Consider the following 57,467-nt stretch of genomic DNA (forward strand, 5'->3'; position numbering starts at 1 on the left):
TGATTGGCCACAAATGCAGACGCATTTGACTGGTAGCAAGACCCTGAAAGCCCGCTCTCACGAGCGGGCTTTTTTCATGCTTGAAATTTGCTGTGCCAGCACATCGGCGCCCCCATTCAACGGAATGGCAGGTGCTTGCCTGCGGGTCTGCCGAGCCAGACTGCCATGCTGAGCTAACCGATGGGAGCTAGGTTTATTCCCCTGACCCGCCACACGGCAGCAGCATCTCCACCACCCCCTCTTCCAGCTGCATATCGATGTGAAAACCGAGCCGCTTGGCGAGCTTGATCATGCCCTGGTTGATGGGCATCGTCATACCGGACAACTGGCCTATCTGAGCCTCCTTGGCATAGCGGATGATCTTCTCCATCAGCAGGGTGCCCAGCCCCAATCCTTTCAGATCTGACCTGACTAATATTGCGAACTCGGCATCTCGCTTGTCCGGGGTGGAGATGGCACGCACCACCCCCAGGATTTGCTGATCAAAGACACCCCCTTGCCCTACCGCGACGAAGGCCATCTCCCGGTCGTAATCTATTTGAGTCATGCGGGCCAGCTCCTCATGACCGAGTTCTCCCACGTCGGCGAAGAAGCGTTTGTATCTGTCCTCATCGGAGACCTGCAATACGAACTGCTTATGGGCCGGTTCATCTTCGGGACGGATCGGGCGCAGCAGGACATGGCTGCGATCTTTTAGCCAGGCCCCCTCTTCAAGCTCTGTGGGATAGGGTCGTATGGCGAGTGTGCTACTGGCTGCGCTCGGCTGGTCATGGAGGATCAGGCTGGCATCGAGCACCACCATCTCGTCGCCGCAGGCCTGCAGCGGATGGAGATCCAGCTCGTGGATCTCGGGGAAGGCGAGCAGCAACTCGGAAAGCTGACACAGTACCTGGGCAAGGGCCATGATATCGAGGCGCTCCGGGCTCGCCTGCTCACGGATTTTTCGGCTCTTGAGGGCCTCAATGATTTGATAGCGAGCCAGCGCTTGGTTGAGAGGAGGCAAGGCGGCTACCATCTCCTGGGGCTCTGCACCGGACTCCCCCAACAGTATCACGGGGCCAAATACCGGATCCTGCTGGATGCGGATCCTCAGTTCCAGTCCGCCGCTCCGTCTGGCCATGCGCTGTACCAACAGCCCCTCTATCCTCGCGCCGGGGTCGTGCTGGCGTACCCGATCCAGGATGGCATCGGCGGCCTGGGCCACCTCGGTTGAGGTGCGCAGGTTGAGCATGACCCCGTGTACCGATGACTTGTGGGCAATGTCCGGGGATCTCAACTTCACCGCCACCGGATAGCCAATCTGCTCGGCGGTCAGGGTTGCCTCTATGGCATCGGTGACTATCCAGGTGGGCAGGGTGGCCAGTCCGCTCGCTTGCAGCAGGGGCTGCACCAGATGGGTATCCAGCTTGTACTGTTTGCGGCTCAGGGCCTGCTGGATCAATTTCTTGCAGAGGGCCAAGTCCACTCTGCCCCCCTGCAGGGAGGCGGGCGTTTCCATCAACTGTTTCTGGTTACGGCGATATTCCACCATGTGCATAAAGGCGTTGACCGCACTTTCGGGCGTGCGATAGGTGGGGATGCCCGCCTCGTTGAACAGTCGCCTGCCCTCCTGGGCGGAGAACTCCCCCGCCCAGTTGGTCAGCAGATTGAAACGTCTGGCTCTGGGGTGTTGCTTGAGGTAATCGATGAGGTTGCGGGCCAGCTCCACGCCTCGAGCCGTGAGGGAGGGGGCATGGATCAGCAAGATGGCATCGGCCTCATCCCCCTGCAGCACGTTGTCGAGGGCATCCTGATAGGCCTGGATATCGGCGTCGCTGCCGATGTCGAGGGGGGCGGCCGCCAGCTTGCCACCACGCTCTTGCAGCACATCGGCTGCCATATTGGCCAGGCCGCGGCCATTGGAGATGATGGCCAGCCGCTCTCCCTTGAGGTGCAACGAATGATTGAGTGTTTCCACGGCGGCAAACAGCTCGTGGGTGTCGCGCACCCGCAGCATGCCGGCGCGACGAATGGCCGCGTCATAGACGTTATCCAGGCCGTGGCTCGGATCGTGGCGACCACTCTTCAGCACCAGGATGGGCTTGTTGCGCGAGGCCGCTCGCGCCGCTGAGAGAAAGTGGCGGGCATCATGCAGCTTGTCCATGTAGAGCAGGATGGCGCGGGTTGTGCCGTCTCGGGAGAGCTGATCGAGCAGTTGGCCAAAGTCGATGTCGCAGTGATCCCCAAGGGAGATGAAGGCGGAGAAACCGACCTCATGTTGCTTGGCCCAATCGAGAATGGTGGTGCTCACCGCCGCAGACTGGGAGAGAAACGCGACCTGACCAGGCTTGGCGGCGATGGGGGAGAAGCTGGCATTGATGCCTTGGCCAGGCAGCAGCATGCCCATGCTGTTGGGGCCGAGCAGGCGAATGCCGTACTGATGGCGCAAGCGTTGCAGCTCGGCACGCTCCTGGTCGCTGAAGTCGCCAGCCAGTATGATGACGGCGCCGGCACCTCGTTGACCCAGAGCGTCGACCAGGGGTAACACCCGTTCGCGGCGGGTACAGATGATGGCAAGATCCGGCGCGAGCGGCAGGCTGGCCACATCCGGATAGGCCAGCACACCGGCGATGGCCTGGCTATCGGTGCTGACCGGCAGTATGGGCCCCTTGAACTGACCTGCCAGCAGGTGGCGGATCACCACATGGCCCGCCTTCTGGGGATTGCTCGAGGCGCCGATCACGGCGATGGAGTGCGGGGTAAAGAGACGATCCAGGCCGCTGGGTTTCATGAGGGCATCCGTTGCTGGGCACAGAGCCTCAGTCTAACCTGTCTCAGGGGCGGGTTCTGTGACCAGATGCGGTATCAACGCTTGCCGAGTTCAGCAGCCATCAGATAGAAGCGCATCTCCCCCTTGATCAGGCGCACCGCCGCCAGATGGCGGTCCTGGCGATAGATCTCCTGCTCCTGTTCCAGGCAGGTGCGGGGCAGGCCCATGCTCTGCAAGTACTCTTCAAACAACACCGGGCTCCTGATTTCGACGAGGTGATCCTTCATGGCGACTCCTTGGGTCTCCTTGAGTGAGGGGAGCCTAGTGTAGTCAAAGGGGGTGACGGCGATAGCTGTCAGATCTGTCATCACGCTGGCCAGGCAGAGGCTAACCGTAGTTGTGCTGGCCCTTGGCCGTATCCCAAAACGCCTTGACCAGGGGCTCATCGAGCCGCTTCTTGAGCACTCCCATGCCCACATCAAACGGCTTGAGGGCAGGCTTGGGTTCGACGATGCGTACCTTTTCCCCCATGGGGCTGTGGTCTATGACGGCGGCGGGCACCAGACCCACGCCGCAGCCAAGGGCCACCATGGCGACTATCCCCTCGTTACCTGCGACCTCGGCATAGATGTTGGGGGCGATGCCCTTGTTGCGAAACCACTGATCGCAGCGTTTGCGAGCCAGGCCCTGCTCGGAGAGGATGAGCGGCAACCGCTCCCAGTCCGGCTCGCCATGGCGGAACCACTGGCTGAGCTGGGGGGCGGCCCGCGGCGCGATAAAGACCAGGGGCACTTGCTGCAGGCTGGCAAATTCCAGCTTGGCGGGCAGGGCGTCGGGGCGGGCGGCGATGGCGATGTCGACCTCTTCACTGAGGATCTTGTCGACTGCCAGGGCCGGGTCTCCGGTCTCCAGCTTGATCTCGAGCTGAGGATAACGACGGCGGAAGCGTTCCAGCACATCGGGCAACAGGAAGTAGCTGGCGGTGACAGAGCAGAATACCCGCAGTCGTCCCTGCAGGGGTTCGTCACTGCGCTTGAGTTCCAGGCGTAACCTGCGCCACTCCTGCATCAGGTTGCCGCCGAACTCGCGCAGCTTCTCCCCGGCTGGGGTGAGCCGCACGCTGCGGTTGTCCCGCTCGAACAAGATGCAGCCGGTTTCCTGCTCCAGGCGCTGGATGGCGCGGCTCAGGGTGGAGGGGCTGACCGCCATGGCATCGGCACTCTTGCCAAAGTGCAAGCTGTCGGCGAGGTGGAGAAACAGCTCGAGATTACGAAGATCCATCTTTCAATTCCTGCGTCGGCCTGTGGTGACGAATATAAGGGTGCGGGCAATGTCTCCCAGACATGGCTGTGGAGGGAAACACGGCGTGGGATAGTGCAGGTTAACATTTCAATTTATGCAACGTACTGTTTCGAATATATCAGTTCAGGCAATATCTGTCCCGCGCTATAGTGGTTTGGTCAAGGCCCATAGCGGCACGGAATCACGCCCATAGCGGCTTGGAATTAATCGAACGGAGCAATCACCATGGCTAACTATTTCAACACCCTGAACCTGCGCCAGCAGCTGGCCCAGCTGGGCAAGTGTCGTTTCATGCAACGGGCCGAATTCGCCGACGGCTGCCAGGTACTGAAGGGCAAGAAGGTGGTGATTGTGGGCTGTGGCGCCCAGGGCCTGAACCAGGGTCTGAACATGCGTGACTCCGGGCTGGATATCTCCTACGCCCTGCGCAAGGCAGCCATCACCGAGAAACGTGCCTCCTGGCAGAAAGCCACCGACAACGGCTTCGTGGTCGGTACCTATGAAGAGCTGATCCCGAGCGCCGATCTGGTGCTGAACCTGACCCCGGACAAGCAGCACGCCGACGTGGTGAAAACCGTGATGCCGCTGATGAAACAGGGCGCGACCCTGGGTTACTCCCACGGCTTCAACGTGGTCGAAGAGGGTCAGCAGATCCGCGCCGACATCACTGTGGTCATGGTGGCGCCCAAGTGCCCTGGCACTGAAGTACGCGAAGAGTACAAGCGTGGTTTCGGTGTGCCGACCCTGATAGCCGTCCACCCGGAGAACGATCCTAAAGGCGAAGGCATGGCCATCGCCAAGGCATGGGCCTCTGCGACCGGCGGCGACCGTGCCGGCGTGCTGGAATCCTCCTTCGTGGCGGAGGTGAAATCCGACCTGATGGGCGAGCAGACCATCCTCTGTGGCATGCTGCAGGCCGGTTCCCTGCTCTGCTACGACAAGCTGGTTGCCGAGGGCGCCGATAAAGCCTACGCCGGCAAGCTGATCCAGTTCGGTTGGGAGACCATCACCGAATCCCTGAAGCAGGGTGGCATCAGCCTGATGATGGACCGCCTCTCCAACCCGGCCAAGCTGCGTGCCTTCGAGCTCTCCGAGCAGCTGCGCACCCTGATGCGCCCGCTGTTCGAGAAGCACATGGATGACATCATCGGCGGCGAATTCTCCCGCGGCATGATGGCCGACTGGGCCGAAGACGATGCCAAGCTGTTCGGCTGGCGTGAAGAGACCGGCAAGTCTGCCTTCGAAAATGCCCCGGCGTTTGCTGGCAAGATTGCCGAGCAGGAGTACTTCGACAACGGCGTGGTCATGGTGGCCATGGTCAAGGCGGGGGTAGAGCTGGCGTTCGAGACCATGGTCGCGTCCGGCATCTATGAAGAGTCCGCCTACTACGAATCCCTGCACGAGCTGCCGCTCATCGCCAACACAGTCGCCCGCAAGCGTCTGTATGAGATGAACGTGGTCATCTCGGATACCGCCGAATACGGTAACTATCTGTTTGCCAACGCCGCCGTGCCGCTGCTGCGCGAACACTTCATGCCGACCCTGCAGGCCGGTGATCTGGGTGCCAGCAAGGCTGACAGCCAGAGCGTCGATAACCTGGCGCTGCTGGCCGCCAACGAGGCGACCCGCAACCATCCGATCGAACAGATCGGCCATGTGCTGCGCGGTTATATGAAAGACATGAAGCGCATCGCCGTCGGCGGCTAAGCTTCTTCAGGGTGGGGGTGACGACTCCTGCCCGCTGACTGGCCTGGACACCCGATCAGCACAGCGTCAGTGCCAATAAAAGCCCCGCTCGATGAGCGGGGCTTTTGCATGCAGTCAACGCCGGGACATCAGGCCTTCCAGGCTTTCCAGGTGTTGATCAGGCCATTGGTCGAGCTGTCGTGGCTGGTGACGACACTGTCGCCGCTCAGCTCAGGCAGGATCTGGTTGGCGAGCTGTTTGCCGAGCTCCACCCCCCACTGGTCGAAGCTGAAGATGTTCCAGATTGCGCCTTGCACGAAAATTTTGTGTTCGTACATGGCGATCAGGCTACCCAGCGTCTTCGGGGTCAGGCTCTTGAACAGTATGCTGTTGGTCGGGCGGTTGCCTTCAAACACCTTGAAGGGGGCCAAGGCTTGCGCCTCCGCCTGGCTCTTGCCCGCGGCCAGCAGTTCGCCAATCACCTGATCCTGATGCTTGCCAAAGGCCAGGGCCTCGGTCTGGGCGAAGAAGTTGGCCAGCAGTTTCGGGTGATGGTCACCGATAGGGTTGTGACTGATGGCCGGCGCCAGGAAGTCGCAGGGGATCAGCTTGGTGCCTTGGTGGATCAGCTGGTAGAAGGCGTGCTGGCCGTTGGTGCCCGGCTCACCCCAGATGATGGGGCCGGTCTGATAGTCGACCTTGTTGCCATCGCGATCCACGTACTTGCCGTTGGACTCCATGTTGCCCTGCTGGAAGTAGGCGGGGAAGCGATGCATGTACTGATCGTAGGGCAGGATGGCCTCGGACTCGGCGCCATGGAAGTTGTTGTACCAGAGACCGATCAGCGCCAGCAGCACAGGGGCATTCTGCTCATAGGAGGCGGTGGCGAAGTGCATGTCCATCTCGAAGGCGCCTTGCAGCAGGGCTTCGAAGTGCTCGAAACCGAGGGAGAGGGCGATGGGCATGCCGATGGCAGACCAGGAGGAGTAGCGGCCGCCGACCCAGTCCCAGAATTCGAACATGTTGTCGGTGTCGATGCCGAACTCGGCCACGGCCTTGCCGTTGGTGGAGAGCGCAGCGAAGTGTTTGGCCACGTGAGCCTTGTCACCGGCGATATTGATGAACCAGTCCCGGGCGCTCAGGGCGTTGGTCATGGTCTCCTGGGTGGTGAAGGTCTTGGAGGCCACCAGGAACAGGGTGGTTTCCGGATCGATCTGCTTGAGGGTCTCGGCGATGTGGGTGCCATCGACGTTGGAGACAAAATGCATCTGCAGGTGGTTTTTGAAGGGACGTAGCGCCTCGGTGATCATCACCGGGCCCAGATCCGAACCGCCGATACCGATATTGACCACATGCTGGATTGCCTTGCCGGTGTAGCCCTTCCACTCGCCGGAGATAATCTTCTCGCAGAAGGCTTTCATCTTGGCCAGCACGGCGTTCACTTCCGGCATCACATCCTTGCCGTCGCACTCAATCGGGCGATCGGAGCGGTTGCGCAGGGCGGTGTGCAGCACGGCACGGCCCTCGGTCTGGTTGATCTTGTCGCCGTTGAACATGGCATCGATGGCGCTGCGCAGGTCGGTCTCTTTGGCCAGATCAATCAGCAGCTTGAGAGTCTGCTCGGTGATCAGGTTCTTGGAGTAGTCGACCAGGATGTCGCCGCCAAAGGTGAGGGAGAACGTGTCAAAACGCTTGGCATCCTTGGCAAACAGCTCCTTGAGCTGCATCTTGCCCTCTGCGGCGAAGTGAGCATCCAGAGCCTGCCAGGCCTGGGTCCGGGTTGGATTGATATTTTTCATAGGATTCCTGAGATTCCAAATTGTATTTGAACCTTGCAGGCAAGGTTCCCGCCAAACCTTATTATTGTGGTTAGTATACCGAGCCGGTGAGTGGACTCATGTAACAGAGTGTCTCGCCCTGGCCGCACCCAGTTTACATTCAAAACCCCCGAATTATGAGCCAGCCCTGTGGCGGTGGCATTGAGCCTGCTCATCTTTTATCCGGCTTGTGTCGTTGGGGATCGGGTCAGGGTGGGTCCGTTTGCACATTCATTGCGCCAGATCAGCGTGAGTCCAGCCTGGCGTGGTTACGCTTTGACCACAAGGATCCAGGTCTCCCATGGATGGTCACGCCCGAGGAGATTGATATGAAATCCACCCTGTCCCTGTTTGCCCTTAGCCTGCTAGCCACCGGTCTCATTGGCCTGTTGACACTGTTGGCCGCCCGCCTGAGCCCCTCCCTCGATGTGCGAGTACTGGCGGTCATGGGCGCCATGCTCGGCGGCTATCTGCTGGCTCGTCCGCTGCTCAACCGGGTGGCTCGTCACCTGGTCTGAGCGATAACCCCGGCAGTTGGGGCGAGGAGATGCGTATTTCGATGACGAGGCTGTGCCTCGTTATTTTTTATGCTTGAGCTTCCCCTTACAGTAAAGGTTAAGGTTGCTGCACAGTGAGTCGCAGGAGGCTTATCATGACCATATCCATCCAGGTGCCGATCCGCGGCATGAGTTGTGCCAACTGTGCCAGCCGCATAGGAACGGCACTTAACCGGATCGACGGTGTCGAGGCCAGTGTCAATTTCGCCCTGGAGCAGGCCGCCGTGGCACTGCAGAGCGAGACGCAACTACCCGACGTCGTGGCGAGCATTCGCCAGCAAGGCTATGAGGTGCCAAGCGAGGGAGTCGATTTTCAGGTGAGCGGCATGAGCTGCGCCGCCTGTGCCAGCCGCATCGAGCGTGCCCTCGCGGCGCTGCCGGGCATAGAGTCGGCCGAGGTCAACTTCGCCACCGAACTGGCTCGGCTCAGGCTGCTGCCCGGCTTGCTGAGCCCGGCCGCGGTGCGGGATCAGATAGTGGCGCTGGGCTTTGGTGCCGAGTTGGTACGCGGCAGCGTGACCTCGCGCCAGCAACAGTTGCAGGCCCGGGAGGCACAGGAGCGCACAGAGGCGAAGCGGGCGCTGGGTCAGGTGGTGATCGCCGCCCTGTTGACCCTGCCGCTGCTCATGGGGATGTTCGCCATGGCAGGCTTGTTGAGCTGGCATCTGCCCGCCTGGGCCGAGTGGGCGCTGGCGACCCCGGTGCAGTTCTGGATAGGGGCGCGCTTCTATCGTGGGGCCTGGCTGGCGTTGAAAAACAAGGCCGCCAACATGGATGTACTGGTCGCGACCGGTACCAGCGCCGCGTATTTCTATAGCCTCTACCTCTGGTTGAGTCTGGGGGCCGAGGCTTCTGGTCACCTCTATTTCGAGGCGAGCGCCCTCATCATCACCCTCATCTCGCTGGGCAAGCTGCTCGAGACCCGCGCCCGGCGCAGCACCCAGTCGGCCATCCGCGAGCTGATGGCGCTGAGGCCCGATACTGCAACCCTGTTACGGGGGGAGGAGTGGGTCAGCGTCTCCGTGGACGAGGTGTTGCGAGGGGACACGCTGCGGGTGCTGGTCGGCGAGCGGGTGCCGGTGGATGGTCGCATCATTCAGGGGAGCAGCGAGTTGGACGAATCCATCCTCACCGGTGAGAGCATGCCGGTGCTGCGGGGGGTTGGCGATGCGGTGCTGGGCGGCGCCATCAATGGCTCCGGGGTGTTGACCATCCAGGCCACCACTGTGGGTGAGGACTCCAGCCTCAGCAAGATCATCGCTTTGGTCGAGCGCGCCCAGATGGGCAAGGCGCCATTACAGCAGCTGGTCGATCGCGTCTCGGCTGTGTTCGTGCCGGTGGTGATGGTGATCGCCCTGCTCACCCTGCTGCTGTGGTGGGTGTGGGCAGGTGACTTTGGTCAGGCCCTGTTGGCGGCGGTGGCGGTGCTGGTCATTGCCTGCCCCTGCGCCCTGGGGTTGGCCACGCCAGCCGCCATAGTGACCGGCACCGGGGTGGCTGCGCGTCACGGCATACTGATCAAGGACGTGGATACCCTGCAGAAGGCCCATGCCATCAAGGCGCTCATCTTCGACAAGACGGGCACCCTGACCGAAGGCAGGCCAGTGCTGCAGAGCTGGAGTGGTGATGCGGACTCCCTGCGGCTGGCGGCGGCCCTGCAACAGGCGAGCGAACATCCCCTGGCCCGGGCCATGGTCGAGACGCAAGGCGAGCTGGCGCTGGCCGAGCCCCGAGAGGTCGAGGTGCGGATCGGGGCCGGTATTCAGGGGGTGGTCGAGGGGCACAGGGTCGCGATTGGCAATCCTGCGTTGATGGCGACCCTGGGGCTGGTGGTCGAAGTGCCCGAGAGTCAGGATGGGGCGACCCGGGTCTGGGTCGCCATCGATAATACCCTGGCCGGGGTAGCTGTGCTGGCAGACAAGCTGCGCCCCGAGAGCCGGCCGGCGGTCGCCGAGCTGGTATCACGGGGCATCGAGAGTTGGCTGGTCAGTGGCGATGCCGCGGCCCCCGTGGCGCATATCGCCGCCAAGTTGGGGCTGACCGGGGCCTTCGACTCCGTCCTGCCGGATGGCAAGGTGGCCAAGGTTGAGGCGCTGCGTGAGCAGGTCCAGGGGTTGGTGGCCATGGTGGGGGACGGGGTGAACGATGCCCCCGCGCTGGCCGCGGCCGATGTTGGCATTGCCATGGGGTCGGGATCGGATGTGGCGATGGAGACGGCCTCCATCACCCTGATGCGAGCCGATCCACGGCTGGTTGCCGATGCCATCGACATCTCGGCGGCCACCTGGCGCACCATACGCCAGAACCTGTTCTGGGCCTTCGCCTTCAACGTGATTGGCATTCCCCTGGCGGCGCTGGGTTATCTGAGCCCCGAACTGGCAGGGGCGGCCATGGCCCTGAGCAGCGTGATGGTGCTGAGCAACTCGCTCTTGCTCAAGCGTTGGCAGCCCAAGGCCGGACGGGCATCACGCTGAGCCGCGTGACAGTGCAGCTTACATGTTTGGGTGAACACAGTGACGATGGGGCGGGGGATGACCCGGCCTGCTCGTTCGATGTTGCAACAGTACGCCGGCCGCCAGTGGCGCAGCCGGCAATCAGGAGTCAGTCATGAATATCAGCAAGGCCGCTCAGGCCACAGGCCTCAGTGCCAAGACCATCCGTTATTACGAGAGCATTGACCTTATCACCCCCCCTCAGCGCAGCGATAACGGCTATCGCAGCTATGGGGAGGAGACGGTGCGCGAGCTGCATTTCGTCAAGCGAGCGCGGGAGACCGGCTTCAACCTGGAGGAGTGTCAGGAGTTGCTGGCGCTCTATCGCGACAAGCACAGAAGCAGCGCTCAGGTGAAGAAGCTGGCTCAGGAGAAGATCGTCGATCTGCGCGATCGCATCAAGGGGCTGCAGGCCATGCTGACCAGCCTGGAGGGTCTGGTGACCTGCTGTCACGGGGATGACAGACCCGATTGTCCCATCCTCGACGAACTGGAGAAGGGGTGAGCCATCACCAGGGACAATATGTATTTAAAATGTTGATTGTTATGTATTTTATTGAGAATCAGACTGCACTGGCAGCGGCCTTGGCTGACTGAGTGGTTAATAACTGGCCGTTTGTTGTTGGCTGTCGGGGGCTGGGATAGACTATGCGGCCATCGCAAATGGAGTACCTTCCCCTTGAGCCAGAGTGTGACACGACAGGTCAGGCAAGCCATCATGGCTCAGCTCTATACCCATGCCTCGTTCAGTCTGCCCTGTCTGGCGCTGTTGGCCCTGGGATGGGCGCTGCTGTTCCATGATTACCTGCCCGCCATCGAGGCGCTGACCTGGCTGGGCATGGTGCTGTTGACGCTCTGTGGCCGGGGATGGCACCTGCGCTGGCGTCAGTCCCGGCTCGATACTACCCCCCTGGCCCTGCTCGAGCGGGAGCTGTTCATCGGGGTGACCATCACCTCCATCGTCTGGGCCCTCGGCGTATTGCTCTATATGGGTCAGCTGCCCGACGCCTATCGCGCCGCCATGATGATGCTGACCAGCCTGATCCTGACCGGCAGCGCCATCATGCTGTTTGGTAGCCGACGTGCCTTCTATGGCGCCATGTTGCCCCTGGGACTCGCCATCTTGTTCGAGCTGGCGCAGGGCAATGAGCAGGAGCGGATCGTCGCCTGCATGCTCTCGGGCTATCTGTTTGTGTTCCTGCCGACCCTGCTGCGCCGTCTGCGCCGGGATCAGGCCGCCTCCCTCTATCATCGTTTTTCCAATGCCAATCTGGTCGCCGAACTCAAGATTGTCTCGGAACATCTCAAGCTCACCTCGCGCCGTGACGGCTTGACCGGCATCGCGAATCGCGCCCATCTGGATCACTGTCTGGCCAAGGCGTGGCGCCGTTGTCATCGGGCTCAGGCGCCACTCTCCCTGGTGCTGATAGACGTGGATTATTTCAAGCAATTCAACGATTACTACGGCCATCAGTCCGGTGATGAGTGTCTGCAACAGGTTGCAGCCCTGCTCGGCAAGGTGCCGCGCCGCGAAGATGATCTGGCTGCTCGTTATGGGGGGGAGGAGTTTGCCCTCTTGCTGCCCTGCACCAGCATGCAAGGCGCCTTGCAGGTGGCTCAGCAGGTGCGTGATGCCCTCAAGCAGATCCAGATCCCCCATCAGAAGTCGCTGGTCTCTGGCCAGGTGAGCTGCAGCTTCGGGGTGGCAACCCTGGTGCCGGATAACCACTTCGAAATTACGGATTTAGTGCAAAAAGCGGATGCGGCCCTCTATCAGGCCAAGCATAATGGCCGGGATCGGATCGAAGTCGCCTTGATGGGTAAGGTGGCTTGACTCATTACTGACAGATAAAGAGGTCGTCTATGCAATGTCATCGTATCGAAGAGCTGCTCGAGCTACTGCAACCCGCCTGGGTCAAGGAACAGGATCTCAGCCTGGTGCAATTCGTGGCCAAGCTGGCCGAAGAGGCTGGCTTCAAGGGCTCGCTCTCCGAGCTGACCGATGACATGCTGATCTACCACCTCAAGATGCGCGATGCCGACAAGCAGGCGATGATCCCGGGTCTGGCCAAGGACAGCGTGCCAGACTTCAAAGAAGCCCTGCTCAAGGCGCGTGGCATCAAGTGATCCCCGCTCGACCTGGCTGGCAGGGTCGGGTTTCAAGAGAATCTGAAAGAAAGGCGCATGGTCAACTGGCAATGGGCCTTTTTTGTTGCTGAAAATTGCGACAGCGCTCCAATATTCAACAGATCAAACCCACACTGTTAGCAGGCTGTTTAAGATATAATCCGCGCCATAACAATTACTGGAGTGATGGGTAGCAATGGCCGACCAGGAGAAGATCGACATCAAGGATGTCACCGACACAGGCGTGACCGGGAGCTTCAACCCGAATGCCTTCAAGTCGAGCGACGACAGGTTCAATCCGGGCAATCGTATCTATGTGCGGGCCCAGACTGGCCGCTGGCAGCGATTGCGCAAGCTGATGGGCTGGTTCTTCATGGTGCTCTTCGTCGCCCTGCCCTGGCTGCGTTATGACGGCCGACAGGCCATCTTGTTCGATATCGGCAATCAGCAGTTCCATATCTTCGGCGCCACCATCTGGCCTCAGGATCTCACCCTGCTCGCCTGGGTGTTCATGATTGCCGCCTTTGCCCTCTTCTTCGTGACCACCTTCCTGGGGCGGGTCTGGTGTGGCTATCTCTGCCCGCAGACGGTGTGGACCTTCATGTTCATCTGGTTCGAGGAGAAGTTCGAGGGCTCGGCCAACAAGCGCCGCAAGCTGGACGCGTCCCCCTGGAATACGGACAAGCTGCTGCGCAAAGGCGCCAAGCACCTGGCCTGGATCCTGCTGTCGCTGGGCACCGGGCTGACCTTCGTGGCCTACTTCCAGGATGCCACTGCGCTGATACCCGAGTTTTTCACCGCTTCAGCCTCCGGCTGGGTTGCCTTCTGGGTCATCTTCTTCGCCGCCTGCACCTATGGCAACGCGGGCTGGATGCGCGCCATCATGTGCATCCACATGTGCCCCTATTCCCGCTTCCAGTCCGCCATGTTCGACAAGGACACCTTCATCGTCGGTTATGACACCAAGCGCGGCGAGCACCGGGGCCCCCGTCCCCGCAAGGTGGATCCCAAGACCCTGGGCCTGGGGGATTGCATCGACTGTGATCTCTGCGTGCAGGTCTGCCCGACCGGCATCGATATCCGTGACGGCCTGCAATACGAGTGCATCAACTGCGGCGCCTGCGTCGATGCCTGTGATAACACCATGGAGCGCATGGGCTACGAGAAGGGGCTGATCAGCTACACCACGGAGCACAAGCTGGAGCACGACAGCACCCATGTGGCGCGGCCCAAGCTGCTGGGCTATGGCCTGGTGATGGTGATCATGTTGGGGGTGTTCGCCTACAACGCCATGTCCATCATGCCCATGGGGCTCGACATCATCCGGGATCGCAACCAGCTGTTCCGCGAGAACAGCGAAGGGCTGATTGAGAACACCTATACCCTCAAGATCCTCAACAAGACCCTCCATGCCCAGGTCTTCGCGCTGGACGTAGAGGGCCTGCCCGAACACCAGTGGTTCGGCCCGCGGGAGGTGACCCTGAAGGCTGGCGAGATCTATACCCTGCCCATCAGCCTGGCCGTGGATCCCTACAACCTGAAACGGCCGACCCTGGATATCCAGTTCGTGCTCAGGCGGGCCGATGCGGCCCCTGATGATGGCAAGGCAGAGCTGCGTCAGGCCAGCAAGTTCATCAGCCGATTGTGAGGATGATATGACGCAAATGGCGGGCCAGTTTCGCCAATCATTTGCCGGGGTAATGATAGAATGGGGCGCATCGGCGCCCCTTTCTCATGGTGGATCTCATGCGTTTCAACTATTCCGACCTCAATCCCGATCTCATCCTGGATGCCCTGGACCTCAGTGGTCTGCGTGTCGATTCCGGTCTCATCGAGCTCAACAGCTATGAAAATCGGGTCTACCAGTTTCAGGATGAGGATCGGCGCCGCTATGTGGTGAAGTTCTACCGGCCGGGGCGCTGGAGCCGGGCCCAGATCCTGGAGGAGCATGGCTTCGCCGCCGCCCTGAACGAGGCCGAGATCCCGGTGGCGGCTCCCATCGCCTTCGCGGGGGAGACACTGCTCGAGCATCAGGGCTACGGTTTCGCCATCTGGCATAGCGTCGGTGGCCGCCAGTTCGAGGTGGATAATCTGGATCAGCTGGAGTGGGTGGGCCGCTACCTGGGCCGTATCCACAGCATCGGCGCCACTCGGCCCTTCCAGCACCGGGTTCGCCTCGATGTAGAGAGCATGCTCCATGAGCCGCGTGCCCTGCTGGCGGAAGGAGAGTGGCTGCCGAGCGGTCTGGCCCGGGAGTTCTTCGGCCTGCTCGACGAGCTGACCAAGCATGTGACCGATGCCCTGCGCCTCGATGTGGCGCAGATAGCCCTGCACGGCGACTGCCACCCGGGCAATATTCTCTGGCGCGATGGCCCCATGTTCGTCGATCTCGACGACAGCCGCACCGGGCCTGCCATTCAGGATCTCTGGATGCTGCTCTCGGGGGAGCGTAGCGAGCAGCTTATCCAGCTCGATACCCTGTTGGCCGGTTATGAGGAGTTCATGGAATTTGACCACCGTGAACTGGCGCTGATAGAGCCCCTGCGCGCCATGCGCATGGTGCACTACATGGGGTGGCTGGCACGGCGCTGGGAGGATCCGGCCTTCCCCCGCCACTTCCCCTGGTTCAATACCGAGCACTACTGGCGCAGCCAGATCGCCAGCCTGCATGAGCAGTTGGCGGCCCTGAGTGCGCCTCCTCTGACCCTGACACCGGGTTGGTGACGCCTGAGCCGGCGATTGCCATAGTGCCGCATCATGACAGGGCTTGCCCTGCGGCCCCCCTCCTTTGCCATTGACGCCGGGAGGGGGACGCAATAGGCTTGGTCTGCTTCGGTTCTCCGGGCGTGCCTCACTGCTTCCCCTTAACAGGAAACATCATGAAAAAAATACTGTGCTTTCTTGCTGCCATGCTGATGATACCCATGGTTCACGCCGCCCCTGAGTTCAAGGAAGGCGTCAACTATGAGGTAGTCAAACAGACTGGCAGTGCTCAGCCTGAGGTCATGGAGTTCTTCTCCTACTTCTGCCCTCACTGCTTCAAGTTCGAGCCGATCGTGGACGATCTGCAGAAGAGCCTGCCGGAAGGGGTGACCCTGAAGAAGAACCCGGTCGCCTTCCTCGGTCGCGAGATGGGCCCCGAGCTGCAGCGCGCCTATGCGGTTGCCAATCTGCTCAAGGCTGAAGAGAAGCTGACCCCAGCCATCTTCGATGCCATCCACGTCAAGCGTCAGGTGCCCCAGAGCCGCAACGATGTGGAGAAAATCTTCGTCGACAACGGCGTACCGGCCGAAGAGTTCACCGGTGCCGTGGACAGCTTCGCCGTCTCCGGCATGGTCTCCCAGTTCGATCGCAACACCGAGACCTACAACGTGCGTGGCGTACCGGCCTTCCTGGTCAACGGCAAGTACATGGTGAAGATTGAATCCATCACCTCCCAGGAGCAGTTCAATCAGCTGGTGAAATTCTTGCTCGCCAAGAAAGACTGATTGCCCTGACCCTGATAAAACGCCCGCCGGTGCAAACCGGCGGGCGTTTTTTTATGGGGGATTGAGCCGGATGCCTCAGGGGGTCAGACCTGGCAGTCCCGTTGCTGGCGCGAGATGCTGGGCAAACGGGTGCGGCGGCTGAGCTCCTCGGCCAGCCAGACCAGCAAGAGGATGGCGAGCAGCAGGGTGGCGGCCTGATCGTAGCGAAACAGGCTCAGGGAGACATAGAGCTGCTGACCCAGGCCACCGGCGCCGACCACGCCCAGAATGGTGGCGGCGCGCAGGTTCATCTCGCCGCGATAGAGGCTGTAGGCCAGCCACTGTTGCCACACCATGGGCAGCAGACCGTACCAGAAGCTGACCAGTCGCCCGGCCCCCGCCAGCTGCAGGGCGCGGCGCGGCCCCTGATCCGCATTCTCCAGGGTCTCCACAAAGAGCCGGGCCAAGACGCCTGTGGTGTGCAGAGTCAATGCCAGCACACCGGCGACCGGCCCCAGCCCCACGGCAATCACCAGCAGGCTGGCAAAAATCAGTTCGGGGATGGATCGCAGCAGGTTGAACAGCAGGCGCAGCGGCCAGAACTGGCGTGCCAGCACGGCCAGTCCCATGGCGAGCAGGGCACTGAGCAGGGTGCTGAGCAGCGCCATCTGCAGGGTGTCGACCAGGCCGTGGGCCACCAGGGTGAGGAAGGCGGGAGACCAGTCCGGTTGCAGGAACTCGGCCAGGAAACGACCCATGCCGCCGAAGGAGAGGCTCAGGGTACGCCAGTCGAGCAGTACACCGGCCCCCAGACAGGCGAGCAGCAGCAGGGTGCAGAGCAACAATCCGGGGGAGCGGCTGTGGCGCAGCCAGGCGCTCAGGCCATCGGCCAGCACGACCAGGGCCACGAAGGCCAGCAGCAGGGTGGCCACTTCACCGCCGGCGAACATGCGCAGGGAGAGTTCGAGTTGCTGACCCAGCCCACCGGCCCCCACGAATCCCATGATGACGGAGGCGCGCAAGGCACACTCCCAGCGATAGACGGTGTAGGAGAGCAGCTCCTGACGCACCGCGGGCAGCACGCCGTAACAGAGTGCCTGCAAGCGTCCTGCGCCACTGAGCAACAGGGCCCGGGCCGGTTGCAGGGCGCCGCTCTCCATGATCTCGTTGTAGACCTTGGCCAGCATGCCACCGTAGCTGACCGAGATGGCCAGGATGGCCGCCATGGGGCCCAGCCCCGACAGACGCACGAACAGCAGCGCCCAGATAAGCTCGGGCAGGCTGCGCAGCAGGATGGCGATGAAGCGGCACAGCGCCCGCAGGCCGCTGCGCAGGGGGGCGGGCAGAGCGCCTATCCGTGACAGGGAGAGCGCCCGCGATCCCAGCAGGGCGAAGGGCACCCCGAGCAGGAGGGCGCCGAACAGTCCCAGAGTAGCCACCGCCAGGCTCTCCAGGGTGGCCTTGAGGGTCAGGGTGAGGAAGTCGCCATCCAGACGCGGTGGCCAGCTGTGGGCGGCGAAGTTGCCCATCTGCTGCCAACTCGCGGGCTCGAACAGGGCGCGCCAGCTGGCGGCATCTTGCCAGAGACCGTAGAGCGCCAGCAGCAGGAGCCAGCCCCAGGGGCTACGCAGGGTCAGGCGGGAGCGGGAGGCTAGCACGATGGCACCGGGTCGGATCCCAGGCTGCCCGGCGGCTCGTTGCCATAGAGCTCGGCCAGCATGGCGGGGCTGACCGCCTCGGCGGCGCAGTCGAACAGGATGCGGCCCTGACGCAGGCCTATGATGCGCGGGAAGTGACTCAGGGCCAGATCCACCGCATGAAGGCTGGTAATGAGCGTGCTGCCTCGCTCCCTTGCCTGCTGTTGCAGGGTAAGGATGCAGGCTTGCGCCAGCACGGGATCGAGCGCCGAAACGGGCTCGTCCGCCAGCATCAGGTCCGGGTTTTGATAGAGCACCCGGGCGATGCCGACCCGCTGCAACTGGCCGCCGGAGAGCTCGCCACAGGGTTGGTGCAACTTGTCCGCCAGGGACAGTCGCGCCAGCTCGGTGCGGGCGCCAGCGGGATCGCAGGGACGCAACAGGGAGAGCAACGCCTTGGCCAGCGACCACTGACCGAGCCGACCCGCCAGCACGGCGGTGATGACGGACTGGGAGGGGGGCAGGGGCGGCGCCTGCCAGATCATGCCGATGCGGCTGCGCAGCCGTTGCCGCGCCCGGCTCGAGAGCTGCCAGGGATCCTGCTGCCACAGCAGCAGGGCCCCCGGATGGTCTGCTCTGAGTTCGGTGGCGAGCAGGCGCAGCAGACTGGTCTTGCCCGCGCCGCTCGGCCCTATGATGGCGACCCGCTCCCCGGCCTGGATCTGCACGTCGATCGCTGCCAGTACGGGCAGATCACCGAGTCGCAGGCTGGCCTGACGCAGGTCAACGGCAATCACTTCAGCAGGTCCGCCTGGACGGCGGCGGCTTCGATACCCTGGTAGTTCTCGGGTTTGGTCTCGATGAAGCGGCTGGCCCGTTGCAGTTTCAGGATCTCGGCCTGGGCAGGCACCTTGGGATCCAGCTTGAGGAAAGCCTGCTTGATCTTGGCTTGCAAGGCGGGATCCATGCCGCCGCGCACCGTCCAGTTGTAGTCAAAGTAGGTCGGCGTGGTCCAGATAACCTTCACCTTCTTGGTGTCTACCTTGCCCTCTTCCAGCAACTTGTCCCAGACCGAGGCGTTGAGGGCACCCGCTGGCACCTTGCCGGAGGCGACCCAGGCGACGGTGGCGTCATGGGCGCCGGAGAAGGCGACGTGGGCGAAATCTTTTTCAGGATTGATCCCCTCTTCGGCCAGGAAGTGGCGCGGCATCAGGTGGCCCGAGGTGGAGGAGGGGGAGCCGAATGCGAAGTCCTTGCCTTTCAGATCGGCGAGGGTCTCGATGCCGCTGTCGGCGTTGGCAATGAACTTGGAGGTGAACTGGGCATCTTCCGCCCGTTGTACCAGCGGGATGACGCCGTTTGCACGGCGATGGGCCTGCACATAGGTGAAGCCGCCCAGCCAGGCCATATCTATCTTGCCCGCAGCCAGGGCCTCCACCACGGCGGCGTAGTCATTGACCGGGACGAACACCACCTCGCGGCCGGTCTGCTCGGCCAGATAGTCACCCAGAGGGGCGAACTTGCGTTGCAGCTCGGTCGGCGCCTCGTCGGGGATGGCGGAGACCCGCAGCGGCTCGATGGCGCTGGCCCCCAGACTGGCGAAGAGGGCGGTGAGGGGAAGTATCCATTTCTTCAGCATGTGACTTTCCTTTGGTAGCTAACGATTGGGCGGCAAGGTGATGGACAAAGAGAAGGCCCGAGGGCGTCGGACCTTGGAATGGGCATATGGTATGCATCCTGGGGCGCGGATGCCAGTTCGGCCCCCATTTATCCCGCCTTTGTTGCTCTGCATTCACTGGCCGTTGCGCCTGAGCGATGGGATGGCTCAGCGGGGCAGATGGAAGGCTTGCTTGAGATGGCGCACGAAGTCCGCATCCCGGCAGAGGGTCTTGCCCGGGCTGTCGGAGATCTTGGCGACCGGGCCGCCGTTGCACTCCATCAGCTTGAAGACGATGTTCATCGGGCTCACCCCCGGCAGATCGCAGGTGAGCTGGGTGCCGATGCCGAAGCTGGTGTTGATGCGGCCGCGGAAGTGCCGAAACAGCGCCACCGCCTTGTCGAGGTTGAGGCCGTCGGAGAAGACCAGGGTCTTGCTGGCCGGATTGATGCCGAGCCGCTGGTAGTGGCTGATGGCCTTCTCGCCCCACACCACGGGATCGCCGGAGTCATGGCGCAGCCCCTGATAACGGCTGGCCAGCTCGAAATCGAAGTCGTGCAGGAAGGCATCCATGGTGATGCAGTCGGTCAGGGCGATGCCGAGGTGACTGCTGAACTCGTCCAGCCAGCTGGTGAGGGCGGCACGCTGGCTCTGGGCCAAGGGGAAGCCGAGCTGCTGGTGGGCCTGGAACCACTCGTGGGCCTGGGTGCCGACCGCAGGCAGGTCATATTTCTGGGCCAGTTGATAGTTGCTGGTGCCGCGAAAACAGGGCAGGCGCTCCTTGAGGCGGCCAACCACGGCATCCTGCACCGCCTGGGAGAAGCGGCGACGGGTGCCAAAGTCGATGAGGTTGAAATCCTGCATCTCCTCCGGACTCAAGGTGCCTTCAAGCTTGTCGATCTTCTGATCCAGTCGCGTCAGGGCCTGGCTCACCCCGAACTGGGGATAGCGGAAGCGGTTGCGCATCTCGCTGATGGTGGCGAGCACCGGGATCTCCCACAGGATCACATCCTGCCAGGGGCCCTCGACCCGCACATTGATGCGGCCATCTTGCTCGAACACCTTGAGCAGGGAGGCGTCGAGGGGCTTGCGGCGCAGGTGATCCAGGTAGTCGGCACTGAAGAAGGGACGCTCGGCCAGGAACAGGCTCTGTGCCTTGCTCAGCCGCAGGGAACCGGCGAGGCGCAGTTGCTCCTCGATCTGACCCATCATGGGCAGCAGATCTTCCTCATTGCGGCTGTGGAACTCGGCCACCACCTCGGCGTCGGGATAGCGGTGATAGACCGCCTGCTGCATGTGCAGCTTGTAGGCATCGGTGTCGAGCAGGCTGGTGAGGATAGGGGGCATATGCATCAGGTTCCCGGCAGGCTGGTGGGTATGTCTAACGGACATATCAGGCATCCAGCAGGCGTTGTATATCGGTCAGGCTCCGGGCCAGCTCGGCCCCGGCCTCAGTCATCTGGACATGGGCGCTGGCAATGGTCTCGGGGGCGATGCCACGGCAGGCATCCAGATGCACTATGACGCGAAAACCGGCGTGGCGCAGCTGCAACACGCTGGTCTTGACGCAGTAGTCGGTGGCGAGGCCGCCGGCCAGCACTGTGCTGACGTTGCGACTGTGCAGAAATTCGATGAGGCCGGTGCTGCGCCGCCCGGCCAGGTCATGGTAGCAGGCGCCATAGGGGTGCAGGTCGGGTTCTATGCCCTTCCAGACGAAGAAGTCATAGTCGATGGGGGCGGGCAGGCCGTCGAGCAGCTCGAAGCCCTGCGTGCCCGGCACGCAATGGCTCGGCCAGCTGAGATCCACATTGGCGTGGGGCAGCGGCGTCAGGGGCTGGCCCGTGACCCAGAGTGGCGCTCGGGGATGGGCATCCTTGCTGCCGATACGCAGGCTGGCCAGGGCGGCCTGGCCATTGAGGGCGGCGACTATTTCGTCTCCGCCGGGCACGGGGAGCTCGTCGGGGCAGAGGGGAGTGAATCCCTTTTGCGCGTCTATATCCAGGCTGGCGATGATTCCCATGAACGGCTCCTGCACATATTATCTATGTGATATTATCTACCAAACATTAATGGAAGGCGAGCGAGACGAGCAAGATGCCGAGCATGAGTCTGGACATGGTGGTGCTGCGTTTGAACGAAGAGCGGCTGGAATTGCTGCTTGAGCCGCGTCAACGCCCACCCTTTGCCCACTGTTGGCAACTGCCGGCCCGGCGGATCGACGAGCGCCGGGACCGGGATCTGGAGGATGCCTTGCAGCGGCTGCTGGCCGAGTGGGGCCTCGGGGTCTGCTATAGCGAACAGGTCTGCACCCTGGGCGATCTGGCACGGGATCCCCGCGGCTGGTCCACCACCCTGGTTTACCTCTGTCTGGTCGGCCCCGAGTTGCAAGCGAGCCGGGGCCAATGGCACCCGCTCGCCGATCTGGACCGATTGACCCTGGCATTTGATCACGATCGCCTCATTGGCAAAGGCCTGGAGCGGCTCATGATCAAGAGCCGCTACAGCACCTTGCCGGTGCAACTGCTCGGCCGTGAATTCACGCTCTCCGAGCTGCAACGGGCCTATGAGATCATCTTGCGGACCCCCATGAACACGGCGGCATTTCGCAAGCGGATCCATCGTGCCAACATCCTGGCCGACACCGGCCGCAAACGCACCGGTAAGCAGAGGCCCGCCAGCCTCTACCGGCTCGATGCCTCGCCCTGCATCCTCTTTGATCAAGTGATGCACGGCGCCGAGGTCTGAAATAACTGACAAGGATGATCATGATGGAGAAGCTGCTGGTCAGTGCCTGCTTGCTGGGGCAGCCCGTGCGTTACGACGGTCAGAGCAAGGGGATCCTCAGCGACTGGCTCACCACCCTGGGGGCCGAGGGGCGGACGCTGGCGTTTTGTCCCGAGGTCGCCGGTGGCTTGCCGACCCCGCGTCCACCTGCCGAGCGCCAGGGAGAGCGGGTGATCACGGTGACGGGGCTGGATGTCACCCGCGAGTTTGACCATGGGGCCGAACTGGCCTTGGCGCTCTGCCTGCGGGAGAGGATCCGCTTCGCCCTGCTCAAGGAGGGGAGCCCCTCCTGCGGCAGCGGCCGTATCTACAACGGCCGTTTCGAAGGCGTTTCCATGGCAGGAGAGGGCAAAACCACGGCCTTGCTGCGCCGTCACGGCATTCAGGTGTTCAGCGAGGATCAGTTGCCCGAGCTGGCTCTGGCACTCTCCCTGGCGGCCACTGCAGCGGGTTCCTGAGCTCGCTGCCACTGTTCCAATACCTCGTCCTTCTCCTGCCAGCGCTGGTTCAGCCATGCCTGAAAACCGCGCTTGAACTGCTTGTCGTTGAAGTAGTCGCCCATCAGCGCCTCATCCACCGGCAGCTCCTCGATGCGCACCTGAATGCGCTTCATCCGCCCCATCAGAAAGTCCTTGAACGGCGTTTTGCTGTTGTCCGGGTAGCGGATGGTGACGTTGATCAGGCTGTCGAACTGTTCCCCCATGGCCGCCAGGGTGAAGGCCAGGCCTGCGGCCTTGGGCGGCATCAGATGACGATAAGGCGAGCGGCTCTGGGCCTGCTTCTGCGCCGTGACCCTGGTACCCTCGACAAAGTTGATGACGGTGGTGGGGAGATGGCGAAACTTCTCGCAGGCGTTGCGGGTTGTCTCGATATCCTGGCCGCGCAGGTGTGGATTGCGCAGCAAAAACTCCCGGGAATAACGGCGCATAAAGGGCATGTCCAGCCCCCAGCAGGCGAGCCCAAGCAGCGGGATATAGATAAGCTCGTGCTTCATGAAGAACTTGGGCACCGGCAACCTGTCGCGAAACAGGTGACCCAGCACCACGATGTCGGTCCAGCTCTGGTGGTTGCTGACGATGAGGTACCAGCCATCCCTGCGCAGTTGGCTGTTGTCTTCTATCTGCCACTCGATGCGGGTGGTGAGGCGGATGACGAAGGCATTGCCGCTCAGCCACAGGCGCATGATGCCGTTGTTGATGTGGCTGCAGGCGCGATCGAGGGCCGGGATCGGCAGCAGCTTGAGCAGCGACACCAGCAGGATCAGGCTGGCGCACAGGGCGGTGAATATGATGGTCAGACTGACGCTTAGCAGCAGCACCAGGGGGCCGGGTAGCAGACTTAACAAGGGCGTATCTCATCGCTCAGCAGTTGGTTCAGGGTCTGATCCTTGTCGTGCCAGATCCCGTTCAGCCACTGCTGGAAATCATGTTGAAAGGCGGGATCGTTGAAATAATCCCCCACCAGATGTTGCTCTATGGGCAGGAAGCGCACCCTGACTCGAATAGTGCCAACCCGGCCGCACATAAAATCCCAGAAGCTCGGGATCCCGCCCGGGTAACCAATGGTCACATCGACCAGCTGATGCAGTTTGCCGTCCATGGCCGCCAGGGTGAAGGCGATACCGCCTGCTCTGGGATGGAGCAGGTGACGATAGGGAGCCCTCTGCTTGTCATGCTTGTGAGCCGTGAAGCGGGTTCCCTCAACGAAGTTCATCACGCTTACCGGGATATGCTGGAACTTGGCACAGGCTTGCCGGGTTGTTTCTATGTCCTTTCCCTTCAAATATGGCTTTTTTTCCAGCAACTTCTTCGAATATCGCCGCATGAAGGGAAAGTCGAGCGCCCACCATGCCAGCCCGAGAAAGGGTACCCAAATCAGCTCTTTCTTCAGGAAAAACTTCAGAAAGGGGATTTTTTGATTAAAAACCCGCTGCAGTACCAGTATGTCGACCCAGGATTGGTGGTTGGCAATCACCATATACCACTGGTTAAGGCGAGATTTGTCCAGTCCGACCACCTCGAATTGGGTCTTGGTGAGGGTTTGCTGGATCAGATTATTGAAACCAATCCAGTGACTGGCGCAGCCATCGAGCAGGGCACTGCAGCGGGTACGCCAGGGGGCGAGAGGGATCAGCAGTTTGAGCAGGGCCAATCCCAGTATGGGCATCACCCAGAACAAGGTATTGAGGAAATAGAGCAGGGTAGAGAGGCTGCCACGCAGGCTCTCTATCAGCTTGTTTTTCATGGGCTTGGTTCCGTTTGCTGGCGAAAATTCGATTAAGTGGTCAGATGTGTCGCCATAATATCAGCCGTTCATGGGCGAGACCAAGGGGTGAGTGGTTTCTGTTTGAGGCTTTATTTGCGGAGAAAGCGCCCCTGTCTAGCCGCCGCGCAGTCTGCTCAGCAGCCTGTCCATGGCGCGATACCCCAGCGCCTCGACCAGATGTGCCTTCTCGATCTGGGTCTTGCCAGCGAGATCGGCCAGGGTGCGGGACACCCGCAGTATCCGATGCCAGGCGCGGATGCTGAGGCCGAGTCGTTGGATGGCTGTCTCCAAAAAATCGGCATCTTGTGGTGATAACCGGCAAACGTCTTCGATTTCCCTGCTATCGAGCAGGTTATTCAGCTTGCCGCTGCGAGCCAGCATCCGATCGCGCGCCCCCAGTACCCTGTCGCGGATCTGGGCACTGGGTTCGCCGCGCTGGGCCTTGCCGGTCAGGCTGCCCTTGGGCAAGAGCGGCACCTCCACGGTGAGATCGAAGCGGTCGAGGAAGGGACCGGAGAGTCTGCCGAGATAGCGCAGTATCTGATCCGGGCTGGCGCGGCTCAGGCCGTCGCCGAAGTGGCCGCAGGGGCTGGGGTTCATGGCGCCAATCAACTGGAAGCGGGCGGGAAAATCCACCTGGCGGGCGGCCCGGCTGATGGTGATGTGGCCCGTCTCCAGCGGCTCGCGCAGGGCATCGAGTACCTTGCGCTCGAACTCGGGCAGTTCATCCAGGAAGAGCACACCATTGTGGGCCAGGGAGATCTCACCTGGCCTGGGGTGGCTGCCACCACCAACCAGGGCCACCGCCGAGGCGCTGTGATGGGGGGTGCGATAGGGTCTCTGGTGCCAGTGACCCTGTCTCGGGGTCAGACCGCCGATGGAGTGAATGGCGGCGGTCTGCTGGGCCTCCTCTTCGCTGAGCGGCGGCAGTATGCCGGGCAGACGACTGGCCAGCATGCTCTTGCCGGTGCCAGGCGGGCCGATGAACAGCAGGTTGTGGCAGCCAGCCGCGGCTATCTCCAGCGCGCGTTTGGCCTGGGATTGACCTATCACATCCTGCAGATCCGCCACATCGGGCCTCTGGCTGTCGGGTTGAGGGAGTGGCAGCGGCAACTCATATTGGCCGGCGAGCCAGGCGGTCACCGCCAGCAGCTGGTGGGCACAGCGCACCCTGGCATTCTGGATGAGGGCGGCCTCGACCCCATTGGCGGTGGGCACCAGCAGGGTACGACCGGCATCGCGACAGGCGAGCACGGCGGGCAGCACACCGAGCACGGGCCGGATCTCGCCGGTCAGGGCCAACTCCCCCAAAAACTCATGATCGATCAGGTATGTTGCCGGTATCTGCTTGGATGCGGCGAGAATGCCGAGAGCGATGGCCAGGTCGAAGCGACCCCCTTCCTTGGGCAAGTCTGCCGGGGCCAGATTGACGGTGATGCGCTTGGCTGGGAACTCGAAGTTGCCGTTGAGCAGGGCGCTGCGCACCCTGTCCCGCGACTCCTTCACCGAGGTCTCGGGCAGGCCCACGATATTGAAGGCGGGCAGGCCATTGGAGAGGTGAACTTCCACCGTCACTTGCGGTGCCTGGATCCCCAGGCTGGCACGACTATAAACCACAGCTAATGACATAAACCCCATCCTTGAGTTGAGTTATGTTCTGACTAACTGCAATTTGTCAGTGTTTTATACCAGCCAGATTCGACTGATATAGTTAAACTTAGTGGCTTGTAATGTAATAAATGCTTGCCTGATAAATTTCATCATGCTAGTTCTAATAGCCATTCGCGGTAACAGCCGCCCAGATTTCATCGGATTTTGTGGTAGTAACTATGAACATGGCTTCCCGTTTCGTCAGCATTATTGTGGTCCTAGTGGTGATTATTATCACACCGCTCGGGGCTCGTTTAGCTGCACGGAACAAGGGATAGACCCACTACCGGACAGAACGAAACAAGCGACCCCCGAGCCTCACGGCCCGGGGGTTTTTTTTCGACCAAGGAATAGGATTTTCTCCATGAACGGCGCGCACTATTTGGTACAGGCACTCAAGCAGCAGGGAGTCACCCAGGTGTTCGGTTACCCGGGCGGCGCCATCATGCCGGTCTACGATGCGCTCTATGACGGTGGTCTGGCCCATCAGCTCTGCCGCCATGAGCAGGGTGCCGCCATGGCCGCGGTGGGCTATGCCCGCGCCTCCGGTCAGGTCGGGGTCTGCATCGCCACCTCGGGTCCCGGCGCCACCAATCTGGTGACCGGCCTGGCAGAGGCGCTGCTCGACTCAGTGCCCCTGGTGGCGATCAGTGGCCAGGTAGCCTGCGCCGCCGTCGGTACCGATGCGTTTCAGGAAGTGGATGTGCTCGGCATGTCGCTCTCCTGTACCAAGCACTCCTTCATGGTCACGGACGTTGCCGAGCTGGGCCAGGTCATCGCCGAGGCTTTTGCCATCGCAACGGAAGGTCGCCCCGGCCCGGTACTCATCGATTTTCCCAAGGATGTACAACTGGCCGCCATGCCCCCGCAACATCCCCAGCTTGCCGTGGACGAACCTGAGCCGCTCTGCCCGCAGGCCCTGGAAGCCGCCCGGGCGCTGCTCGCGGCGGCCGAGCGTCCGGTGCTCTACGTCGGCGGTGGCGTGGGCATGGCCAATGCGGAAGATCAGCTGCGCGCGTTCGCAGCAGTCACTGGCATGCCAGCGGTCACCACCCTCAAGGGGATTGGGGCGCTCGACCCCGACAGCCCCGTCTATCTCGGCATGCTCGGTATGCACGGCACCAAGGCCGCCAACTTCGCGGTGCAGCAGTGCGATCTGTTACTGGTGGTCGGTGCCCGTTTCGATGATCGGGTGACCGGCAAGCTTGACGAGTTCGCCCCCCATGCCAGGGTGGTCCATCTGGACGTGGACGCCGCCGAGTTCGGCAAGCGTCGCGCCGCCGAGGTGGGTATCAGCACAGATCTGAGACTGGTGCTGCCCGCCCTGGCCATGACCCTCGATATCACACCCTGGCGCGAACACTGTGCGAGCATGGCCCGCGAATATGCGTTTCGCTACGACCACCCGGGGCAGCCCATCTATGCGCCAGCCCTGCTCAAGCAGCTCTCGACGCTGCTGCCAGATAGCAGCGTGGTCGCCTGCGACGTCGGTCAGCACCAGATGTGGGTGGCCCAGCACATGCGCTTCACCAGCCCGCGCAATCACCTCTCCAGCGCCGGGCTCGGCACCATGGGCTTCGGTCTGCCCGCCGCCATCGGGGCCAAGATGTCCCGCCCCGAGGACGAGGTGGTGCTGGTGAGTGGTGACGGCTCCTTCATGATGAACGTGCAGGAGCTGGGCACCATACGCCGGGCCCAGCTCAAGGTGAAGATGGTGCTGATCGACAACCAACGGCTCGGCATGGTGCGCCAGTGGCAGGAGCTGTTCTTCGACGGCCGCTACAGCGAGACCATCCTCTCCGACAACCCGGATTTCATCGCCCTGGCGGCCGCCTTTGGCATCCCCGGTGAAACCATCACCCGCAAGGATGAGATCGCCGGTGCCCTGGATCGCCTGCTCGGCAGCGAGAGCGCCTATCTGCTGCATGTCGCTATCTCAGAGGAAGAGAATGTCTGGCCCCTGGTACCACCGGGAGTCGCCAACCACAAGATGATGGAACAACGCCCATGAACCACGCCCCGCTGGCTAGCAACACGGCTCCCCTGAGCCAGGTCAACACCCTGGAGATCCACGCGAAATCCAGGCCCGAAGTGATGGAACGAGTACTGCGAGTGGTGCGCCACCGCGGCTTCAATCTCAATGCCCTGCATATGGAGCAAGATTGCCAACAGCTGCGGATCACGGTTACTGTCGAGTCGACGCGTCCCATCGCGCAGCTGTGGAGTCAGCTGGTCAAGCTGGTGGACGTCTCCCGGGTCGATGCACTGGAACCGCAGCCCAGAATAAACCCATAAGGAGCAGCAAGCATGTCACAGGCCACCCACCCTCAATTCATCTGGTTCAACGGCAATATGGTGCCCTGGCAAGATGCCCAGGTACACGTCATGAGTCATGCCTTGCACTACGGCTCCTCGGTGTTCGAGGGGGTGCGTGCCTACGACACCCCCAAGGGCACCTGCATCTTCCGCCTGCAGGAGCACAGTCGGCGCCTGTTCGATTCCGCCAGGATCTACTGGATGGATGTGCCCTTCAGCGAGGCCGAGGTGAACGACGCCTGTCGCGCTGTGGTCCGTGCCAATGGCCTCAAGAGCGGCTACCTGCGCCCACTCGCCTTTATCGGCAACGTAGGACTGGGGCTGCATCCGCCGCTGGATGCCAAGGCGGATCTCATCGTTGCCGCCCTGCCCTGGGGCGCCTATCTGGGGGAAGAAGGGCTGAAAAACGGGGTGGACGTGTGCGTCACCTCCTGGAATCGACTCGCTCCCAACACCATACCGACCGGGGCCAAGGCCGGCGGCAACTACCTCTCGTCACAGCTCATCAGCCGGGAGGCCAAGCGCAACGGCTATGCCGAAGGGCTGGCACTGGACGTGAACGGCTACCTGAGCGAGGGGGCGGGGGAGAACCTCTTCCTGGTGAAGAATGGGGTACTGTTCACACCGCCCGCTACCGCCGCCATCCTGCCCGGCATCACCCGCGACACCATAATGACGCTCGCACGAGACCTCGGATATGAGGTGCGCGAGCAGGCACTGCCCCGCGAGGCGCTCTATGTGGCCGACGAGATCTTCATGACCGGCACCGCCGCCGAGGTGACTCCAGTGCGCTCCGTGGATCGAATGCAGGTGGGGGCAGGCTGCCGTGGACCCATCACCGAGCAGTTGCAGAATGCCTTCTTCGGCCTGTTCAACGGCCAGACCGAGGATAAATGGAACTGGCTCACCCCGGTCGACGATTGATGGACAGCGCGGGCGACGTTGTCGCCCGCAGATAGCCAGGCCAGAAGAGAGAGCAAGTGCCGAGTCGGCTATGGCAAGGGCCACGTCCTTTGCCACAACCGATTCGAATTGACGGTTTCGCATCATTAATTTGCCCAGCAGGGCTCATGTATTCAGGGAGTAGAGACAATGCCGAAGTTGAGATCCGCCACCACCACCCACGGACGTAACATGGCCGGAGCCCGTGCCCTCTGGCGCGCCACCGGCATGACAGACGAGGACTTTGGCAAGCCCATCATCGCCGTGGTCAACTCCTTCACCCAGTTCGTGCCCGGTCACGTTCACCTCAAGGATCTCGGTCAGCTGGTGGCCAGGGAGATAGAGGCGGCCGGTGGCGTTGCCAAGGAGTTCAACACCATCGCCGTGGATGACGGCATCGCCATGGGCCACGGCGGCATGCTCTATTCGCTGCCGTCCCGGGAGCTCATCGCCGACTCCGTGGAGTACATGGTCAATGCCCACTGCGCCGATGCCATGGTCTGCATCTCCAACTGTGACAAGATCACCCCGGGGATGCTGATGGCGGCGCTGCGCATCAACATTCCGGTGATCTTCGTCTCCGGCGGCCCCATGGAGGCGGGTAAGACCAAACTCTCCGATCAGATCATCAAGCTGGATCTGGTGGACGCCATGATCCAGGGCGCCGACCCCAAGGTCTCCGACGCCCAGAGCGATCAGATAGAGCGCAGCGCCTGCCCCACCTGCGGCTCCTGCTCCGGCATGTTCACCGCCAACTCCATGAACTGCCTGACCGAAGCCCTGGGCCTCTCCCAGCCGGGCAACGGCTCCATGCTGGCGACCCACACCGATCGCGAGCAGCTGTTCAAGCTGGCCGGCCAACGCATCGTCGCTCTGGCCAACCGTTACTACCAGCAGGATGACGAGAGCGCCCTGCCGCGCAACATCGCCACCAAGGCGGCGTTCGAGAATGCCATGGCACTCGACATCGCCATGGGCGGCTCGACCAATACGGTGCTGCACCTGTTGGCGGCGGCCCAAGAAGCGGGCGTCGACTTCACCATGGATGACATCGACCGCATGTCCCGCCGGGTGCCCCAGCTGTGCAAGGTCGCTCCCTCGACCCAGAAGTATCACATGGAAGATGTGCACCGCGCCGGTGGTGTGGTGGCTATCCTGGGTCAGCTGGAAAGAGCCGGTCTGGTCCATGGCGATACCCGCAACGTGCTTGGCACCAGCTTGCACGAGCTGCTGGAGCGCTATGATGTGAGCCGCACCCAGGATAAAGCGGTGCATGATTTTTACCGCGCCGGCCCGGCTGGCATCCGCACCACCAAAGCGTTCAGCCAAAGCTGCCGCTGGACAGAGCTGGATCTGGACCGCGCCGAAGGTTGCATCCGCTCCCTGGATAATGCCTACAGCCTGGAGGGGGGGCTGGCCGTACTGTCCGGCAACATCGCCCTCAATGGCGCCATCGTCAAGACCGCCGGTGTCGATGAAGAGAACCTCTGCTTCCGTGGCCCGGCCCGGGTATTCGAGAGCCAGGACAGCGCGGTGGCGGGCATTCTGGATAGCACAGTCAAAGCTGGTGAAGTGGTCGTGATCCGCTACGAAGGCCCGAAAGGTGGCCCCGGCATGCAGGAGATGCTCTACCCCACCACCTATCTCAAATCCATGGGATTGGGCAAAGCGTGCGCGCTCATCACCGACGGACGCTTCTCCGGCGGCACCTCGGGTCTCTCCATCGGTCACGTCTCCCCCGAGGCGGCTTCCGGCGGCACCATAGGGCTGGTGGAGGATGGCGACATCATCAATATCAATATCCCGGCCCGCACTATGGTGCTGGAAGTGGCCGACAGCGTGCTGGCCGCTCGCCGTGCCGCCGTCGATGCCCGGGGCTGGAAGCCGCTGGACAGGCAACGTCAGGTCTCCTATGCCCTGCGCGCCTACGCCATGCTCGCCACCAGTGCCGACAAGGGTGCGGTGCGCGATTTAAGCAAGCTGGAGGAGTGATGATGTCCCCTACGACAAGTTATCTGAACGACATGCTGCTCGCCTCATCCTGTGCCGACAAGGGCATGGTGTGGCGCGATCTCAGCAAGCTGGAGGAGTAAGCCATGGTCTCTGCGGCGGATTATCTACGCAAGATACTGCTCTCCCCCGTCTATGAGGCGGCGCGGGTCACCCCCTTGCAGACACTGAAAAGATTGTCCGAGCGGCTCGGCAACCATGTCGCTCTCAAGCGGGAAGATTTGCAGCCGGTGCACTCTTTCAAACTGCGCGGCGCCTATCACAAGATTGCGACCTTGAGTGCCGAGCAGAAGGCTCATGGCGTGGTGGCGGCCTCGGCAGGCAACCATGCTCAGGGGGTCGCCCTGTCGGCGGCCAAGCTTGGCATCCATGCCATCATCGTCATGCCCAAGACCACGCCAGACATCAAGATAGATGCGGTGCGGGCCCAAGGCGGCAATGTGCTGCTATTTGGCAACAGCTTCGACGAGGCCTATGCCGAGAGCCGCCGCCTGTCAGAAACCGAGGGTTACACCCTGATCCCGCCCTTCGACGACGTCGAGGTGATCGCGGGCCAGGGCACCATCGGCAAGGAGTTGCTGGAGCAGGACACTCACCTCACCCATGTGTTTGTCCCCGTGGGCGGCGGCGGCCTGGCCGCCGGGGTGGCGGTCTATATCAAGCAGCTGCTGCCAAATGTGAAGGTGATAGGGGTGGAAGCCGAGGGTTCCGCCTGCCTCAAGGCGGCGCTGGAGGCGGGCGAGCCGATCAATCTGGATCGGGTCTCGCTGTTTGCGGACGGGGTGGCGGTCAAGCGCATCGGCACCGAGACCTTCCGGCTCTGCAACCAGTATCTGGACGAGGTGGTGACCGTCTCCAACGATCAGATCTGCGCGGCCCTGAAAGACATCTTCGACGACTGCCGCGCCATCGCCGAGCCGTCCGGTGCCCTCTCCCTGGCGGGGCTCAAGGCCTACAGCGAGCGCGAGCAGGTCAAGGGTGGCCGGATGGCGGCCATACTCTCTGGCGCCAACGTCAACTTCCATAGCCTGCGTTATGTGTCGGAGCGCTGCGAGATAGGCGAGAAGCGCGAGGGCATGCTGGCGGTGAGCATCCCCGAGCGCAAGGGGGCCTTCCTCGACTTCTGCCGCAACCTAGGATCGCGGATGGTGACCGAGTTCAACTACCGTTACTCCGATGCCGAGCAGGCCTCGCTGTTTGTCTCGGTGCGACTCACCGGCGGTGACGAAGAGTTGGGTCAGATCGAAGCCCATCTCAATGGCAACGGCTACCCCGTGGTCAATATGACGGACAACGAGCTGGCCAAGAATCATGTGCGTTACATGATTGGCGGCCGCCCTGCGCGGCCCCTTGGTGAGCGGCTCTACAGCTTCAAGTTCCCGGAGCAGCCGGGCGCCCTGATGCGTTTTCTGGAGACCCTTGGCTGCCGCTGGAACATCAGCCTGTTCCACTATCGCAACCATGGCGCCGACTATGGCCGGGTGCTCTGTGCCTTCGAGCTGCCGGACGAGGACGTGGCCGCCTTCCACGACTACCTGCGCGAGCTGGGTTACGGCTGGAAGGAGGTGAGCGAGGATCCCGCCTACCGGCTGTTCCTGGCGAACTGAATCCGGGGAACCCCATGAACAAGAGCGGGAGGCAGAGGCCTCCCGCTCTTTTTTGGGCCAGCCGCCACCTTGACCGCACGGGGACATGCTTTGTTTGTCAGCCAGTTCACACTCTGGGATATCTGGTCGTTTGAGACCCGCTGCAGATGGGGTAGGCTGGTGACGGCGGTCCTGTACGGCGCCCGGCATCATGGCCTGGATAGCAGCCGTGACGCCTGATCCCAAGACAGATGACTCATGGAAGAGGCACCCACATGACAAAATCCCTGCTAGCTGCCCTGATTGGCTGCGCATGCATGACAGGTCTGGCCCAGGCTCAGGCCCTCGATAACAGCTGGTATCTGGGGGGAAAGGCCGGTTGGTCCCACTTCTACGGGGTCGATTACGACGGTCAGATCAAAGATATCGTCGATCTTGTCGAACCGGACAAGCAGGAGAGTGACCTGGGGCTGGGTGGCTTCATTGGTTATCAGTTGAACCCGAATCTGGGCTTTGAGCTGGGTTATGACTGGCTAGGCAAGTACCAGCTGGACAAGTCCGCCTCCCAGGGCACCGAGTCGGCCAGGATCGATGGCGAAGCCAAGGCGCAGATGGTGCAGGCCACCATGAGAATCAGCCTGCCTGCCACCCCGGCGCTGGACATCTATGGCCGTTTGGGCGGCGCCTATGCCTGGACTGAAAGCGCCTTCTCTGCCAGCTATCAAGACGCAGCCAATCCCTCCAGCAATGCGTCATCTTCCAGTACCGGGCACAAGTACCATGGCGCAGCCTTCGTCGGCGCCCTCGGCGCCGAATACGCCTTCAATCCCAGTTGGGCGCTGCGCCTCGAATACCAATACACCACCCCCCTTGGCAATACCTCCCCTGGCGAGTCAGGCATAGAGCTGGATAACGGCCTGTTCGCCCTGGGGCTGGTCTACCGCTTCGGACAGGGGGGAGAGGAGGTGGTGGCGGCCAGTCCGGCACCGGCCGCGGTCGTCCCCGCCACCGTCATCATGCAGCAGCGTTTCACCCTGAGTTCGGATGTACTGTTCGAATTCAACAAGGCGAGCCTCAGGCCCGAGGCCAACCAGGCGCTGGACACCCTGTTCCAGCAGATAGTGGCGGCCAACCCCCAGGACGGCATAGCAACAGTGGTGGGTCACACAGATAGACTGGGCGCGGATGACTACAACCAGAACCTGTCCGAGCTGCGTGCCCGTTCCGTAGCCGATGCGCTGATCGGCCGTGGCTGGCCGGCAGAAAAGATGCAAGTGGAAGGGCGAGGCGAGCGGGAACCCATCACCGCCAACCAGTGCAACAGTGGCAGCAAGTCTGAACTCATCGTCTGTCTGGCGCCGGATCGCCGGGTCGAGGTCAAGCTGAACGGCATTGGCGAGGGGTCGCCGCAATAACCCATGAGAAAAACAGAAATAAGAGAGCGCCATACAGGTGCTCTCAGAATGACGAATGATGGAGGGTTAGTGTATTAGGAATTGATGAATTTCCACGTGAGGCCATTTTTCATATTTTATGGTCCCGTTTATCTAGCCGTTAGCATCTAAACGGACGAGTAAAAATCAGGCAGCACGCATCATAGTTACCGTGAGAAAGTTCGTGACATCTTATCGAGGATGTCTAAATATTGAGGCTGCCACATTAATTAACATCTATTACATGTGCATTATTTATGCTCCTATTTAATCGCCGAAGCATTATCTAATCTATAAAAATTTCGGAGTGGCTCCCCCTTTGCCTGCAAACGACAACTTACTGTAAAATAAGATAATGCATGCAAGCTGATAAATTTAAATCGTTATGGTATCAGACGCCCCGTATGGGGGGGGGTCATAATTAATTTCATATATTTTCGATTTATTTACCTTCATTGGAGGGTGATATTTGTGCAGTAAATGCTGGCTTTGTCATTTATTTTCGCGAGCAGGTAAATCGTTTGGGTTGTCAAGGGAAATGATGAGTAAAAATGATGATATCTAATAAAACTGCAGTTTAGGCATTGGTTATGTGGCAGGACGCTGCTGACTGTAAATAAGTTAGGCAAGGAATAGTATGAATAAATCGTTTCGTCTTACCGCTCTTAGTTGTGCTTTTATGATTGCCGCTGGCTGCAGCTCGCAGCAGATGCAAGATTTCAACGCGACCGTCAACGATATTGGGAAAAATTATGGGATGCCCGTACTTTGCGGTGCAGGCATGATTGCTGGTGGCGTCACCGGGTATGCACTCAGTGGTAAAGACGGTGTAGTGGCAGGTGCTGCCATTGGCGGGGCCCTCGGCTGCGCCGCTGGATATGCATGGCAATCTCGGCTGCGTGAGCTGGACCGTATTGCTCAGGAAGAGAATCTCAAGATAACTACAGAACAGCTGACGCTCGCCGAGCCAACAGTGGTGACGGCTGTACCGCAGAATGCTGGCTTAGTCGCTCAGATCCCGGACACTGGTATGTTTGCGATTGGCTCTGAGCAGCTGACAGAGAGCGGCCAGCGCGTTGTGACGAAGTTAGCTCAGGTTTATGCCAAAACTCAGACTACCGACCAAGCCGATGTGTCCAAGGAGCTTCAATCGCGTCGAATTCTCATCGTAGGTCACAGTGATGCGACTGGTCCTGCAGATTTGAATCAGAAATTGTCTGAACGCCGAGCTCAAACAGTCGGCAAGGTATTGGTGAAGGCGGGTATTCCTGCCACCTCTATTTATTACCAAGGAGCTGGTTCTTCTCGTCCCATTGCAGATAACAGCGATTTGCTGCTTCGTGGCCAGAATCGCCGGGTCGAGATCGTCGAACTCGCGAACGAACAGGCTCTGGTGATGCGGGCTCAGTCCGAAGAGGGCAATACCAGATATCTGCGTTATGGAGCTTCCGATACCGCCAAGCCTAATATGGCCGCGTCCAAATCGGCAGGCCAGCCCGCAAGCAGTCCAAGCAAGGTGGCGGGTTCTCAGAAAACAACGGCTAGTCAAGCCACCGCTAAACAAAGCTTACCTGACACCAACGTGGCCAAGACAGCACCCAAGACCAAGCCCGCCGTGGACTTTGGTGGCAGCCCGGCTGATGCCTATCAGTGGAATATGGCCCAGAATATCAAACCCAAGGCGAGTGGTTTTGCCCTAATCAGCAATGCTTATGCGAGTGACATGCCGATGTCGAGTTGTGAAGCGGATAAACCGCGCAGTGCTGGACAAGTGTTGAGCATGGCAAATGACAAGCCGCTTGAACGTCATGCCACCAAGGAGTACATGCCGGGCTATAACAACCGTGTCTGGGCCAATACCGTCAACGGTCATCTGGTGACTGTCTCTCCGGTTTCCATCTTGCGTGATAATGCCAAGGTCGATCGTCAGCCAATCCTGCAGGTTGTTCAGGGCTACAAGAGCTCAGGCCAGAAAAAGGCCCAAACCCTCAAGGCTGTGGCCAACACTTACGAAGGCGAGAGTGAAGTGCTTTACCGTGTCTTCGCCAGCGACCCCAAGGCATCTGTGTCCTGCATGGATCTTGTGTTCAGTAAAGGTAACGCCAAGGTAAGCCAAGGCGCCCTGTTCTATCCGTCTGGTTCAGAGGCCTACGTGGCTTCGTACATGCCAATCCCCGCCACCAATTCCAAGTAAGAAAACGGAGTACCTTATTAGTGGAAGATTTCTCTCTGGCAGCGCTTAAAGCGTTGATCCTCGCCAATCAAATGCTGACTGTTGGCATTATTTCATTTCTTTTGAGCGCCGTTGTGGTGTGGAAGCACTGGGAAAATGTGTCCTACTTCCTGATCCGGGTATGGCACAGCCTTCCTCTGATTGGCACTGTTGCTCGCCTTTCGCGCAAACCGGCCTCTGTCGATGGGGATGGCTGGATAAACCACGAAGTGACCCTGTCGAATGTGTACTACCGCGAATATAAAAAATATATGAAAGGCCCGGAGGCTTACAACGCCTCCTTGGACTACTTGGCAAAGGCAGGGGAGGCTGGCCGTTCCCCGCGTCCTGCGTGGGTGCTTATTTTGGTATTGGTTTTGGTAGTAGTCGAGGCCATGGGGTTTGCCTATGTGCTTGCAGGCTGGATGAACATGGATGCCTCAACCAATGATCGTCACTTGCTGACGGCAGGTGCTGCGCTCTTGCTTGCTGTTGTGTCGGCACTCTTAGCGGAAGTTGCTGGGCACTCTCTGCATCATAATGGTCTGATTGCCCGTGCTCGTCATTGGTGGCAAGGTGAAGAACCTTCCAAACGCTCTCGTACCCTGAAGGCCAACAAAGCGATCAATCTGGAGGATTCCTTCTCGGACTCTGACAAACCGGATTATGAGCAGCTATTGGCCCGCCTGAAGGATGTAAACTCAGGCGTGACTCGCAAGTTCTTCTGGTTGGCTGTCTGTGCGGCTTTTGTTACCTCTATGGCTGTGGGGGCCTTCGTGGTTCGTTCTGCCACCCTAGACAGTATCGAAACCGAGATGGTTAACAGTATGCGTGCAGAAGTGACTGCACAGAATGAGAGCAGTATTGGTTCGCCGTTTGATCTGCCGGAGGAGTCACAAGCCATTAACAGTGAGGCTGACGAGGCCACCATTGAAGACAAAATGCAGGCCATCCGTGAAGCTAGCCTGACGACGTACGTCATGTTGTCACTGATCTACATCGCTATCCAAGGCATCAGTATCTGGCTTGCCAGCAAATACTACTTTGCGGGAACGCACTCCCAGGCAGCTTGGCGCTTGACCCACGAGTATGCCACTGCCGAGGAAATGCTGGACGCAATGGATCAGCAGCGAACGGCCATTGCCAGCCATGCTGATGATAAGCTGCGCCGTCTTCAGACCTTGCTGTCTAGCCGTGACCACACCAACTCAGGTGTGTTGGGTGCACTGGAAGGGGAAAATTCTGCCCATCGCAACTTTTTGGCCTTTGTTAAGTTCAAGGCGGGCAAAGTATCGTCCAGGCCAACCACCCAAGCGGTACAGGTAGAGCAAGCCACTCAGCTGGCCCCTGTGGTACCAGCAGCACCTCAAGCTGAGATTGTCCCAATCCCTGTGCCTGTTGCAGCAGTCCCGACCCAGGTAGTATCCGATATCAAGGCATCCGATTTTCATGATGTCACCGGTTTACCTGAGGAAAATCTAGCCGCAGCCAGTCGCGCACTGGGGGTGGATGAAGCTCAACTGCGTGATATCCGTGAGCAGCAAATGGCCCTCAAGACCCTCGGCCTGTTCCCAACCAAGCAGAGTGCCTAATCGTGAAAATCACCAAGCTATTACTACTGGCGTTGACGCTGCCCTGCGCAGCCTTGGCCGCCGACCGTAACGATATGCAGAGCTGCTATGAACGCAATGGCCTGACCGATATCAAGCCTGCGGGTAGCGGTCGCGAGCTGGTGGTCATCATCGACCAGACCATTCCTATGCCTGATGATCTGCAACGTAGCAGTTGGGGGCAGATCGATCGGTTCGTACAGACCGGTGATCGCGTCAAGCTCTATACCTTCTCCGCCTTCTTACCTGGCGAATACCTTCGCCTGGCCTACGCAGGACAACTGGATATGCCGTTGGAGGGGGAGATCCGGGATGATGTCAGCATGCGCAAATTGCGCAGCCTGGACACCTGCCTGGCGACACAAACAAAGGTCTTTCGTAGCGGCTTTGGCAAGCAGTTCGTGAAAGCATTGCGTGAAGCTCGTCAGGACATCCCAAAGAGCGAGATCATGAACTCTCTGCGTAAAGTGGGTGAGGATATGAGGATGGAGCAAGGGATCAGCGATCGTGTTGTGTTCCTGATTTCGGACATGCTTGAGCATTCTGATTACACCAGCTTCTACGCGACTAACAAGATCAAGCAGTTGAATGTGAGCGATGAGCTCAAGCTGGCAAAGAGCAAGGCGCTGTTTGCTGATTTGCAGGGCGCCCGGGTCTATGTTGCTGGCGCAGGACTAGTGACTGACTCGGTGAAGCATGCTTATCGCTCCGGCAAGACCATGGATGCACTCGGCGACTTCTGGTTCCAGTATTTTGAAGGCTCAAATGCGGCACTTTCAAATTTTGGCACCCCAAGCCTCAGCACTGACCTGCGCTGACACTAATAGCGTATTGGTAGTGGGATGCCCATTGGGGAGCCCCTCATTACCCTGCGCAATTAGGTCTGTATCAGATTAACAAGGTTAAAAACCAGAAGAGACAAAGCAGGGAGGCCAAGCCTCCCTGTTTTGTTGCGTGGTCGGCGTCAGGCCAGGGCCGGAGCTGGCTTGCGGCTCAGCCGACGATATCCTGCGGCGATCACTATCAACAGCAGGGCGCCGGGCAGCACCGTCTGCCAGAGGAAGGGCCAGGACTGGGCCGTGAGCAGCACCAGCAGCGGATTGGCACCAGCGGGGGGATGTATCAGCCCCAGCCCTTGCATCAGCACGATGGCGAGCCCCACGCCGAGGGCCAGCTTGATCTCGAGTGGCAGGGGCAACCCCTGCACCAACAGACCCACTGCGGCGGCGAGCAGGTGACCACCCAGCACGTTTTGCGGGCGCGCGAGCGGGCTCTGTGGCAGGGAGAACAGCAACACGCAGCTCGCCCCAAAAGGTGCCATCAGCAGGGGCAGCTGCCAACCCAGATCCAGCCAGCCAAGCAGGGCTATGGCCAGACTGGCCCCCAGTCCCGCCAGCAAGGCGTTTTGCCATCGTTTCCATTCCATCTCTGTTCTCCTGATGTGTTGCGGGTGCCTTGACCCAGGTTGAGACATTAGGTAGACAGATCGGTGTACTTCAAGGGGAAATAGATGATGAGCGAGAAACGGCAGCAATTGATGGCGACCGCCTACCGGCTGTTCAACCGCCATGGCTTTCACGCCACCGGCATAGATCGCATCTGGGCAGAGGCGGGCAGCACCAAACGTACCCTCTATCGCCACTTTCCCACCAAGGATGCCCTGATCGAAGCCGTCCTGACGGCCCGCGATGTCGAATTCTTTGCCCTGCTCGACACCAGACTGGCCGGTGTCTCCGGCCGGGAGGCCAGGTTGGAGGCCCTGCTCGATGGTTTCGCCGACTGGTTTGGCCGCAGCGATTTCTACGGCTGCAACTTTATCAATGCCAGCGCCGAGTTTGGCGATCCGCGCCACCCGGTACGCAAGCTGGTGGCGGCGCACAAGCGTGCCCTGCTGCTGTGGGTGAGTCAGAACCTGGACTGTGATGAGCAGGCCGCGACCAGGCTCTGCCTGCTGCTGGAGGGAGCGGTCGTGATGACGCACAGCTATCAGCAGGCTGAGGCGTTGAGTCAGGTTCGCCCCCTGGCATGGGCCCTGCTCGGCCAGTCCCTGGGGGAAACAGGGCCATGTCATGGCAGGATGGCAAACAAGATCAATGAGTTAACGACAAGGAGTCCAGAATGAGCAAGGTGGCACTGATCACGGGGGCGAGTCGCGGCATAGGGGCCGCCACCGCCCGGTTATTGGCGCAGCAGGGGGACCGGCTCTGTCTCAACTATCTGCGCGAAGCGGCCCGCGCCGAGGCGCTGGCCGAAGCGTTGAGGGCCCAGGGGACCGAGGTGATCACCATAGGGGCCGATCTCGCCGAGGAGGGGGAGGTGGTGCGGCTGTTCCAGACCCTTGACGCGCACTTCGGCGGCCTCGATGCCCTGGTCAACAATGCGGGCATCTTGCTGCCCCAGAGCCGGGTCGAAGATCTCGACGCCGCCCGCATCAACCGTTTGTTGACCACCAATGTCACCAGCCAGTTTCTCTGCTGCCGGGAGGCGGTGCGGCGCATGTCCCATCGCCACGGTGGCCGGGGTGGCGCCATCGTCAACGTCTCCTCGGCGGCGGCCCGGCTGGGCTCGCCCCATGAATATGTGGACTATGCCGCCAGCAAGGGAGCCATAGACACACTGACCCGGGGCTTGTCACTGGAGGTGGCGGGAGAGGGGATCCGGGTCAACTGCGTGCGGCCCGGCTTTATCCACACCGAGATGCACGGGGATGGCGGCGAGCCGGACAGGGTGGCCCGCCTGGCGCCCCAGATCCCCATGGGGCGCGGGGGTGAGCCGGTCGAGGTCGCCGCCGCCATTCGCTGGCTGCTGAGCGATGAGGCGTCCTATGTCACCGGTGCCTTCATCGATCTTGCAGGGGGGCGCTGAGGCGCGATCCCCCGCATGGGGTTGGTCAAGCTGACCAACTTGTGGTCTGAATGGCTCTTTAATGGCCCATGGAATGCGGCGGTTTAAGGGTATTTTTTATATAAATCAGTCTGTTATGTTTTGGCATAAGGATTGCGATAAAGGGGCAAGGGAGAGGCCCATGGGGGCCCCTGGCAGCAAGGATGAACAAGATGAAACAGATAGTGGCCATGGTACTGGCATTGGGACTGGCGGGGTGCAGCTGGCAAGACGATGAGATAGTGCGAGGCCAGGGCTCCCCGGTCGTTCAGCAGCTGCCCCTTGGCGACAGGATCGACAGCATATTGGCCGTGGTGCCAGCGGACATCACCCTGGTGCCCGGCACGCAGCGCGGGATCCGGTTGGAGGGGCAGGAAAATCTCTTGCCCTATCTGACCTTCAGCGAGAGTGGCCGCAAGCTGGAGATAGAGGTCAAGGAGGGTTACCGCCTCGACCCCGGCGAGCGACTCAAGGTGACCATCACGCTGCCTGCCCTGCGGGCATTGGCGCTGGCGGGCAGCGGCCGGGGCGAGATCGGCGCCTTCGAGGGAGATGAGCTGAGCCTCTCCCTGGCGGGGTCGGGGGGGATCCGCGCCAACCGACTGGCGATGAAGCGCCTGGAGGGCAACATCGCCGGCTCAGGGGATCTCGAGCTGATCCAGGGTCATGCGGACAGCCTCACCTTCAACATCGCTGGCTCCGGCGGCATAGAGGCTGCGGAGCTGGTGGCACGGGAGGTCGAGATCAATATCGCTGGCAGCGGAGATGTGGCGGTACATGCCGCGCAGAGGCTGACAGCTACCATCGCCGGTTCCGGCAACATCGACTACTGGGGGAGACCCGAGATAGAGAGCGAGATCCAGGGGTCGGGACAACTGGTGCGCCAGGGCGGCTGAACGCCAGGCTGGATGTCGATGCAACAGGGCCCTGACGGGCCCGTTTCGTTTATTGTGCCTGCCCATCAGGGGAGGGCGAGCCCTGCCTGCGTCGTCCCCCTGCCCTGTGGCTGCATGGCGGTTCAGGCGAGGGGAAGCTGCAGCTCCCTGTCGGCGTTGAGCCGCATCAGCAGCCACTGCATCCCGGCGAGGTGCTGGTGGTCATGACTGACCAGCAGACGCACCAGGCCATCCAGGGTGATCTCCCCATAGTTGCCATAATGGGCCCGTCGCCCCCAGGCCGAGGGGGGCAGCCCCTGGAGCCAGGTGACTGTGTGAGTGCGGGCGGCGCGAAAGCGGGCCAGTTGCACGGCGGGATCCTGATGGGGATAGTCATTGTCCTGGGCCAGCTGATAGCCATCGAGGGACGCCAGCTCGGGCCGGGTCTCCTCCAGGGTGCGCATAAAGCGCACCTGATAGCCTTGGGTCTCTATGTCCAGCAGGTGACAGAGGTGGCCCAGAGCCGAGAAGCGCTCGGAGGGAATACCGGCCCAGTTGGCCGGCTCCCAGTTCAGGTGATCGTCAGGCACCTGGTCGAACAGCTGCTCGAATCGGTCAGGCATGGCCAGCAGGGTGGTGAAGATGGGCATGTCAGCCTCCGGTTGTGATGGCATTGGCCAGCAGGGTCCCGATCGCCGCGACCAGCAGGGTGTTGGCGAGTACCAGCCAGAAGGCGAAGCGGATCAGGCTCTGCTCCTCCTCATGGCTCCCCTTGGCCAGGCCGATCAGCAGGGCGACCATGGGCAGGGAGCCCAGGGCGGCATGACCAGCGGCACTGTTCTGGACGGCTGCCATGATGGGTAGCAGCGACTCGGCGAGGGGCAGGTGCGCGATGGAAGGCATGACGATGGCATTGCCGCCGACGTTGGAACCCGTGATGTAGCCAGACAGACCGCCGAACAGGGCGATCAGGGGGCTCAGCAGGCTGGCGTTCAGCTCGCTCAGGCCCTGATTTATGCTGGTCAGGAAGCCAGCCTTGACCAGCAGCTGGGACATGAAGAGGAAGAAGAGGATGGTGAGCAGGGGGCGCTTGGCCCGGGTGAACCAGGCCTGACTCAGCTGCTGGCTACCCTCTCTGGCGATAAGCAGCAAGCTGACGCAGAGCAGCGCCAGACCAGGGGAGGCGAGGGGCTTCCAGCTGACCTGATTGCCCTGGATCACCAGGAGATCGGCGATGCCAAACAGGGCGTTGAGTCCCTTGAGCAGCAAGATGGCCGCCAGCAAGGCGAGGTAGGGCCACGCCTGACGGGGAAACTGGAGCCGGGCCTGCTCCTTGAAACGGGCCCAGGCCAGTCCGGCCAGCAGTATGGTACCACCGGCACCGACCCCCGCTATCTCGGGCCCAGCCGTGCGGCTGATGAAGTGCAGCAGCACGATGAAGAGCCCGGCCATGGCGCAGCCTGCCAGATAGACCAGGGGGTTCTTCTGCCCCATCAGCCAGAGGGCCAGGCAGATGGCCAGCATGAAGACAGGGGCGCTGGTCCAGGCGGCCCAGGCGCCAAGCGTCTCTGCGGGCAGACCCGCCAGGGCCGCCCCTATGACGGTGGCCAGCCCCAGGGTGCCCCAGGGCATGATGCACATGCCGGTGAGGGCGATGCGTAGCGCCACCTGGCGATCCAGCAGGGCCAGCAGCAGAGGAACCGTGGCGATCAGCGAGACCCCGAAGCCGGTCATGGACTCGAGCAGGGGAGCCAGCCCAAGCACGACGAAGACCCCGAGTGCGGCCCCCCGCCAGCCGAGCCCGCTCACCCAGCCCTCCAGGGCCTGATTGGCCCTGATACGCTCGAGGTAGATGACGAACAGCAAGCCCGGGGCTATCACGCAGGCCGTGCTCAGGAAGAGCACAGTGCTGTCTTGCAGCACCCGCACCAGGGTCGCGGGGAGGAAGGGATCCGCCAGGCCGCCCAGCCACAGGGCCAGGGTCAGCAGGGATCCCATCAGGGCCGCCTGCACCGGCGGGCGTTTCAGCCCCATGATGAGGGAGATCACCAGCAGTATGGGGGAGAGTTGGATGAGGGCAATCATGATAGGATCTCGTAATGGGGGTAAGGGTGACGAAAGAGTCTTGGCGATTTTCTAGCACGCCGGTAGATGAGATTCAAGGTGGTCCACTTTGTGTGTGGTTAGCATAAACATTTGTTTTTAATTGGATTAATGAAGGTTAATACTGCTGGGGTTGATCCGCTGGCGCCATCTGTCGGCGCCCAGCTGGGGGTTCTGGCGGCGATGCCGTGGGGTGCGCGGTTGGGGGAGGGGGCACCATATCTGCTGCGCCTGCTCGGGCTGGCAAGATTTAATGTCAGGCAAAATATCTGCGATGGGGGTGAGAAAAGGGCGCAGGAGGCCGGGAAGGGAAGTGAGGGGGCAAATGTCGGCAGACAGCTCGGGAAGAGGAGGGCAGTTGGGCTGCCCTCGATACGCGGGGCGATCAGGGGCGATCGAGCAGATGCTCGGCGTGAAAGCGCAGGTGCGCTTCGATGAAGCTCGCCACGAAGAAGTAGCTGTGATCGTAGCCAGCATGACGGTGCAGTTCCAGAGGCCACGCTTTGGCCTCGGCGGCTTCCGCCAGGGCATCGATACCGAGCTGCTCGTCGAGGAAAGGATCGTCCAGGCCGACATCGACCCGGGTGGGCAGCGCCTGGCAATCATGATGACGCAGCAGCTGGCAGCTATCCCACTCCTGCCACAGCAGGGGGTTGTTGCCGAGGTAGGCGCCGAGGGCCTTCTGGCCCCAGGGGGCGCGGCTCGGGTGGCTGATGGGGCTGAAGGCCGACACCGAGCGGTAGCGGCCCGGCTCGCGCAGGGCGGCGATCAGGGCACCATGACCTCCCATGGAGTGACCGCTGATGGCGCGGCGATTCGAGATGGGGAAGTGGGTCTCGATGAGGGCGGGCAGCTCCCGGGTGACGTAGTCATACATCTGGTAATGCTCGCGCCAGGGGGACTGGGTGGCGTTGACGTAAAAACCCGCGCCCTTGCCGAGGTCGTAACCGGCATCGTCGGGCACCTGCTCACCCCTGGGGCTGGTGTCCGGTGCCACCAGGGCGATGCCCAGTTCGGCGGCGATGCGCTGGGCACCGGCTTTTTGCATGAAATTCTCGTCGGTGCAGGTGAGGCCCGAGAGCCAGTAGAGCACGGGTACCTTCTGGCCGGTCAGGGCCTGAGGCGGCAGATAGACGGCGAAGCGCATCTCGCAGCCGAGCAGGTTCGATTCGTGACGATACTGCTTGTGCCAGCCATCGAAGCTCTTGTTGCTGGCGATGATATCTAACGACATCTGGGATCTCCTGCGCCATGGGGCGCCTGGGATGAACGAATAGGGGCGGGGATAACCCCGCCCCTGCTGACTCAGTAGTGGATGACGGTGCGGATGCTCTTGCCTTCATGCATCAGCTCAAACGCCTCGTTGATCTGCTCCAGCGCCATGGTGTGGGTGATGAAGTCATCCAGCCGGAACTCACCCTGCATGTAGCGCTGTACATAGCTCGGCAACTCGCTGCGACCACGCACGCCGCCGAAGGCGCTGCCGCGCCAGACTCGGCCGGTGACCAGTTGGAACGGACGGGTGCTGATCTCCTGACCGGCCCCGGCCACGCCGATGATGACCGACTCGCCCCAGCCCTTGTGGCAGCACTCGAGTGCGGCGCGCATCACCTTGACGTTGCCGATGCACTCGAACGAGAAGTCGACGCCGCCGTCGGTCATCTCGACGATCACCTCCTGGATGGGCTTGTCATAGTCGTTCGGGTTGATGCAGTCGGTGGCGCCGAGCTTGCGGGCAAGCGGAAACTTGCTCTCGTTGATGTCGATGGCGATGATGCGACCGGCCTTGGCCAGACGGGCGCCGATCACGGCGGAGAGGCCGATGCCCCCCAGCCCGAAGATGGCGACGCTCTCACCCTCTTTGACCTTGGCGGTGTTCATCACGGCGCCTATGCCGGTGGTGACGCCGCAGCCGAGCAGGCACACCTCTTCCAGGGGCGCGGCCGGGTCCACCTTGGCGATGGAGATCTCGGGCAGCACAGTGTATTCGCTGAAGGTGGAGGTGCCCATGTAGTGATAGATGGGCTGACCATTGCAGGAGAAACGGGTGGTGCCGTCCGGCATCAAGCCCTTGCCCTGGGTGGTGCGGATCTTCTGGCACAGGTTGGTCTTGCCGGATTTGCAGAACTTGCACTCGCCGCATTCGGGGGTGTAGAGCGGGATCACGTGATCGCCGACCTTGACGCTGGTAACCCCCGCGCCGACGGATTCGACGATGCCGCCCCCCTCATGGCCCAGGATGCAGGGGAAGACCCCTTCCGGATCTTCACCGGACAGGGTGAAGGCATCGGTGTGGCAGACGCCGGTGGCGACAATGCGTACCCGCACTTCACCGGCCTGGGGCGGCATCACCTCAATCTCTTCGATGGAGAGGGGCTGACCCGAACCCCAGGCGATGGCGGCCTTGCACTTGATGCTCTGTACCTGTGCCATAAAGACTCCTCTGGTTGTGCGCGTTGGCGGATGAAATAAAAAGAGGGTCTGCTGACCCGAACCTCAGTGTAGTTTCCCGCTGATTTGGTGATAATGGGGTCAAATATCAAATCACTTTTACACATAGGTAATAATGTTCGGTTGGGAAGGGGTCTGTGAATTTGTCAGCGTGGCGGAGCAGGGGGGCTTTACCCCGGCGGCCAGAGAGCTGGGGGTGTCGGTGGCCCAGGTCAGCCGCCAGGTGGCGCAGCTCGAAGACAGGCTGCAGGCCAAGTTGCTGCTGCGCACCACTCGTCAGGTGCGGCTCACCGAGCTTGGCGAGATCTATTACCGCCACTGCCGTCAGCTGCTCGACAACCTCTACGAAGCCGAGCTGGCCCTGGGACGGCATCAGGCCCAGCCCCAGGGGTTGCTGCGCATCACGGCCCCCGTCTCCTATGGCGAGAGCCGCATCGCCCCCCTGGTCAACGACTTCATGGTGCGCTACCCGGCCCTGGAGGTGACCCTCAACCTCACCAATCAGCTGCTGGATCTGGTGCACGATGGTTACGATCTGGCGATCCGGCTCGGTCACCTCAAGGATTCGAGCCTGGTGGCGCGCCGTCTGGCAGGACGGGTGCCCTATGTGTGTGCCTCCCCGGGCTACACGGCGAGTCGGGGCATGCCCAACAGCCTCTCGGAATTGAGCCGCCACACCTGCCTGCTCGGCAACGGTGACGAGTGGCACTTCACCCTGGATGGCCGCCCGTACAGCGTGCGGGTGCGCGGCCTGCTCAAGTGCAACAGCGGCCATGCCCTGATGGATGCGGCCCTCAAGGGGATAGGCATAGTGCAATTGCCCGATTACTACGTCAGCGATCACCTGGCCGCCGGTCGCCTCATCGAGTTGCTGCCCGAGATGCGGGCCCCCGAAGAGGGGATCTGGGCCCTCTACCCGCAGAATCGTCACCTATCCCCCAAGGTGCGACTGTTGGTGGACTATCTGGCCGAGCGGCTCGACCAGCCCGGCCAGCCTTCCCTGGCACCGCCTATCGGCTGAAGGGCCAGGCTTGGGCAGACTGGTTGTGAGTGATGATGAGACTAGAAGGAGGCCAGCGGATGGTTCTGACTAGACTATGCCTGTATGATTATTTTGCTTCATATGAGCCTCTCTTGGTGTAACCTATTTGGCACATCAGACCTGTTCAGGCTTGGTTTCACCTCTTTTTATGGATAAGGGACAGATAAAAATGAAAGGCACGGTAATTGATTTCAATGAGGCCAACCGGACTGGCTTGATTTCGGCAGATGATGGTAAACGATATCAACTTGATATGAGTGAATGGAAAGGAAGCCAGCGCCCAAAAAGTGGATTAAAAGTTGATTTTTCTGTTGAAGGAGAGGACGCAAAGGCTATCTACGTAGTGGCCTCTAATATTGTTGGGTCGAAGAAAGTAGCAGCTGCATTATTTGCTTTTTTTCTAGGCGCCTTTGGTGCGCATAAATTTTATCTTGGCTACACCAAGCAAGGTGTAATCATGCTGCTGATTTTTTTGTTTGGCTTTATCCTGCTCGGTTTTCCGTCGATGGTTATCGGTATTATTGCCTTCGTCGAATTCGTTATTTATCTTTCAAAATCAGATGAAGAATTTGAACAAACCTATGTAATAGATAAGAAAGTATGGTTCTAACTAATTAATCACATTGATAAATCGTAGTTCCTTACAAGTAGGGTTCAGATTGAGAAAGAGCCCACTCTTTGAAAAGAGTGGGCTCTTTTTATAGGCCCATCCGCCGCGTAAGTGTCGGGTGCGATAAGTCTAAGACCAGCCACTTGAATGGGAAGGCTAGTCCTATTCCCGCTCCTTCACATAGGGGGTGCCGAGGGCCTTGGGGGCCACTGCCTTGCCGATGAAGCCGGCCAGCAGGAACACGGTCAGCACATAGGGCAGCGCCTCTATGGCCTGCACCGGGATAGGGAAGTCGCCGATGCTGACCCCCTGCAACCGGATGGCGACCGCGTCGAGGAAGCCAAACAGCAGACAGGCCGCCATGGCACTCCAGGGGCGCCACTTGCCGAACACCAGGGCGGCCAGCGCCATGAAGCCCTTGCCCGCGCTCATGTTGGGGATGAACTGGGCGGTCTGGGCCACCGCCAGGTAGGTGCCGCCAATACCCGCCAGCAGGCCGCCGATGATGAGCGCCGTGTAACGCATCTTCACCACTGAGATACCTGCGGTATCCACGGCGGCCGGGGCCTCGCCCACCGCCCGCAGCCGCAGGCCGAAGCGGGTACGGAACAGCACCCACCAGGCCAGGGGCACACAGGCAAAGGCCACGTACTCCAGCAGGGAGTGGCCGCTCAGCAGCTCGCTGTAGAGCTGGCCGATGACGGGCACGTCATAGAGCTCCTTGGCGTAGGGCAGGTCGATGGGGGCGAAACGGGCCGCGCCGGACAGCGCCGGGGTCTGGCCGCCCTGATCGAACCAGTAACGGCCAAGGGTGACGGTCAGACCGGCTGCCAGTATGTTGATGGCCATGCCGCTCACCACCTGATCGCCGCGATGGGTGATGGTGGCAAAGCCGTGCAGCAGGGCGAACAGGATGGCGACGCCAGCCCCGGCGCCCAGGCCTATCCAGGCGGAGCCTGAGACAGCGGCCGCCGCGCCGCTGGCGAAGGCGGCAGCCAGCAGCTTGCCCTCCAGGGCAATATTGACCACACCGGCGCGCTCGCAAAACATCCCCGCCATGGCCGCCAGGATCAGGGGTGGCGCGGTACGTATGGTGGCGTCCAGCATCAATATCAGTGTCTCAAACATGATGTGGACTCCCTTCGACTCGCAAAACATGCCTGTCATTCATGGCCGCCAGGATCAGCGGCGGCGCGGTGCGGATGGTGGCGTCCAGCATCAGGATCAGTGTTTCAAACATGGTCAGACTCCCTTGACTTGCGCGGTGGAGCGGTTGGCAATGGCCAGATAGACCTGCTCGATGCGCGGGCGCAACATGTGCTCCAGGGCGCCGCAGAACAGGATCACCAAGCCTTGCAGCACCACCACTATGTTGCGATCCACCCCGAACTCGAAGCTGAGCTCGGCGCCCCCCTGATAGAGGAAGCCGAACAGCAGACTGGCGATAATGACGCCGACCGGATGGTTGCGGCCCATCAAGGCCACCGCGATGCCGGTGAAGCCGAAGCCTTCCACGAAGTTGAGCTTGATCTGGTGCAGTTCCCCCTGCAGCACGTTGAGGGCGAAGAAGCCCGCCAGCATGCCGGAGATCACCATGGCCAGGATCACCACCTTGGGATAGGAGATGCCCGCATAGGCGGAGGCCGATGCGCTGGCGCCCACCGCGCGGATCTCGTAACCCCAGCGGCTATGCCAGATAAAGACCCATACCAGGGCCGCGCAGATCAGCGCCCAGAAGAAGCTGATGTTGAGGGGGCTGGTGGACATCTCAATCCCCATGCCGGCCGCCAGCTCGCTCATCTTCGGCAGCCAGCTGTTGATGGCGAACACCTTGCTCTCGGTGGCCATGGAGCCCGCCGGTTTGAAGACATCGACCAGCAGGTAAGCCATCAGGGAGGCGGCGATGAAGTTGAACATGATGGTGGTGATGACGATGTGACTGCCCCGCTTGGCTTGCAGCCAGGCCGGGATGAAGGCCCAGGCTGCGCCAAACAGGCCACCGGCGATGATGGCCAGCGGCACCAGCAAGATAGGTGGTAAGAGGTCGCCGAGCAGCAGGCAGACCAGCCCGACCCCCAGGCCGCCGATATAGGCCTGCCCCTCACCGCCGATGTTGAACAGCCCGGCGTGGAAGGCCACCGCCACCGCCAGACCGGTGAAGATGAAGCCGGTGGCGTAGTAGAGGGTGAAACCTATTCCCTCGCCGGTGCCAAAGGCGCCGTACCACATGATCTGGGCGGCTTCGAGGGGCTTGATGTCCAGGTAATAGAACAGAATGGCGGAGACCAGGAAGGCCAGCCCTATGTTCATGACCGAGAGGACGCCGACCGATACCCAGGCCGGAACGCGTTGTTGACTCATGATTGGCTCTCCTTGCCGGGGATCTCGTCGTGGGCAGTGATCGTGGTCACCATCAGCGTCATCCCTATGGGAGTGAATGCGGGTCTCATGGCGTGGCTCCCTGGGGCTGGCTTGCCGCCACCTCATCGGGAAGGATATTCGCCATCATCAGCCCTATGGTGCGCTCGTCCGCCGTGCTGGCATCCAGCTCGCCGACCAGACGACCATCGCTGATCACCAGGATGCGATCCGAGAGGGAGAGGATCTCGTCCAGCTCCACCGAGACCAGCAGCACGGCCTTGCCCTGATCGCGCATGGCGATGATCTGTTGGTGTATATATTCGATGGCGCCAATGTCCACGCCCCGGGTGGGCTGGCCAATCAGCAGCACGTCCGGATCCTGTTCCACCTCCCGTGCTATCACCAGCTTTTGCTGGTTGCCGCCGGAGAAGTTGGCGGTCTTGTGATCCGGGCTCGGCGGGCGCACGTCCCACTTGTCCATCTTGGCCTGACAGTCCTGACGGATGGCGCCCTTGTTCTGCAGCCAGCCTCTGTTGTAGAGGGGACGCTGGTGATAACCGAGGATGAAGGCCTCCTGGGCGTCGAAGCGGTTGATGAGGCCCATCTTGTGTCTGTCTTCCGGCACATGGCCCAGGCCATAGTCGCGTACCTGCTCCGGGCTTGCCGGGTGCTGGCTGTCGATGTGATGGACCTGGCCCTTGCCATCCAGAGTGAAGCTGCCCTGGCTGGGTTTGAGGATGCCGCCGAGCAGGCTGAGCAGCTCGGACTGGCCATTGCCCGAGACGCCCGCCACGCCGACCACTTCCCCGGCCCGCACCGCGAAGCTGACCGATTTGAGCCGTTCGACTCCGGCCTCATCGCGATAGCTGAGGTTGTCGACGCGCAGCTTGGGTGCGCCGGGCTGGGCCGGGCCCTTGTCGACCTTGAGCCGCACCTTGCGGCCCACCATCAGCTCGGCGAGCTGCTCCTTGTCGGTGTCCCTGGTCGCAACATGGGCGACCATCTCCCCCCGGCGCATGATGGAGACGCTGTCGGTAATGGCCAGGATCTCCCGCAGCTTGTGGGTGATGAGCATGATGGTGGTGCCCTGATCCCGCAGCTTTTTCAGCACCTCGAACAGGTGATCCGCCTCCTGCGGGGTCAGCACCCCGGTTGGTTCGTCGAGGATCAGGATGCGGGCGCCGCGATAGAGTGCCTTGAGGATCTCGACCCGCTGTTGCAGGCCGACCGGCAAATCTTCAACCTTCTCGTGCAGGGGCACTTCCAGGCCATAGTCCCGGGCCAGCTCACCGAGCAGCTTTTCGGCCGCCGCCAGGCTCTTGCCCAGGTGCCAGCCGTTCTCGGCGCCGAGGATGACGTTTTCCAATACCGTGAAGTTGTTCACCAGCATGAAGTGCTGATGCACCATGCCGATACCGGCCGCGATGGCGTCTTGGGAGCCATGGGGGCGGAAAGGGGAGCCGTCGACCAGCATGTCGCCGCGATCGGCATGATAAAAACCGTAGATGATGCTCATGAGCGTCGATTTACCGGCGCCATTTTCGCCGACGATGCCATGAATGCTGCCTTTTTGAACCTGCAGGTCGATCTGCTTGTTGGCGTAAACCTCGCCAAACCGCTTGTCGATACCGCGCAATTCGATGGCGTAGCGATCTGTCTGGTCCATGATGCAGTCCTTGCTAATCATGAAGAGTCTGCGCCCGCGCCCGGCGGTGCGGCTATCCATAGCCAGCCTGTGCCAGGGTGAAGGAGAGACTGAAAAACCGGCCCGCGAACGGGCCGGTGGTGGGGTGTCGAGTAGCTAAGGAACGATCAGTAGTTACAGGTGCTGTCGCTCATGTAGTCATGCACCTTGACCTTGCCGGCGATGATGTCGGCCTTGATGGCATCCGCCTTGGCTTTCATCTCGGGGGTGATCAACGCCTCGTTGTCTTTATCCAGCGCCCAGTCCACGCCGCCCTCGGCCAGCCCCAGGGACTGAATGCCCGGCTGCCAGCTACCCTTGGCGCCATCTTCCCAGGTCTTGTAGGCGGCCAGACCGACCGACTTGACCATGGAGGTCAGCATGGTGCCCGGCTGCAGGTGGTTCTGGTTGGAATCGACACCGATGGCCAGCTTGCCTTCGTCCTTGGCGGCTTGATAGACGCCGATCCCGGTGCCACCGGCGGCGGCATAGACCACATCGGCGCCCTTGGCGAACTGGGACTTGGCGAGCTCGGCACCCTTGGCCGGATCGGCAAAGGCCGCCGGGGTGGAGCCGGTCATGTTCTGGAACACCTCGACCTTCGGATTGACGTATTTGGCACCCTGCTCATAACCGCACTCGAACTTGCGGATCAGCGGGATGTCCATGCCGCCCACGAAGCCGACCTTGCCGGTCTTGGAGGCCATGGCTGCCAGGGCGCCGACCAGGAAGGAGCCTTCATGCTCCTTGAAGACGATGGATTGCACGTTCGGCTTGTCGACCACCATGTCGATGATGGTGAACTGCACGTTGGGGAACTCGGTGGCGACTTTCTCGACCGCCGAGCCCATGTTGAAACCAACGGCGACGATCGGGCTGTTGCCACGGCTGGCCAGACGGCGCAGACCCTGCTCGCGCTGGGCCTCATTCTGGGGTTCGAACTCCTTGACCTTGACGCCCTTGTCCTTGTTGTAGACTTCGACGCCGTTGCGGAACACGGCTTCGTTGAACGACTTGTCGAATTTGCCTGCGGTGTCATAGATGACGGCGGGTTGGGAAGCTGCCTGGGCCGAGAGAGCGGCCAGGGTGAAGGCGGCCACGCTGGCCAGTTTGAGTACCTTAGTCACGATCTTATCCTTGATTGTTATTGAGGGTCCATGGCCTGCCGGTGCAGGCGCCAGTGCACGCAGGCTAACTGTAAGTGAGTGGGCATGGGGGTCAAGGCGTGCGTAGCAGAAAAACGTTTGCGCTAACGATTTGAAACATAAGAGAACTGCTTTATAAGTTGTTGTTTATAAGCCTTTTTATGGTTTTTTGTGCTGAATTTATCCAGCCTCAAATGACATTTTGATTACAAATCATAGGGTTGTGCGCAAGCGTTTTCCCCCATTGGCTCGATAGCAGGTTTCTATTGATTCCCATTTGACCCATTTCCGGCGTTTTGACCAGGGAGGCTCATCGGTTGAGATCCGTGGTGCATGGGAGCCAGCATGCAGATGGAAGGGGATGGCGACGGCCAAGGGGATCCCGTGAGGGGCTGCGCCTGTGGGGCCGATGGGGGCATGTCAGCGGAGGACATGCACGCCGATTTGGCCTGAGCCCACACAAGCCGTATAATCCCTGCCTGTATAAATAAACAGGAGTGGTGATGGACGTTTCGACCCTGCTCGACGGGCTCAACGACAAGCAAAGAGATGCCGTTGCGGCGCCCCGTAGCAATCTGCTGGTGCTGGCCGGTGCCGGCTCGGGCAAGACCCGGGTGCTGGTGCACCGCATCGCCTGGCTGATGCAGGTGGAGCGTTGTTCACCCTTCTCCATCATTGCGGTGACCTTTACCAACAAGGCGGCCGCCGAGATGCGTGGCCGGGTCGAGAAGGTGATAGGTGACGGGGTGCGCGGCATGTGGATAGGCACCTTCCACGGCATCGCCCACCGCTTGCTGCGCGCCCACCATCTGGACGCGGGCCTGCCCCAGGATTTCCAGATCCTCGACTCCGACGACCAGTACCGGCTGATCCGCCGGGTGCTCAAGGCGCTCAACCTCGATGAGAAGCACTGGGCCCCCCGCGCCGTGATGGGCTACATCAACGGCAAGAAGGATGAGGGGTTGCGCCCCGGTGACATCGACCTCTACGGCGACCCCGTCACCCGCACCTATCAGCAGATCTACAAGACCTATCAGGAGACCTGCGATCGCTCCGGGCTGGTGGATTTTGCCGAACTGCTGCTGCGCGCCCACGAGCTGTGGCTGAACCGGCCCCATGTGCTGGAGCACTACCGGGATCGCTTCCAGAATATCCTGGTGGACGAATTCCAGGATACCAACGGCATCCAGTACGCCTGGCTGCGGATGCTGGCAGGCGAGTCCGGCCGGGTGATGATAGTGGGTGACGACGATCAGTCCATCTACGGCTGGCGCGGCGCCAAGATAGAGAACATCCAGCGCTTCCTGACCGACTATCAGGGGGCGCAGACCATACGGCTGGAGCAGAACTACCGCTCCACCGCCAATATCCTCAAGGCCGCCAACAGCGTCATCGCCAACAACTCAGACAGGCTCGGCAAGGAGTTGTGGACCGAGGGGGCTGATGGGGATCCTATCTCTCTCTACGCCGCCTTCAACGAGGTGGACGAGGCCCGCTTCGTGGTCGGTCGCCTCAAGGACTGGAAGGAGAAGGGCGGCCTGCTCGCCGATTGCGCCATCCTCTATCGCTCCAACGCCCAGTCCCGGGTGCTGGAAGAGGCGCTGATGCAGGACGCCATGCCGTACCGCATCTATGGCGGCCTGCGCTTCTTCGAGCGCCAGGAGATCAAGGACGCCATGGCCTACCTGCGCCTCATCAACAACAGAGGCGACGACGCCAGCTTCGAGCGGGTCGTCAACACCCCGACCCGGGGCATCGGCGAGCGCACCCTGGAGATATTGCGCAACAACGCCCGGGATCGTGGCCTCAACCTCTGGCAATCGGCCCGCACCCTGCTCGATGAGAAGGTGCTGACCGGTCGCGCCGGCAACGCGGTGCGCGGTTTCGTCGAGCTGGTGGATGCGCTGGAGGAACAGGTCTCCCTGCTGCCCCTGCATCAGCAGGCGGACATCGCCATCCAGCACTCCGGCCTCAAGGCCATGTATCTGGCGGAAAAAGGCGAGAAATCCCAGGCACGGGTGGAGAACCTGGACGAGCTGGTCACCGCTTGCCGTCAGTACAATCGCCCGGACGAGCTGGAGGATATGAGCGACCTCTCCGCCTTCCTCGCCCACGCGGCGCTGGAATCCGGCGAGAATCAGGCGGACGAATACAGTGACGCGGTGCAGCTGATGACACTGCACAGCGCCAAGGGCCTCGAATATCCGCTGGTGCTGCTGGTCGGTGTGGAGGAGGGCATGTTCCCCAGCCAGCAATCCACCGAGGAGTCGGGCCGCCTGGAAGAGGAGCGCCGCCTCTGTTACGTCGGCATGACCCGCGCCATGGAGAAGCTCTACATCTGTTATGCCGAGAGCCGCCGCATCTACGGCCGCGAGATGTTCCACAAGCCGAGCCGCTTTATCCGCGAGATGCCCGCCGAGTGTCTGGAAGAGATCCGGCTGCGCACTCAGGTGAGCCGCCCCACCCAGTACGGCCGCTTCAGCCAGAACGAGGTGCAGCAGAGCTTCGACGCCAGCGGCATCAAGCTCGGCCAGCGGGTGCTCCATCCAAAATTCGGCGAAGGGATAGTGCTCAACTTCGAAGGGGTCGGCCAGCAGAGCCGGGTGCAGATCCAGTTCGACGAGGTCGGCGCCAAGTGGCTGGTGACGGCGTATGCCAGACTGGAAGCGCTGTAGCTTTTCTCGCTTTTTAACTGCACCAACCCGGCTTAGGGCGGGTTGGTTATATATGCTATATCGCGACGACTTTAAATACGCGATCGTCCGAATACGCTTCGCTATTCGAACCTACGGAGTTTTTAAATTTCCATTTCCACGGAGTAGATAATGAATAGTGAATTACGTTTTGAACGCTGGCTTAAAGTATCAATTGGATTGATCAGGTTTGAGCCTTTTTTAATGAGCCTTGTGCAAAATCTTGGCGAAATGGATGCAAACCTATGCAAGATAGATTTTGAGTTGGTTCAAAAATACAAGAATGGTGGTGATGCCAATAACGATTATGACTTGATACAACGTCATCTTACACATTCTTATTTATGGATTTTGGGGGCGTATGAGGTTGTGCGAACGCTAACTCAGCTCCTTAAAGAACAAAAAAGTGATGACCCAGTAGTAGTATTGCATCGATTCCAGGCTGCAAGAACCCGATTCGCGCGTTTGCGAATACCACTGGCAAAACTGGAACCAGCTAGAGACTACAAGAAAACAGACTTCCAGATAGCGTATCCAGGCTTTGATTATGACGTCGGTATAGCTTGGCAAGTTAATGAAGATATGGTGATTTCTCGACAAGAACTTTCTGATTTATTTTTAGACACGTTGGAATTCATGCGTACCTTAAAGATAAATAGGTCTGTAGGTTCGATTAGCGAAGCGTAATCGGACGATCGCGTAATCGGACATTCACATTGACATAACCCTTGAGAGGTTTACTCCAATCCCTTCAACGCCCCATCCACCGATCCGCCCCAATCCTGCTGATAGACGCCACTCGCCACGTAACGATGGAAGGTGGAGTAAGGCCAGTCGACCACCTGCGTTACGTACCCATGCTTGAGCGGATTGATATGGACGTAATCCATATGGTGGCGGTAATCCTGCTCATCCCGGATCAGGTGTTCCCAATAATGGCGTTGCCAAATGCCCCGCTCCCCGTGGCGTAACCGGGTCTGGCTGCGCCGCTCGTTCACCGGCAAGGCGCGGGAGAAGTGGCTCTTGATCAGCCGCCAACGCAGGGGGAAATCGCTGTCTCCCTCCGGCAGAGAGAGAATGCAGTGGAGATGGTCGGGCAACACCACCCAGGCATGAATGGCGAAGGGGTGAGCCTGTTGCACCTTGGCAACGCTATGACGCAGCAGGTCGATCTGCTCCACCAGCAACCTGTTGTTGCGCCGCTCCAGCAGATTGACGGTAAAGAACCAGGTTCCGCCGGGCCACCATGCCCGCCGCCAGTTGGCCATGCCTTTTCCCCGTTTAGTCAGAAAAGCCAAGCATAGCCTTGCCGCTATATACC

49 protein-coding genes and 1 pseudogene are annotated in these 57,467 nt (G+C 61.0%); 27 read left to right on the forward strand and 23 right to left on the reverse strand.

Going from position 1 to position 57,467, the window contains the following annotated elements:
- Positions 1-193: 193 nt before the first annotated feature.
- The 3 genes from BN1130_RS01450 to ilvY all read right to left on the reverse strand — a co-directional run bounded on the left by BN1130_RS01450 (position 194) and on the right by ilvY (position 4,030).
- Positions 194-2,770, reverse strand: coding sequence for a bifunctional acetate--CoA ligase family protein/GNAT family N-acetyltransferase (locus BN1130_RS01450; protein ID WP_042039836.1), 2,577 nt, complete (start codon positions 2,768-2,770; stop codon positions 194-196).
- Between the two features lie 74 nt (positions 2,771-2,844).
- On the reverse strand, positions 2,845-3,036 hold the full coding sequence (locus BN1130_RS01455) for a hypothetical protein (RefSeq protein ID WP_042039837.1): 192 nt from the start codon (positions 3,034-3,036) through the stop codon (positions 2,845-2,847).
- A gap of 100 nt (positions 3,037-3,136) precedes the next feature.
- Positions 3,137-4,030, reverse strand: coding sequence for an HTH-type transcriptional activator IlvY (ilvY, locus tag BN1130_RS01460; RefSeq protein ID WP_042039838.1), 894 nt, complete (start codon positions 4,028-4,030; stop codon positions 3,137-3,139).
- A 246-nt stretch (positions 4,031-4,276) separates the two neighbouring features.
- Between ilvY and ilvC the strand changes: the two genes are divergently transcribed.
- A complete protein-coding gene (ilvC, locus tag BN1130_RS01465; protein WP_042039839.1) occupies positions 4,277-5,758 on the forward strand; it encodes a ketol-acid reductoisomerase in 1,482 nt (493 codons plus the stop codon).
- 128 nt (positions 5,759-5,886) lie between these two features.
- Here the strand turns inward: ilvC and pgi are convergent, their stop codons facing one another.
- Complete coding sequence (gene pgi, locus BN1130_RS01470; protein WP_042039840.1) at positions 5,887-7,536, reverse strand: glucose-6-phosphate isomerase; 1,650 nt, start codon at positions 7,534-7,536, stop codon at positions 5,887-5,889.
- A 347-nt stretch (positions 7,537-7,883) separates the two neighbouring features.
- Here pgi and BN1130_RS01475 point away from each other — a divergent pair, with 347 nt between their 5' ends.
- The 8 genes from BN1130_RS01475 (at position 7,884) to BN1130_RS01510 (ending at position 16,218) form a co-directional block, all read left to right on the forward strand.
- Positions 7,884-8,072, forward strand: a complete 189-nt coding sequence (locus tag BN1130_RS01475) for a hypothetical protein (RefSeq protein WP_042039948.1) — start codon at positions 7,884-7,886, stop codon at positions 8,070-8,072.
- Between the two features lie 134 nt (positions 8,073-8,206).
- The gene (locus tag BN1130_RS01480) at positions 8,207-10,585 is read left to right on the forward strand and encodes a heavy metal translocating P-type ATPase (protein WP_042039841.1); all 2,379 of its coding nucleotides are present in this window, start codon (positions 8,207-8,209) and stop codon (positions 10,583-10,585) included.
- Between the two features lie 133 nt (positions 10,586-10,718).
- Positions 10,719-11,108 (forward strand): Cu(I)-responsive transcriptional regulator, encoded by a 390-nt coding sequence (gene cueR, locus BN1130_RS01485; RefSeq protein WP_042039842.1) that lies wholly within the window; start codon positions 10,719-10,721, stop codon positions 11,106-11,108.
- Positions 11,109-11,282: 174 nt separating this feature from the next.
- The gene (locus BN1130_RS01490; RefSeq protein ID WP_042039843.1) at positions 11,283-12,437 is read left to right on the forward strand and encodes a GGDEF domain-containing protein; all 1,155 of its coding nucleotides are present in this window, start codon (positions 11,283-11,285) and stop codon (positions 12,435-12,437) included.
- Positions 12,438-12,466: 29 nt separating this feature from the next.
- Positions 12,467-12,730: a YihD family protein gene (locus BN1130_RS01495; protein ID WP_042039844.1), complete on the forward strand. Its 264-nt coding sequence runs from the start codon at positions 12,467-12,469 to the stop codon at positions 12,728-12,730.
- Positions 12,731-12,926: 196 nt separating this feature from the next.
- Positions 12,927-14,378 (forward strand): cytochrome c oxidase accessory protein CcoG, encoded by a 1,452-nt coding sequence (ccoG, locus tag BN1130_RS01500; RefSeq protein ID WP_042039845.1) that lies wholly within the window; start codon positions 12,927-12,929, stop codon positions 14,376-14,378.
- 86 nt (positions 14,379-14,464) lie between these two features.
- Positions 14,465-15,454, forward strand: a complete 990-nt coding sequence (locus BN1130_RS01505) for a serine/threonine protein kinase (RefSeq protein WP_042039846.1) — start codon at positions 14,465-14,467, stop codon at positions 15,452-15,454.
- Between the two features lie 155 nt (positions 15,455-15,609).
- The gene (locus BN1130_RS01510; RefSeq protein ID WP_042039847.1) at positions 15,610-16,218 is read left to right on the forward strand and encodes a thiol:disulfide interchange protein DsbA/DsbL; all 609 of its coding nucleotides are present in this window, start codon (positions 15,610-15,612) and stop codon (positions 16,216-16,218) included.
- An 83-nt stretch (positions 16,219-16,301) separates the two neighbouring features.
- Here BN1130_RS01510 and phnE read toward each other — a convergent pair whose 3' ends face one another.
- From phnE to BN1130_RS01535, 5 genes are all read right to left on the reverse strand, one after another.
- The gene (gene phnE / locus BN1130_RS01515) at positions 16,302-17,855 is read right to left on the reverse strand and encodes a phosphonate ABC transporter, permease protein PhnE (protein ID WP_232301907.1); all 1,554 of its coding nucleotides are present in this window, start codon (positions 17,853-17,855) and stop codon (positions 16,302-16,304) included.
- The gene (locus BN1130_RS01520; protein ID WP_042039848.1) at positions 17,849-18,631 is read right to left on the reverse strand and encodes a phosphonate ABC transporter ATP-binding protein; all 783 of its coding nucleotides are present in this window, start codon (positions 18,629-18,631) and stop codon (positions 17,849-17,851) included. The genes phnE and BN1130_RS01520 overlap by 7 nt, the downstream gene beginning before the upstream one ends.
- Positions 18,628-19,473 carry a putative selenate ABC transporter substrate-binding protein gene (locus BN1130_RS01525; protein WP_042039849.1) on the reverse strand — a complete coding sequence of 282 codons (846 nt, stop codon included), beginning with the start codon at positions 19,471-19,473 and terminating at the stop codon, positions 18,628-18,630. Before BN1130_RS01525 ends, BN1130_RS01520 begins: the two co-directional genes overlap by 4 nt.
- Positions 19,474-19,659: 186 nt before the next feature.
- A complete protein-coding gene (gene pncB, locus BN1130_RS01530; protein ID WP_042039950.1) occupies positions 19,660-20,838 on the reverse strand; it encodes a nicotinate phosphoribosyltransferase in 1,179 nt (392 codons plus the stop codon).
- Between the two features lie 46 nt (positions 20,839-20,884).
- A complete protein-coding gene (locus BN1130_RS01535) occupies positions 20,885-21,511 on the reverse strand; it encodes a nicotinamidase (protein ID WP_042039851.1) in 627 nt (208 codons plus the stop codon).
- 74 nt (positions 21,512-21,585) lie between these two features.
- Here BN1130_RS01535 and BN1130_RS01540 point away from each other — a divergent pair, with 74 nt between their 5' ends.
- Together BN1130_RS01540 and BN1130_RS01545 are read left to right on the forward strand one after the other, a co-directional pair.
- Positions 21,586-22,236, forward strand: coding sequence for an NUDIX hydrolase (locus BN1130_RS01540; RefSeq protein WP_042039853.1), 651 nt, complete (start codon positions 21,586-21,588; stop codon positions 22,234-22,236).
- 23 nt (positions 22,237-22,259) lie between these two features.
- Positions 22,260-22,733: a 2-thiouracil desulfurase family protein gene (locus tag BN1130_RS01545; RefSeq protein ID WP_042039854.1), complete on the forward strand. Its 474-nt coding sequence runs from the start codon at positions 22,260-22,262 to the stop codon at positions 22,731-22,733.
- Here BN1130_RS01545 and yihG (BN1130_RS01550) read toward each other — a convergent pair.
- The 3 genes from yihG (BN1130_RS01550) to BN1130_RS01560 all read right to left on the reverse strand — a co-directional run bounded on the left by yihG (BN1130_RS01550) (position 22,676) and on the right by BN1130_RS01560 (position 26,169).
- The gene (yihG, locus tag BN1130_RS01550) at positions 22,676-23,620 is read right to left on the reverse strand and encodes a 1-acylglycerol-3-phosphate O-acyltransferase, YihG family (protein WP_042039856.1); all 945 of its coding nucleotides are present in this window, start codon (positions 23,618-23,620) and stop codon (positions 22,676-22,678) included. The two genes, BN1130_RS01545 and yihG (BN1130_RS01550), sit on opposite strands and share 58 nt — an antisense overlap.
- Positions 23,614-24,519, reverse strand: coding sequence for a 1-acylglycerol-3-phosphate O-acyltransferase, YihG family (gene yihG / locus BN1130_RS01555; protein WP_042039858.1), 906 nt, complete (start codon positions 24,517-24,519; stop codon positions 23,614-23,616). The genes yihG (BN1130_RS01550) and yihG (BN1130_RS01555) overlap by 7 nt, the downstream gene beginning before the upstream one ends.
- Before the next feature lie 135 nt (positions 24,520-24,654).
- A complete protein-coding gene (locus BN1130_RS01560) occupies positions 24,655-26,169 on the reverse strand; it encodes a YifB family Mg chelatase-like AAA ATPase (RefSeq protein ID WP_042039859.1) in 1,515 nt (504 codons plus the stop codon).
- 385 nt (positions 26,170-26,554) lie between these two features.
- Between BN1130_RS01560 and ilvG the strand changes: the two genes are divergently transcribed.
- The 9 genes from ilvG to BN1130_RS01605 all read left to right on the forward strand — a co-directional run bounded on the left by ilvG (position 26,555) and on the right by BN1130_RS01605 (position 39,117).
- The gene (ilvG, locus tag BN1130_RS01565) at positions 26,555-28,201 is read left to right on the forward strand and encodes an acetolactate synthase 2 catalytic subunit (RefSeq protein WP_042039860.1); all 1,647 of its coding nucleotides are present in this window, start codon (positions 26,555-26,557) and stop codon (positions 28,199-28,201) included.
- Positions 28,198-28,485, forward strand: a complete 288-nt coding sequence (gene ilvM, locus BN1130_RS01570; protein WP_042039861.1) for an acetolactate synthase 2 small subunit — start codon at positions 28,198-28,200, stop codon at positions 28,483-28,485. The genes ilvG and ilvM overlap by 4 nt, the downstream gene beginning before the upstream one ends.
- A gap of 12 nt (positions 28,486-28,497) precedes the next feature.
- Positions 28,498-29,430 (forward strand): branched-chain amino acid transaminase, encoded by a 933-nt coding sequence (locus BN1130_RS01575; protein WP_042039862.1) that lies wholly within the window; start codon positions 28,498-28,500, stop codon positions 29,428-29,430.
- Between the two features lie 168 nt (positions 29,431-29,598).
- On the forward strand, positions 29,599-31,440 hold the full coding sequence (gene ilvD / locus BN1130_RS01580) for a dihydroxy-acid dehydratase (protein ID WP_042039864.1): 1,842 nt from the start codon (positions 29,599-29,601) through the stop codon (positions 31,438-31,440).
- Positions 31,441-31,544: 104 nt separating this feature from the next.
- The gene (gene ilvA, locus BN1130_RS01585) at positions 31,545-33,065 is read left to right on the forward strand and encodes a threonine ammonia-lyase, biosynthetic (protein WP_042039865.1); all 1,521 of its coding nucleotides are present in this window, start codon (positions 31,545-31,547) and stop codon (positions 33,063-33,065) included.
- A 254-nt stretch (positions 33,066-33,319) separates the two neighbouring features.
- Positions 33,320-34,459, forward strand: coding sequence for a porin OmpA (gene ompA, locus BN1130_RS01590; protein ID WP_042039866.1), 1,140 nt, complete (start codon positions 33,320-33,322; stop codon positions 34,457-34,459).
- A gap of 655 nt (positions 34,460-35,114) precedes the next feature.
- Complete coding sequence (locus BN1130_RS01595) at positions 35,115-36,671, forward strand: OmpA family protein (RefSeq protein ID WP_042039867.1); 1,557 nt, start codon at positions 35,115-35,117, stop codon at positions 36,669-36,671.
- 20 nt (positions 36,672-36,691) lie between these two features.
- Entirely contained in the window at positions 36,692-38,281 is a 1,590-nt protein-coding gene (locus BN1130_RS01600) for a hypothetical protein (RefSeq protein WP_042039868.1), read from the forward strand.
- Between the two features lie 2 nt (positions 38,282-38,283).
- Positions 38,284-39,117, forward strand: a complete 834-nt coding sequence (locus BN1130_RS01605) for a hypothetical protein (RefSeq protein ID WP_042039869.1) — start codon at positions 38,284-38,286, stop codon at positions 39,115-39,117.
- A 146-nt stretch (positions 39,118-39,263) separates the two neighbouring features.
- On the opposite strand, the gene BN1130_RS01610 is transcribed toward BN1130_RS01605, so the two are convergent.
- Positions 39,264-39,725 carry an HPP family protein gene (locus BN1130_RS01610; protein ID WP_157013851.1) on the reverse strand — a complete coding sequence of 154 codons (462 nt, stop codon included), beginning with the start codon at positions 39,723-39,725 and terminating at the stop codon, positions 39,264-39,266.
- Between the two features lie 87 nt (positions 39,726-39,812).
- On the opposite strand from BN1130_RS01610, the gene BN1130_RS01615 reads away from it, so the two are divergent.
- The 3 genes from BN1130_RS01615 to BN1130_RS01625 all read left to right on the forward strand — a co-directional run bounded on the left by BN1130_RS01615 (position 39,813) and on the right by BN1130_RS01625 (position 42,078).
- Complete coding sequence (locus BN1130_RS01615) at positions 39,813-40,421, forward strand: TetR/AcrR family transcriptional regulator (RefSeq protein WP_042039953.1); 609 nt, start codon at positions 39,813-39,815, stop codon at positions 40,419-40,421.
- On the forward strand, positions 40,418-41,164 hold the full coding sequence (locus BN1130_RS01620) for an SDR family oxidoreductase (protein WP_042039870.1): 747 nt from the start codon (positions 40,418-40,420) through the stop codon (positions 41,162-41,164). The genes BN1130_RS01615 and BN1130_RS01620 overlap by 4 nt, the downstream gene beginning before the upstream one ends.
- 191 nt (positions 41,165-41,355) lie before the next feature.
- Positions 41,356-42,078 (forward strand): head GIN domain-containing protein, encoded by a 723-nt coding sequence (locus BN1130_RS01625; RefSeq protein WP_042039871.1) that lies wholly within the window; start codon positions 41,356-41,358, stop codon positions 42,076-42,078.
- A 122-nt stretch (positions 42,079-42,200) separates the two neighbouring features.
- Here the strand turns inward: BN1130_RS01625 and BN1130_RS01630 are convergent, their stop codons facing one another.
- From BN1130_RS01630 to BN1130_RS01645, 4 genes are all read right to left on the reverse strand, one after another.
- Positions 42,201-42,707: a DinB family protein gene (locus BN1130_RS01630; RefSeq protein WP_042039872.1), complete on the reverse strand. Its 507-nt coding sequence runs from the start codon at positions 42,705-42,707 to the stop codon at positions 42,201-42,203.
- Position 42,708: 1 nt separating this feature from the next.
- Entirely contained in the window at positions 42,709-44,142 is a 1,434-nt protein-coding gene (locus BN1130_RS01635; RefSeq protein WP_042039873.1) for an L-lactate permease, read from the reverse strand.
- 403 nt (positions 44,143-44,545) lie between these two features.
- On the reverse strand, positions 44,546-45,394 hold the full coding sequence (gene fghA / locus BN1130_RS01640; RefSeq protein ID WP_042039874.1) for an S-formylglutathione hydrolase: 849 nt from the start codon (positions 45,392-45,394) through the stop codon (positions 44,546-44,548).
- A gap of 71 nt (positions 45,395-45,465) precedes the next feature.
- Positions 45,466-46,593: an S-(hydroxymethyl)glutathione dehydrogenase/class III alcohol dehydrogenase gene (locus BN1130_RS01645; RefSeq protein WP_042039875.1), complete on the reverse strand. Its 1,128-nt coding sequence runs from the start codon at positions 46,591-46,593 to the stop codon at positions 45,466-45,468.
- Positions 46,594-46,726: 133 nt separating this feature from the next.
- On the opposite strand from BN1130_RS01645, the gene BN1130_RS01650 reads away from it, so the two are divergent.
- Positions 46,727-47,632 (forward strand): LysR substrate-binding domain-containing protein, encoded by a 906-nt coding sequence (locus tag BN1130_RS01650; RefSeq protein ID WP_042039876.1) that lies wholly within the window; start codon positions 46,727-46,729, stop codon positions 47,630-47,632.
- Between the two features lie 127 nt (positions 47,633-47,759).
- Complete coding sequence (locus BN1130_RS01655; protein WP_232301908.1) at positions 47,760-48,263, forward strand: TM2 domain-containing protein; 504 nt, start codon at positions 47,760-47,762, stop codon at positions 48,261-48,263.
- Positions 48,264-48,425: 162 nt separating this feature from the next.
- On the opposite strand, the gene BN1130_RS01660 is transcribed toward BN1130_RS01655, so the two are convergent.
- The 5 genes and pseudogenes from BN1130_RS01660 to BN1130_RS01675 all read right to left on the reverse strand — a co-directional run bounded on the left by BN1130_RS01660 (position 48,426) and on the right by BN1130_RS01675 (position 53,435).
- Positions 48,426-49,391 (reverse strand): ABC transporter permease, encoded by a 966-nt coding sequence (locus tag BN1130_RS01660; RefSeq protein ID WP_042039878.1) that lies wholly within the window; start codon positions 49,389-49,391, stop codon positions 48,426-48,428.
- A 6-nt stretch (positions 49,392-49,397) separates the two neighbouring features.
- Positions 49,398-49,503: pseudogene (locus BN1130_RS23260) on the reverse strand (ABC transporter permease); the annotation flags it as partial.
- Positions 49,504-49,505: 2 nt separating this feature from the next.
- On the reverse strand, positions 49,506-50,624 hold the full coding sequence (locus tag BN1130_RS01665; RefSeq protein WP_042039879.1) for an ABC transporter permease: 1,119 nt from the start codon (positions 50,622-50,624) through the stop codon (positions 49,506-49,508).
- An 85-nt stretch (positions 50,625-50,709) separates the two neighbouring features.
- Positions 50,710-52,290, reverse strand: a complete 1,581-nt coding sequence (locus tag BN1130_RS01670; protein ID WP_042039955.1) for an ABC transporter ATP-binding protein — start codon at positions 52,288-52,290, stop codon at positions 50,710-50,712.
- A gap of 146 nt (positions 52,291-52,436) precedes the next feature.
- A complete protein-coding gene (locus tag BN1130_RS01675) occupies positions 52,437-53,435 on the reverse strand; it encodes a BMP family lipoprotein (RefSeq protein ID WP_042039880.1) in 999 nt (332 codons plus the stop codon).
- Positions 53,436-53,956: 521 nt separating this feature from the next.
- On the opposite strand from BN1130_RS01675, the gene uvrD reads away from it, so the two are divergent.
- Both uvrD and BN1130_RS01685 read left to right on the forward strand, forming a co-directional pair.
- Positions 53,957-56,128, forward strand: a complete 2,172-nt coding sequence (gene uvrD, locus BN1130_RS01680; protein WP_042039881.1) for a DNA helicase II — start codon at positions 53,957-53,959, stop codon at positions 56,126-56,128.
- 150 nt (positions 56,129-56,278) lie between these two features.
- A complete protein-coding gene (locus BN1130_RS01685) occupies positions 56,279-56,833 on the forward strand; it encodes a hypothetical protein (RefSeq protein WP_042039882.1) in 555 nt (184 codons plus the stop codon).
- 50 nt (positions 56,834-56,883) lie between these two features.
- Here BN1130_RS01685 and BN1130_RS01690 read toward each other — a convergent pair whose 3' ends face one another.
- Complete coding sequence (locus BN1130_RS01690; protein ID WP_042039883.1) at positions 56,884-57,414, reverse strand: REP-associated tyrosine transposase; 531 nt, start codon at positions 57,412-57,414, stop codon at positions 56,884-56,886.
- Positions 57,415-57,467 lie beyond the last annotated feature (53 nt).

This window comes from Aeromonas rivuli, assembly GCF_000820045.1.
GTDB lineage: Bacteria > Pseudomonadota > Gammaproteobacteria > Enterobacterales > Aeromonadaceae > Aeromonas > Aeromonas rivuli.

What these genes read in the sequence shown, in the direction of transcription:
- BN1130_RS01450 (WP_042039836.1), bottom strand. Translation starts at nt 2,770, where the DNA reads ATGAAACCCAGCGGCCTGGATCGTCTCTTTACCCCGCACTCCATCGCC.
- BN1130_RS01455 (WP_042039837.1), bottom strand. Translation starts at nt 3,036, where the DNA reads ATGAAGGATCACCTCGTCGAAATCAGGAGCCCGGTGTTGTTTGAAGAG.
- ilvY (WP_042039838.1), bottom strand. Translation starts at nt 4,030, where the DNA reads ATGGATCTTCGTAATCTCGAGCTGTTTCTCCACCTCGCCGACAGCTTG.
- ilvC (WP_042039839.1), top strand. Translation starts at nt 4,277, where the DNA reads ATGGCTAACTATTTCAACACCCTGAACCTGCGCCAGCAGCTGGCCCAG.
- pgi (WP_042039840.1), bottom strand. Translation starts at nt 7,536, where the DNA reads ATGAAAAATATCAATCCAACCCGGACCCAGGCCTGGCAGGCTCTGGAT.
- BN1130_RS01475 (WP_042039948.1), top strand. Translation starts at nt 7,884, where the DNA reads ATGAAATCCACCCTGTCCCTGTTTGCCCTTAGCCTGCTAGCCACCGGT.
- BN1130_RS01480 (WP_042039841.1), top strand. Translation starts at nt 8,207, where the DNA reads ATGACCATATCCATCCAGGTGCCGATCCGCGGCATGAGTTGTGCCAAC.
- cueR (WP_042039842.1), top strand. Translation starts at nt 10,719, where the DNA reads ATGAATATCAGCAAGGCCGCTCAGGCCACAGGCCTCAGTGCCAAGACC.
- BN1130_RS01495 (WP_042039844.1), top strand. Translation starts at nt 12,467, where the DNA reads ATGCAATGTCATCGTATCGAAGAGCTGCTCGAGCTACTGCAACCCGCC.
- ccoG (WP_042039845.1), top strand. Translation starts at nt 12,927, where the DNA reads ATGGCCGACCAGGAGAAGATCGACATCAAGGATGTCACCGACACAGGC.
- BN1130_RS01505 (WP_042039846.1), top strand. Translation starts at nt 14,465, where the DNA reads ATGGTGGATCTCATGCGTTTCAACTATTCCGACCTCAATCCCGATCTC.
- BN1130_RS01510 (WP_042039847.1), top strand. Translation starts at nt 15,610, where the DNA reads ATGAAAAAAATACTGTGCTTTCTTGCTGCCATGCTGATGATACCCATG.
- BN1130_RS01525 (WP_042039849.1), bottom strand. Translation starts at nt 19,473, where the DNA reads ATGCTGAAGAAATGGATACTTCCCCTCACCGCCCTCTTCGCCAGTCTG.
- pncB (WP_042039950.1), bottom strand. Translation starts at nt 20,838, where the DNA reads ATGCCCCCTATCCTCACCAGCCTGCTCGACACCGATGCCTACAAGCTG.
- BN1130_RS01535 (WP_042039851.1), bottom strand. Translation starts at nt 21,511, where the DNA reads ATGGGAATCATCGCCAGCCTGGATATAGACGCGCAAAAGGGATTCACT.
- BN1130_RS01540 (WP_042039853.1), top strand. Translation starts at nt 21,586, where the DNA reads ATGCCGAGCATGAGTCTGGACATGGTGGTGCTGCGTTTGAACGAAGAG.
- BN1130_RS01545 (WP_042039854.1), top strand. Translation starts at nt 22,260, where the DNA reads ATGGAGAAGCTGCTGGTCAGTGCCTGCTTGCTGGGGCAGCCCGTGCGT.
- yihG (WP_042039858.1), bottom strand. Translation starts at nt 24,519, where the DNA reads ATGAAAAACAAGCTGATAGAGAGCCTGCGTGGCAGCCTCTCTACCCTG.
- BN1130_RS01560 (WP_042039859.1), bottom strand. Translation starts at nt 26,169, where the DNA reads ATGTCATTAGCTGTGGTTTATAGTCGTGCCAGCCTGGGGATCCAGGCA.
- ilvG (WP_042039860.1), top strand. Translation starts at nt 26,555, where the DNA reads ATGAACGGCGCGCACTATTTGGTACAGGCACTCAAGCAGCAGGGAGTC.
- ilvM (WP_042039861.1), top strand. Translation starts at nt 28,198, where the DNA reads ATGAACCACGCCCCGCTGGCTAGCAACACGGCTCCCCTGAGCCAGGTC.
- BN1130_RS01575 (WP_042039862.1), top strand. Translation starts at nt 28,498, where the DNA reads ATGTCACAGGCCACCCACCCTCAATTCATCTGGTTCAACGGCAATATG.
- ilvD (WP_042039864.1), top strand. Translation starts at nt 29,599, where the DNA reads ATGCCGAAGTTGAGATCCGCCACCACCACCCACGGACGTAACATGGCC.
- ilvA (WP_042039865.1), top strand. Translation starts at nt 31,545, where the DNA reads ATGGTCTCTGCGGCGGATTATCTACGCAAGATACTGCTCTCCCCCGTC.
- ompA (WP_042039866.1), top strand. Translation starts at nt 33,320, where the DNA reads ATGACAAAATCCCTGCTAGCTGCCCTGATTGGCTGCGCATGCATGACA.
- BN1130_RS01595 (WP_042039867.1), top strand. Translation starts at nt 35,115, where the DNA reads ATGAATAAATCGTTTCGTCTTACCGCTCTTAGTTGTGCTTTTATGATT.
- BN1130_RS01610 (WP_157013851.1), bottom strand. Translation starts at nt 39,725, where the DNA reads ATGGAATGGAAACGATGGCAAAACGCCTTGCTGGCGGGACTGGGGGCC.
- BN1130_RS01615 (WP_042039953.1), top strand. Translation starts at nt 39,813, where the DNA reads ATGAGCGAGAAACGGCAGCAATTGATGGCGACCGCCTACCGGCTGTTC.
- BN1130_RS01620 (WP_042039870.1), top strand. Translation starts at nt 40,418, where the DNA reads ATGAGCAAGGTGGCACTGATCACGGGGGCGAGTCGCGGCATAGGGGCC.
- BN1130_RS01625 (WP_042039871.1), top strand. Translation starts at nt 41,356, where the DNA reads ATGAAACAGATAGTGGCCATGGTACTGGCATTGGGACTGGCGGGGTGC.
- BN1130_RS01630 (WP_042039872.1), bottom strand. Translation starts at nt 42,707, where the DNA reads ATGCCCATCTTCACCACCCTGCTGGCCATGCCTGACCGATTCGAGCAG.
- BN1130_RS01635 (WP_042039873.1), bottom strand. Translation starts at nt 44,142, where the DNA reads ATGATTGCCCTCATCCAACTCTCCCCCATACTGCTGGTGATCTCCCTC.
- fghA (WP_042039874.1), bottom strand. Translation starts at nt 45,394, where the DNA reads ATGTCGTTAGATATCATCGCCAGCAACAAGAGCTTCGATGGCTGGCAC.
- BN1130_RS01645 (WP_042039875.1), bottom strand. Translation starts at nt 46,593, where the DNA reads ATGGCACAGGTACAGAGCATCAAGTGCAAGGCCGCCATCGCCTGGGGT.
- BN1130_RS01650 (WP_042039876.1), top strand. Translation starts at nt 46,727, where the DNA reads ATGTTCGGTTGGGAAGGGGTCTGTGAATTTGTCAGCGTGGCGGAGCAG.
- BN1130_RS01660 (WP_042039878.1), bottom strand. Translation starts at nt 49,391, where the DNA reads ATGTTTGAGACACTGATATTGATGCTGGACGCCACCATACGTACCGCG.
- BN1130_RS01665 (WP_042039879.1), bottom strand. Translation starts at nt 50,624, where the DNA reads ATGAGTCAACAACGCGTTCCGGCCTGGGTATCGGTCGGCGTCCTCTCG.
- BN1130_RS01670 (WP_042039955.1), bottom strand. Translation starts at nt 52,290, where the DNA reads ATGGACCAGACAGATCGCTACGCCATCGAATTGCGCGGTATCGACAAG.
- uvrD (WP_042039881.1), top strand. Translation starts at nt 53,957, where the DNA reads ATGGACGTTTCGACCCTGCTCGACGGGCTCAACGACAAGCAAAGAGAT.
- BN1130_RS01685 (WP_042039882.1), top strand. Translation starts at nt 56,279, where the DNA reads ATGAATAGTGAATTACGTTTTGAACGCTGGCTTAAAGTATCAATTGGA.
- BN1130_RS01690 (WP_042039883.1), bottom strand. Translation starts at nt 57,414, where the DNA reads ATGGCCAACTGGCGGCGGGCATGGTGGCCCGGCGGAACCTGGTTCTTT.